The sequence below is a fragment of the Blastococcus sp. MG754426 genome, assembly GCF_021699055.1.
Classification (GTDB): Bacteria; Actinomycetota; Actinomycetes; order Mycobacteriales; family Geodermatophilaceae; genus Blastococcus.
On record NZ_SSXC01000004.1, the window covers coordinates 1 to 57,671 of the forward strand.

Annotated in this window: 53 protein-coding genes and 1 pseudogene (1 of these 54 running past the window's edge); 18 read left to right on the plus strand and 36 right to left on the minus strand. The window is 71.4% G+C overall.

Going from position 1 to position 57,671, the window contains the following annotated elements; genetic code table 11:
* The 3 genes from E9549_RS03050 to trxA form a co-directional block, all read left to right on the plus strand.
* The coding region (locus E9549_RS03050; RefSeq protein ID WP_308113134.1) for a rhodanese-like domain-containing protein at positions 1-301 on the plus strand (301 nt) is incomplete at its 5' end.
* Entirely contained in the window at positions 298-1,089 is a 792-nt protein-coding gene (locus E9549_RS03055; RefSeq protein ID WP_097196995.1) for a sulfite exporter TauE/SafE family protein, read from the plus strand. The genes E9549_RS03050 and E9549_RS03055, both read left to right, overlap by 4 nt.
* A 71-nt stretch (positions 1,090-1,160) precedes the next feature.
* The gene (trxA, locus tag E9549_RS03060; RefSeq protein ID WP_097196994.1) at positions 1,161-1,529 is read left to right on the plus strand and encodes a thioredoxin; all 369 of its coding nucleotides are present in this window, start codon (positions 1,161-1,163) and stop codon (positions 1,527-1,529) included.
* 231 nt (positions 1,530-1,760) lie between these two features.
* Here trxA and E9549_RS03065 read toward each other — a convergent pair whose 3' ends face one another.
* From E9549_RS03065 to E9549_RS03080, 5 genes are all read right to left on the minus strand, one after another.
* A complete protein-coding gene (locus tag E9549_RS03065) occupies positions 1,761-2,951 on the minus strand; it encodes an NAD(P)/FAD-dependent oxidoreductase (RefSeq protein ID WP_097196993.1) in 1,191 nt (396 codons plus the stop codon).
* Between the two features lie 64 nt (positions 2,952-3,015).
* Positions 3,016-3,336 carry a hypothetical protein gene (locus E9549_RS23745; RefSeq protein WP_281256828.1) on the minus strand — a complete coding sequence of 107 codons (321 nt, stop codon included), beginning with the start codon at positions 3,334-3,336 and terminating at the stop codon, positions 3,016-3,018.
* Complete coding sequence (locus tag E9549_RS03070) at positions 3,222-3,500, minus strand: NAD(P)-binding protein (protein WP_281256827.1); 279 nt, start codon at positions 3,498-3,500, stop codon at positions 3,222-3,224. Before E9549_RS03070 ends, E9549_RS23745 begins: the two co-directional genes overlap by 115 nt.
* A 2-nt stretch (positions 3,501-3,502) precedes the next feature.
* Entirely contained in the window at positions 3,503-3,694 is a 192-nt protein-coding gene (locus E9549_RS03075) for a ferredoxin (protein WP_097196992.1), read from the minus strand.
* A 29-nt stretch (positions 3,695-3,723) separates the two neighbouring features.
* Positions 3,724-5,001, minus strand: coding sequence for a cytochrome P450 (locus E9549_RS03080; RefSeq protein WP_097196991.1), 1,278 nt, complete (start codon positions 4,999-5,001; stop codon positions 3,724-3,726).
* 227 nt (positions 5,002-5,228) lie between these two features.
* On the opposite strand from E9549_RS03080, the gene E9549_RS03085 reads away from it, so the two are divergent.
* Positions 5,229-5,789 (plus strand): TetR family transcriptional regulator, encoded by a 561-nt coding sequence (locus tag E9549_RS03085; protein ID WP_209305938.1) that lies wholly within the window; start codon positions 5,229-5,231, stop codon positions 5,787-5,789.
* 81 nt (positions 5,790-5,870) lie between these two features.
* Here E9549_RS03085 and E9549_RS03090 read toward each other — a convergent pair whose 3' ends face one another.
* The 3 genes from E9549_RS03090 to E9549_RS03100 form a co-directional block, all read right to left on the minus strand.
* On the minus strand, positions 5,871-8,168 hold the full coding sequence (locus E9549_RS03090; RefSeq protein ID WP_097196989.1) for a heterodisulfide reductase-related iron-sulfur binding cluster: 2,298 nt from the start codon (positions 8,166-8,168) through the stop codon (positions 5,871-5,873).
* A gap of 390 nt (positions 8,169-8,558) precedes the next feature.
* Complete coding sequence (locus E9549_RS03095) at positions 8,559-8,987, minus strand: MarR family transcriptional regulator (RefSeq protein WP_209305939.1); 429 nt, start codon at positions 8,985-8,987, stop codon at positions 8,559-8,561.
* 157 nt (positions 8,988-9,144) lie between these two features.
* On the minus strand, positions 9,145-9,849 hold the full coding sequence (locus E9549_RS03100; protein WP_236825123.1) for a TetR/AcrR family transcriptional regulator: 705 nt from the start codon (positions 9,847-9,849) through the stop codon (positions 9,145-9,147).
* Between the two features lie 159 nt (positions 9,850-10,008).
* On the opposite strand from E9549_RS03100, the gene E9549_RS03105 reads away from it, so the two are divergent.
* A complete protein-coding gene (locus E9549_RS03105) occupies positions 10,009-12,360 on the plus strand; it encodes an MMPL family transporter (RefSeq protein ID WP_236825125.1) in 2,352 nt (783 codons plus the stop codon).
* Between the two features lie 79 nt (positions 12,361-12,439).
* Positions 12,440-12,841 (plus strand): DUF6640 family protein, encoded by a 402-nt coding sequence (locus E9549_RS03110; RefSeq protein WP_236825126.1) that lies wholly within the window; start codon positions 12,440-12,442, stop codon positions 12,839-12,841.
* Positions 12,842-12,954: 113 nt separating this feature from the next.
* On the opposite strand, the gene E9549_RS03115 is transcribed toward E9549_RS03110, so the two are convergent.
* From E9549_RS03115 to E9549_RS03130, 4 genes are all read right to left on the minus strand, one after another.
* On the minus strand, positions 12,955-13,683 hold the full coding sequence (locus E9549_RS03115; protein ID WP_236825127.1) for a dienelactone hydrolase family protein: 729 nt from the start codon (positions 13,681-13,683) through the stop codon (positions 12,955-12,957).
* A gap of 57 nt (positions 13,684-13,740) precedes the next feature.
* A complete protein-coding gene (locus E9549_RS03120) occupies positions 13,741-14,814 on the minus strand; it encodes a BtrH N-terminal domain-containing protein (RefSeq protein WP_236825128.1) in 1,074 nt (357 codons plus the stop codon).
* Positions 14,811-15,188 (minus strand): PaaI family thioesterase, encoded by a 378-nt coding sequence (locus E9549_RS03125; protein ID WP_236825129.1) that lies wholly within the window; start codon positions 15,186-15,188, stop codon positions 14,811-14,813. Before E9549_RS03125 ends, E9549_RS03120 begins: the two co-directional genes overlap by 4 nt.
* 330 nt (positions 15,189-15,518) lie before the next feature.
* Complete coding sequence (locus E9549_RS03130) at positions 15,519-17,066, minus strand: long-chain fatty acid--CoA ligase (RefSeq protein ID WP_236825130.1); 1,548 nt, start codon at positions 17,064-17,066, stop codon at positions 15,519-15,521.
* A 116-nt stretch (positions 17,067-17,182) separates the two neighbouring features.
* Here E9549_RS03130 and E9549_RS03135 point away from each other — a divergent pair, with 116 nt between their 5' ends.
* The gene (locus tag E9549_RS03135; RefSeq protein ID WP_236825131.1) at positions 17,183-17,839 is read left to right on the plus strand and encodes a TetR/AcrR family transcriptional regulator; all 657 of its coding nucleotides are present in this window, start codon (positions 17,183-17,185) and stop codon (positions 17,837-17,839) included.
* A 45-nt stretch (positions 17,840-17,884) separates the two neighbouring features.
* On the opposite strand, the gene E9549_RS03140 is transcribed toward E9549_RS03135, so the two are convergent.
* Genes E9549_RS03140 through E9549_RS03180 form a run of 9 tightly spaced genes read right to left on the minus strand, consistent with a single transcriptional unit; the run spans position 17,885 to position 29,847 of the window.
* On the minus strand, positions 17,885-18,949 hold the full coding sequence (locus E9549_RS03140; RefSeq protein ID WP_236825132.1) for an MBL fold metallo-hydrolase: 1,065 nt from the start codon (positions 18,947-18,949) through the stop codon (positions 17,885-17,887).
* Positions 18,946-20,115 (minus strand): acyl-CoA dehydrogenase family protein, encoded by a 1,170-nt coding sequence (locus E9549_RS03145; protein ID WP_236825133.1) that lies wholly within the window; start codon positions 20,113-20,115, stop codon positions 18,946-18,948. Before E9549_RS03145 ends, E9549_RS03140 begins: the two co-directional genes overlap by 4 nt.
* Complete coding sequence (locus tag E9549_RS03150) at positions 20,112-20,906, minus strand: enoyl-CoA hydratase-related protein (RefSeq protein ID WP_236825134.1); 795 nt, start codon at positions 20,904-20,906, stop codon at positions 20,112-20,114. Before E9549_RS03150 ends, E9549_RS03145 begins: the two co-directional genes overlap by 4 nt.
* Positions 20,899-22,497 carry an AMP-binding protein gene (locus tag E9549_RS03155; protein ID WP_236825135.1) on the minus strand — a complete coding sequence of 533 codons (1,599 nt, stop codon included), beginning with the start codon at positions 22,495-22,497 and terminating at the stop codon, positions 20,899-20,901. The genes E9549_RS03150 and E9549_RS03155 overlap by 8 nt, the downstream gene beginning before the upstream one ends.
* Positions 22,487-24,532, minus strand: coding sequence for a biotin carboxylase N-terminal domain-containing protein (locus tag E9549_RS03160; protein WP_236825136.1), 2,046 nt, complete (start codon positions 24,530-24,532; stop codon positions 22,487-22,489). Before E9549_RS03160 ends, E9549_RS03155 begins: the two co-directional genes overlap by 11 nt.
* Positions 24,529-26,109 (minus strand): carboxyl transferase domain-containing protein, encoded by a 1,581-nt coding sequence (locus E9549_RS03165; RefSeq protein ID WP_236825137.1) that lies wholly within the window; start codon positions 26,107-26,109, stop codon positions 24,529-24,531. Before E9549_RS03165 ends, E9549_RS03160 begins: the two co-directional genes overlap by 4 nt.
* Positions 26,106-27,908, minus strand: coding sequence for an acyclic terpene utilization AtuA family protein (locus tag E9549_RS03170; protein WP_236825138.1), 1,803 nt, complete (start codon positions 27,906-27,908; stop codon positions 26,106-26,108). Before E9549_RS03170 ends, E9549_RS03165 begins: the two co-directional genes overlap by 4 nt.
* Positions 27,905-28,705 (minus strand): TIGR03084 family metal-binding protein, encoded by an 801-nt coding sequence (locus E9549_RS03175; protein ID WP_236825139.1) that lies wholly within the window; start codon positions 28,703-28,705, stop codon positions 27,905-27,907. The genes E9549_RS03170 and E9549_RS03175 overlap by 4 nt, the downstream gene beginning before the upstream one ends.
* A complete protein-coding gene (locus tag E9549_RS03180; protein ID WP_236825140.1) occupies positions 28,702-29,847 on the minus strand; it encodes an acyl-CoA dehydrogenase family protein in 1,146 nt (381 codons plus the stop codon). The genes E9549_RS03175 and E9549_RS03180 overlap by 4 nt, the downstream gene beginning before the upstream one ends.
* A gap of 351 nt (positions 29,848-30,198) precedes the next feature.
* Here E9549_RS03180 and E9549_RS24430 point away from each other — a divergent pair.
* Positions 30,199-30,690 (plus strand): annotated as a pseudogene (locus E9549_RS24430) (SDR family NAD(P)-dependent oxidoreductase); the annotation flags it as partial.
* Positions 30,691-30,703: 13 nt separating this feature from the next.
* The gene (locus E9549_RS03185; RefSeq protein WP_236825141.1) at positions 30,704-31,006 is read left to right on the plus strand and encodes a hypothetical protein; all 303 of its coding nucleotides are present in this window, start codon (positions 30,704-30,706) and stop codon (positions 31,004-31,006) included.
* Between the two features lie 112 nt (positions 31,007-31,118).
* On the opposite strand, the gene E9549_RS03190 is transcribed toward E9549_RS03185, so the two are convergent.
* Both E9549_RS03190 and E9549_RS03195 read right to left on the minus strand, forming a co-directional pair.
* Positions 31,119-32,051 (minus strand): alpha/beta hydrolase, encoded by a 933-nt coding sequence (locus tag E9549_RS03190; RefSeq protein WP_236825142.1) that lies wholly within the window; start codon positions 32,049-32,051, stop codon positions 31,119-31,121.
* Between the two features lie 78 nt (positions 32,052-32,129).
* On the minus strand, positions 32,130-33,632 hold the full coding sequence (locus E9549_RS03195) for an NAD(P)/FAD-dependent oxidoreductase (protein ID WP_236825143.1): 1,503 nt from the start codon (positions 33,630-33,632) through the stop codon (positions 32,130-32,132).
* An 88-nt stretch (positions 33,633-33,720) separates the two neighbouring features.
* Between E9549_RS03195 and E9549_RS03200 the strand changes: the two genes are divergently transcribed.
* Entirely contained in the window at positions 33,721-34,797 is a 1,077-nt protein-coding gene (locus E9549_RS03200) for an AraC family transcriptional regulator (RefSeq protein WP_236825144.1), read from the plus strand.
* 128 nt (positions 34,798-34,925) lie between these two features.
* On the opposite strand, the gene E9549_RS03205 is transcribed toward E9549_RS03200, so the two are convergent.
* The 4 genes from E9549_RS03205 to E9549_RS03220 form a co-directional block, all read right to left on the minus strand.
* On the minus strand, positions 34,926-35,246 hold the full coding sequence (locus E9549_RS03205) for a hypothetical protein (protein WP_097196969.1): 321 nt from the start codon (positions 35,244-35,246) through the stop codon (positions 34,926-34,928).
* 217 nt (positions 35,247-35,463) lie between these two features.
* Positions 35,464-37,176, minus strand: a complete 1,713-nt coding sequence (locus E9549_RS03210) for an MDR family MFS transporter (protein ID WP_308191115.1) — start codon at positions 37,174-37,176, stop codon at positions 35,464-35,466.
* Entirely contained in the window at positions 37,173-37,697 is a 525-nt protein-coding gene (locus E9549_RS03215; protein ID WP_176523078.1) for a MarR family winged helix-turn-helix transcriptional regulator, read from the minus strand. The genes E9549_RS03210 and E9549_RS03215 overlap by 4 nt, the downstream gene beginning before the upstream one ends.
* 120 nt (positions 37,698-37,817) lie before the next feature.
* Entirely contained in the window at positions 37,818-38,189 is a 372-nt protein-coding gene (locus tag E9549_RS03220) for a hypothetical protein (RefSeq protein ID WP_135095154.1), read from the minus strand.
* A gap of 332 nt (positions 38,190-38,521) precedes the next feature.
* Between E9549_RS03220 and E9549_RS03225 the strand changes: the two genes are divergently transcribed.
* Positions 38,522-41,188, plus strand: coding sequence for a bifunctional diguanylate cyclase/phosphodiesterase (locus tag E9549_RS03225; protein ID WP_097196965.1), 2,667 nt, complete (start codon positions 38,522-38,524; stop codon positions 41,186-41,188).
* Positions 41,189-42,056: 868 nt separating this feature from the next.
* Here the strand turns inward: E9549_RS03225 and E9549_RS03230 are convergent.
* From E9549_RS03230 to E9549_RS03260, 7 genes are all read right to left on the minus strand, one after another.
* Positions 42,057-42,851: an IclR family transcriptional regulator gene (locus E9549_RS03230; RefSeq protein WP_236825145.1), complete on the minus strand. Its 795-nt coding sequence runs from the start codon at positions 42,849-42,851 to the stop codon at positions 42,057-42,059.
* Positions 42,852-42,925: 74 nt separating this feature from the next.
* Positions 42,926-44,365 (minus strand): aldehyde dehydrogenase family protein, encoded by a 1,440-nt coding sequence (locus E9549_RS03235; RefSeq protein WP_236825146.1) that lies wholly within the window; start codon positions 44,363-44,365, stop codon positions 42,926-42,928.
* A 138-nt stretch (positions 44,366-44,503) separates the two neighbouring features.
* The gene (locus E9549_RS03240; protein ID WP_236825147.1) at positions 44,504-45,625 is read right to left on the minus strand and encodes a zinc-binding dehydrogenase; all 1,122 of its coding nucleotides are present in this window, start codon (positions 45,623-45,625) and stop codon (positions 44,504-44,506) included.
* A 100-nt stretch (positions 45,626-45,725) separates the two neighbouring features.
* Positions 45,726-46,259 (minus strand): 3-phenylpropionate/cinnamic acid dioxygenase subunit beta, encoded by a 534-nt coding sequence (locus tag E9549_RS03245; protein ID WP_236825148.1) that lies wholly within the window; start codon positions 46,257-46,259, stop codon positions 45,726-45,728.
* A gap of 27 nt (positions 46,260-46,286) precedes the next feature.
* Positions 46,287-47,780: an aromatic ring-hydroxylating dioxygenase subunit alpha gene (locus E9549_RS03250; RefSeq protein WP_236825149.1), complete on the minus strand. Its 1,494-nt coding sequence runs from the start codon at positions 47,778-47,780 to the stop codon at positions 46,287-46,289.
* 70 nt (positions 47,781-47,850) lie between these two features.
* Positions 47,851-49,104: an NAD(P)/FAD-dependent oxidoreductase gene (locus E9549_RS03255; protein WP_236825150.1), complete on the minus strand. Its 1,254-nt coding sequence runs from the start codon at positions 49,102-49,104 to the stop codon at positions 47,851-47,853.
* Positions 49,094-49,294 carry a ferredoxin gene (locus E9549_RS03260; protein ID WP_236825151.1) on the minus strand — a complete coding sequence of 67 codons (201 nt, stop codon included), beginning with the start codon at positions 49,292-49,294 and terminating at the stop codon, positions 49,094-49,096. Before E9549_RS03260 ends, E9549_RS03255 begins: the two co-directional genes overlap by 11 nt.
* Before the next feature lie 198 nt (positions 49,295-49,492).
* Between E9549_RS03260 and E9549_RS03265 the strand changes: the two genes are divergently transcribed.
* A complete protein-coding gene (locus E9549_RS03265) occupies positions 49,493-50,650 on the plus strand; it encodes an MFS transporter (RefSeq protein ID WP_236825152.1) in 1,158 nt (385 codons plus the stop codon).
* Between the two features lie 92 nt (positions 50,651-50,742).
* A complete protein-coding gene (locus tag E9549_RS03270; RefSeq protein ID WP_236825153.1) occupies positions 50,743-51,489 on the plus strand; it encodes a FadR/GntR family transcriptional regulator in 747 nt (248 codons plus the stop codon).
* Positions 51,490-51,534: 45 nt separating this feature from the next.
* On the opposite strand, the gene E9549_RS03275 is transcribed toward E9549_RS03270, so the two are convergent.
* Both E9549_RS03275 and E9549_RS03280 read right to left on the minus strand, forming a co-directional pair.
* Complete coding sequence (locus E9549_RS03275) at positions 51,535-52,296, minus strand: class II aldolase/adducin family protein (RefSeq protein WP_236825154.1); 762 nt, start codon at positions 52,294-52,296, stop codon at positions 51,535-51,537.
* Positions 52,297-52,298: 2 nt separating this feature from the next.
* Entirely contained in the window at positions 52,299-53,186 is an 888-nt protein-coding gene (locus tag E9549_RS03280) for an NAD(P)-dependent oxidoreductase (protein WP_236825155.1), read from the minus strand.
* 306 nt (positions 53,187-53,492) lie between these two features.
* On the opposite strand from E9549_RS03280, the gene E9549_RS03285 reads away from it, so the two are divergent.
* The 5 genes from E9549_RS03285 to E9549_RS03305 form a co-directional block, all read left to right on the plus strand.
* Entirely contained in the window at positions 53,493-55,004 is a 1,512-nt protein-coding gene (locus E9549_RS03285; protein WP_236825156.1) for a tripartite tricarboxylate transporter permease, read from the plus strand.
* Complete coding sequence (locus E9549_RS03290) at positions 55,001-55,573, plus strand: tripartite tricarboxylate transporter TctB family protein (RefSeq protein WP_236825157.1); 573 nt, start codon at positions 55,001-55,003, stop codon at positions 55,571-55,573. The genes E9549_RS03285 and E9549_RS03290 overlap by 4 nt, the downstream gene beginning before the upstream one ends.
* A gap of 128 nt (positions 55,574-55,701) precedes the next feature.
* Positions 55,702-56,733: a tripartite tricarboxylate transporter substrate-binding protein gene (locus tag E9549_RS03295; RefSeq protein ID WP_236825158.1), complete on the plus strand. Its 1,032-nt coding sequence runs from the start codon at positions 55,702-55,704 to the stop codon at positions 56,731-56,733.
* Between the two features lie 106 nt (positions 56,734-56,839).
* Entirely contained in the window at positions 56,840-57,571 is a 732-nt protein-coding gene (locus tag E9549_RS03300) for an isochorismatase family protein (RefSeq protein WP_236825159.1), read from the plus strand.
* Positions 57,572-57,620: 49 nt separating this feature from the next.
* Positions 57,621-57,671 carry the start of a universal stress protein gene (locus E9549_RS03305; protein ID WP_236825160.1) on the plus strand. It continues 360 nt past the right edge of the window, so 51 of the gene's 411 nt are visible here — the first part of the coding sequence; the start codon lies at positions 57,621-57,623; its stop codon lies off the right edge, out of view.

Sequence of the window (57,671 nt, forward strand, 5' to 3'; positions counted from 1 at the left end):
CGCCGAACTGCTCGAGCGGGGCGAGGCCGTGCTCCTCGACGTCCGCGAGCCACAGGAGTGGGCAGCGGGCCACGCCCCGCAGGCCGAGCACCTGCCGCTTGGTCTCCTCGCCCCGGAGGCGGTGCCGCAGGACCGGCCGGTCGTCGCCGTCTGCCGATCCGGCAACCGCTCGGGCAAGGCCGCCGACGCCCTGGCCGCTGCCGGCGTGCGGGCGCACAACCTGGCCGGCGGTATGAAGGCGTGGGCGCACGCCGGCCTCCCGGTGGTCACCGACGACGGAGAGCCGGGCACCGTCGCGTGATCGTCGCCGCCACGCTCGGGCTGGGCCTGCTCATCGGCCTGAGCCTGGGCGCCCTGGGCGGCGGCGGCTCCATCCTCACCGTGCCCGCCCTGGTCTACGTCATCGGCCAGGACGCCCGCGCTGCCACGACCAGCAGCCTGTTCATCGTCGGCGTCACCTCGGTCATCGCCGCACTCGGCCACGCCCGCAGTGGGCGCGTGCGCTGGGGCGTCGGCGTCGCTTTCGGGATCACCGGCATCGCGGCCGGCTTCGCCGGGACCGCGGTCAACCGGCTCATGAACCCCGATGTCCTCCTGCTCGGCTTCGCCGCGGTGATCGTCGTCGCCGCTGTGGGCATGCTCGCCAACAGCGGAGACGAGACGCTCCCGCCAGAAGAGGGCGACGCACTTCAGCCCGCACGACGCTGGAGAGCCGGGCGGATCGGACGGATCGCCGGCGCAGGCCTGCTCGTCGGCTTCATGACCGGGCTCTTCGGCGTCGGCGGAGGCTTCGTGATCGTCCCAGCGCTCACCCTCGCCCTGGGCATGTCCATGCCACAGGCGGTTGCCACGTCGCTGGTCGTCATCTCGATCAACTCCGCCGGCGCCCTGCTGGCACGCGCCGGCACGGCTCACTTCGACTGGGCCGTGATCGCCCCCTTTACGCTGGCCGCCGTCGCCGGCTCGCTCGGCGGGAAGGTCGTCGCCGACCGCCTCTCCGGCGCAACCCTCACGCGGGCCTTCGCCGTCCTGCTCATCGCCGTCGCCGTCTACACCGCCACCTCGAGCCTGATCTCGCTCCTCGGCTGACCGTCGGGAACAGGACGCACCTTTCGCGGGCTTATACCCATATGGGTATCGGACAACGAAAGGGTCACATCATGAGCTCGACCGACCTCACCGCCTCGACCTTCCAGGACACCGTCAGCCGTGACGGCATCGTGCTGGTCGACTTCTGGGCCGGCTGGTGCGGCCCCTGCCGGGCCTTCGAACCGGTCTTCGAGGCCGCCGCGCAGCGCCACCCCGACATCGTCTTCGGCAAGGTCGACACCGAGGCCGAGCAGGAGCTGGCCGCCGCCGCCGGCATCCGGTCGATCCCGACCCTGATGGCCTTCCGCGACGGCGTCCTCGTGTTCGCACAGCCCGGCGCCCTGCCCGCCGAGGCGCTCGAGGAACTCGTCACCGCGGTGCGCGGACTGGACATGGAGCAGGTGCGCGCCGACCTCGCCGACCAGCGCCTCACCGCCTGATCGCGGGACCTCGCTCGCGGTGTCCCGCGACATCATCTGCGTTGGAATTCGCGGTGCCGCCATGACTGATCATCCTGTCGGGCGATTGCAAGCCTTGGAGCAGACTTGGTGGGTGGAGTGCCGCCCCGGTGCCATCGCGGTCTTTCCCCCACGTCTCTTGGCTTCCGAGGCGACTGCGGCAGGACCTTCGCGCCATTGCGACACGTGGCCTCCCCATGACGGGACCGGCGTTCATCGACCTGCGAAGGCGAGAGCGTCCTGCCAGGCGCTTCCCCGGCCGATCATCGCCCGATATTTCATGATCTTGCCCGGCATGTTGAGCGCCAGGGCGCCGACGAGCAGGTCCTCCTGGCGGTAGAGGGCGAGCCATCGAGTGTCGTCCAGGTCCCCGATCACGGTGACCTCGTCGGCGGCGGTGATGCCGACCATCTGCAGCTTGTCGCTGTACCAGTCCGACCAGAAGTAGGGGACGGTGCTGTACGGGGTGGCCTCGGCGGGGGCCAGAGCGTTGCGCGCCGCAGCGGCGCCCTGTTCGGCGGCCGACGTCCAGTGCTCGAGGCGCATCATCCGGCCGAAGAGCGGGTTGTGCCAGCGCGCGACGTCGCCCGCGGCGTAGACCTCGGGCGCGGCACGCAATGTCTCGTCGCACACGACGCCGTCCTCGACCTGCAGCCCTGAATCGGTGAGCCAGTCGGTGACGGGGTCGGCGCCGATCCCGACGACGACGAGATCGGCGGGCAGGATCGAGCCGTCGGACAGCGCGACGCCTTCGACGCAATCCTCGCCTTCGAGCCCGGTGACGGAGACACCGCACCGCAGCTCGGTGCCGTTGCGGGCGTGCAGGTCTGCGCAGGCGGCGGCCATCTGCTCGCCAACGGCACGAACGAGCGGCAGCGGGGCCGCCTCGAGGATGGTGACGTCGACGTCCCGCTTGCGGGCGGCCGAGGCGACCTCGGACCCGATGAAGCCACCACCGACGACGACCATGCGGCAGCCGCCGTCCAGGGCCCGGCGGATGCTGCGGGCGTCCTCCACGGTGCGCAGGGTGTGCACGCCGTCGAGCTGCTCCCCGGGCAGCTGCCGGGCGCGCGCACCGGTCGCGATGACCAGCCGGTCGTAGCGCAGCTGCTCGTCACCGCCCAGGACGATCTCCCGGGCATCGGTGTCGAGCGAGGTCGCGGGCACGCCGAGGCGCAGCTCGACGTCCAGGGCGCGCAGCTCCTCCTCGGTGCGGTGGTGCGGCACCGCCGGGTCCTCGCCTGGGTCGAGGAAGGCCTTGGACAACGGTGGCCGGTCGTAGGGCAGGTGCTCCTCGGCCCCGACGAGAAGCAGCCGCCCGGCGTAGCCGGTCTTGCGGGCGGACTCGACCGCGCGCAGCCCGGCCAGTGAGGCTCCGACGACGACGACAGGTCCTTCAGACATCGACTCTCCAGAGAACAGTCGGCGCTGATGCGCCAAGAACACGGGGCGCGTCAGCGGTCGGCGGTCACACAGGCCGGCAGCAGCTGATGGCGCAGTGCCCCCGGTGCGTGGGCGGGACGGCCGGCACGGATGGCGCGACAGGCGCGACGCGCTGGTAGGCCGCGCCAAGCGGTGGCCGCACATCCCGCTCTGCCTTGTTGGGCCAGAGGGAGCAGGCGCGCTCGGCCTGTGCGGTGATGGTCAGCGGCTGGTACAGGGTGTTGGCGTAGTTCAGCGAACCGGCGCCGACGCCCGCCCCGGCGAGGACCACGACCTTGGCGACCTTGCTGATCCGCTGGATCCCCTTGAGTCCCCAGGCGGGGTTCCCACCGGAACCGACGGACATCCCATGAGGTCCCGGGCAACGTGTCGTCGGTGAAGCGCATCCCCGGCCTCGAGCACGGTGATCCGGTAACCCTTCTCCGACAGCCGCAGAGCCGCGACGCTTCCGCCGAAGCCGCTGCCGATGACTAGGACGTGGGCGTCGTGCTCCGGGCGCGATGCGCCCATCCTCACTCCTCGATGCTCAGCGCGCTCGTGGGGCAGGCCGCGACGGCCTCCTCCATCAGCGCCCGGCGGCCCCCCGGGGGCGTGGGGTTCAGCAGCTTGAGCGCGCCGTCGTCACCGACCTCGAAGAAGTCCGGGGCGACCGACTCGCACATTCCCAACGACGAGCACTTGTTCTCGTCCAGCACGATCCTCACGGGAGTGTCCTTTCCGGTCGGGTGGACGGTCAGCGCTGCGGGGTGAAGCGCACGGGCAGGTGGTTGACGCCGTGGAAGAAGGTGCTGACCGTGTAGGAAGGCTCTCCGGACACGTCGATGTCGGGCAGCCGGGTCAGCAGCTCGCGGTAGATGGCCGCCAGCTGCTGGCGGGCCAGCTGATTGCCCAGGCAGTGGTGGATTCCGCCGCCACCGAAGCTCACGTGCGGGTTGGGGTTCCGGGAGAGGTCGAAGCGCTCGGGCGCGTCGAACACCTCGGTGTCCCAGTTGGCCGAGGCGTAGAACATGACCACCTTGTCGCCCTGGGTGATCTGCTGCCCGTTCAGCTCGCAGTCGCGGGACGCGGTGCGCCGGAACGTCATGATGGGGGTGGCCCATCGGACCATCTCCTCGACCGCCCCCTTGAGCCGGCCGTCGAGGTCCTCCATGAGCCAGGCCTTCTGCTCGGGGAAGTCGGTCAGGGCCTTCATCGCATGGCTGGTGCTCTGCCGGGTCGTGTCGTTGCCGGCGATGGTGAGCAGCCCGAAGAAGGACATGATCTCGTCGTCGGTCAGCCGCTCACCATCGACCTCGGCCTGCACGAGGTTGCTGAGCAGATCCTCGCCCGGGTTGCGCCGGCGCTCGGCGATGTACCTGCCGGCCAGCTCACCGAGGTACAGCATGGCCTGGAACAGGCGGTCGAGGGGTTCCTGGTCGCCCATCAGCTCCGGGTCGTTCCAGCCGCCGGCGAACTGCGACTCGTAGGCCATCTTCGCCCGGTCGGCCTCGTCGATGCCCATCATGTCGCAGATGTTGTGCATCGGGACGAGAGCCGCCACCTCGGGGACGAAGTCGACCTCGCCCCTGGTCGCGATGTCGTCCACGATGCGCCGGGCGTTGCCCTGGATCTGGTCGTGGATGCGACGGATTTGCTTGGGGGTGAACGCCGAGCTCAGCAGCCGCCGGATCTTGGTGTGCCGCGGCGGGTCCATCGCGATGAAGCCCTGCCCCGCGTCGAGTAGTTCCTGCGGCATCGACTCCATCACGATGCCCTCGCCGGAGATGAAGTCCTCGTGCCGCTTGGTGACCTCGACCAGGTCGGCATGGCGCACGACAGCCCAGAACCCCTGGTCGTTCGGGTCCTTCATCAGCATGTCCTCGACCGGCTGGTGCCAGCTCACCGGGCGCTCGGCGCGCAGCACGGCGTAGGTCTTCTCCCGCTCGGCGGCCGTCTGGGACCAGAACGCTCGGGACGAGATGTCCGCGGGGTCATAGGGGCGGGTGTCGCGCGGATGGGCAACGGTGGTCATCACGGCTCCAGGGCCTGCTCCGTACGGGTGGCAACCAGGTTGACACACCGCCCATTTTTGTCAAGTTGTAGACCCCGACTCGGGATTTGTCAGGACCGGTTTGGACAGAAGGAGGCCCCGGCAGTCGCTGTGACACACTGTCGGAAATTGTCAAGGACGGAACAAAGACGATGGGACGGGGGCGGCCAGTGGCGGCAGAGCCTCTTCGTCTGACCTTCCGCCAACACGTGCGCGACCGCGCACTGGACGCGGCGCGGGCTCTGACGGTCCAGAAGGGCTGGTCCCGAGTGCGCATGGGGGATGTCGCCGCGCTGACCGGGGTATCGCGCCCGACCTTGTACAAGCAGTTCGGCGACAAGCAAGGCCTCGGGGAAGCGCTGATCATGGAGGAGACCGAGCGGTTTCTCGTCGGCATCTCGGGAACGCTCGAAGCCCATCCTCAGGACGCCGCCGGGGGAATCACCGCAGCAATCGAGTACGTGCTGGCCGAGGCCGACGCCAGTCCCCTGCTGTGCGCGATCCTCACCTCGGCACGCGACGCCGACAACGAGCTGCTGCCCATGCTCACGACACGTTCCGCACCGGTGCTCGACGCCGCCACCCGAACCCTGATCTCCTGGTTCACGGAGCACTTCCCCCAGCTGGACCCGCAAGACCTGGCCGACGGCGTGGACGCAGTGGTCCGACTCGCAGTCAGCCATCTCGTACTCCCCGTCGATGACCGCACGACCACCGCGCGCCGACTGACTCGGATCGCCTTGCGAACCCTGCAGCTGGGGACCGTATGAGCGCGCGACCGATGCGGATCCCGGGCCGGGAAGACGACGGCGCCCGCCCCCGCTAGGGACGGGCCCCGTCGGCGTCCTGGATCATGCCTGACCGTGCTCCGTGTTCGCGGAGTCCAGGCCGACGACGTCGTCGGCCTTCGTGCCGACGTCGGCGCCGGACTCGGCACCCGGTGCCGCGACACCCGCCGGCGTCATCGAGCGGAGCAGGATCTGGCTGACGTCGAGGACCTCGACGTGCTCGCCGGCCTCGCCGTTCTGCTTCTTCGACGTCAACGCGTCGGAGAGCATCGTGATGCAGAACGGGCACGCGGTGGAGATCACGTCCGGGTCGAGCTCGAGGGCCTCCTCGGTGCGCTCCATGTTGATCCGCTTGCCGATCTTCTCCTCCATCCACATGCGCGCGCCGCCGGCGCCGCAGCAGAAACCGCGGTCCTTGCAGCGGTGCATCTCCTGGGTGGAGAGGCCCTGGACGGAGTCGAGGATCTCGCGCGGCGGTGTGTAGACCTTGTTGTGCCGGCCGAGGAAGCACGGGTCGTGGTAGGTCACCTTGCGGTCGACCGGCGTGACCGGCGTGAGCCGGCCCTCCTCGACGAGCTGACCGAGCAGCTGGGTGTGGTGCACCACCTCGTAGTGGCCCTCGAGCTGCGGGTACTCCTTGCCGAGGGAGTTGAAGCAGTGCGGGCAGGTGGCGACGATCTTGCGCATGCCCGGCACGCGGCCCTCGAAGACGCCGTCGAGGGTCTCCACGTTCTGCTGGGCGAGCATCTGGAAGAGGAACTCGTTGCCCATGCGGCGGGCCGGGTCGCCCGAGCAGCTCTCCCCGTTGCCGAGGACGGCGAACTCGACGCCGGCCATGTGCAGCAGCTCGGCCACGGCCTTGGTGGTCTTCTTGGCGCGGTCGTCGATCGCGCCGGCGCAGCCCACCCAGAACAGGTACTCGATGTCGTAGTCGAGCGGCCCGTCGGCCACCTTGACCTCGAAGTCGAGCTCCTTGAGCCAGTCCTCGCGGACGTTGCCGCCCATGCCCCACGGGTTTCCGCGGTTCTCCAGGTTCTTCATCATCACGCCGGCCTCCGAGGGGAAGCTCGACTCGATCAGCACCTGGTAGCGGCGCATGTCCATGATGTGGTCGACGTGCTCGATGTCGACCGGGCACTGCTCGACGCAGGCGCCGCAACTGGTGCAGCTCCACAGGACGTCGGGGTCGATGACCCCGCCCTCCTCGAGGGTGCCGACCAGCGGCCGGTGCGCCTGGGCGTCGTTGGTGCCCTCGATGCGGGCGTACCCGGACGCCCAGGCCTGCTCGTCGCTGGGCTTGAGGACGTCGTAGTCGGGAGCGGTCTCGCTCGCGGTCTTCTCGCCGAGCAGGTAGGGGGCCTTCGCGTAGAGGTGATCGCGAAGATCCATGATCACCATCTTGGGGCTGAGCGGCTTGCCGGTGTTCCAGGCCGGGCACTGGCTCTGGCAGCGCCCGCACTCGGTGCAGGTGGTGAAGTCGAGCATCCCCTTCCAGGTGAAGTCCTCGATCTTCCCGCGGCCGAAGATGTCGTCCTCGCCCGGATCCTCGAAGTCGATCGGCTTGCCGCCGCTGGTCATCGGCTGCAGGGGGCCGAGCGCGACCGTGCCGTCGTCGTTGCGCTTGAAGTAGATGTTGAAGAAGGCGCTGAACCGGTGCCAGGCGACGCCCATGTTCAGGATCCGGCTGATCACGACCAGCCAGACCAGGCTCGCCACGATCTTGACGAACGCGACGACCGTGAGCAGGTCGGGATTGTCGGGCAGCACCGTGGCCAGGGCGCCGGAGATCGGGTGCGACCAGGCGGGGGCGTCGGTCAGGTCGGAGGAGACCTTCAGCGCCCGGATCAGCAGGATGGAGATCCCGATGGTGAGGATGACTGCCTCGACGAAGTAGCCGCGGCCCTCGTTGGTGCCGGCGAAGCGGCTCTTCCGGCCCTGCCGGCGCGGGTGGTCCTTCTGGCGCCGGTAGATCAGGTACAGGATCCCGAGGATCGTGCCGGTGCCGATGACCTCGGCGAACAGGTTCCAGACCCCCCACTCGCCGATCAGCGGCACGTGGAACGCCGGGTCCCACACCTCGCCGAACGCCTCGACCAGCGTCAGGACGAGACCGTAGAACCCCATGAAGACGAACCAGTGCGCGACGCCGATTGTCGACCACTTGAGCATGCGGGTGTGGCCGAGCGACTCGATCGCCAAGGTCTTGAGCCGGTCCTTGACCGGGCCGAAGCGGGTGCCGTCGGGCTGGCCGATGCGGATGATCCGCACCATCGCCCGCACCGCGCGGTAGGCCATCACCGAGGCCACGATCAGGAAAAGGACGCTGATCGTGCCCAGGACAATCTGCAGAGGGCCCGTCATTCTCTTCCTCCCCGTACGCCTGGCGGCGTCGATCGACTCCCGTCCGTCACGCGAGGGACGGGTTTGCTCCGGTAAGCGCGCCGCGTGCGACAGCGGAAGGCGAGAGGCGGGGCACGTGTAGGGACGCCCTCCGCACTACTTGTGCGCGATAGCGGCCGGAGGTTAGACGACTGGTCGGTAACTCGGTGGCGGCGCCGCGCGTCCAGGGGCTGTCTGCGGAGCGGCTTCCCCCTTGTGACGACTCCCGAGGGCGCGAGGTCGAAGTCTGCGATGAAGGCCGCGCACAGTTGCCGATACCGCTGCACAATCTCCGGGCCGGATTCGGTCGTGCCGCCGTCGAGAGCGGGCGGGACGTGCCCGGACACGCACCCGAGGCTCCAGGCGCGGTCATCAAGACGACCTCTCCCAGCGAGCTATCGCGCGGGATGCGCTGGCGCGCAAGTACGACAGGAAGTCCCGTGCTTCCAGAAGTCGGTCTCGGTCGTCCCGGGGGGCGAGTTCACGGAAGCCGGCCTCCAGAGCTTCCTCGAGCCTCTCCAGCAGGACGAGGCGACTGGCGAGATAGCGCGGAAGGGGATTCGGCCGGCCCAGCCGGTAGTACCCACTTCGCACACCGGGCTCGCGATCCCGTTGCAAGAGTCCCAGACGGACCAGTTCCTGCACGGCGCCGCTGATCGCAGCCGCGCTGCTGCCGATCCCCTCGGCGAGATCTCGGGCGGTGAGGCGATCCCGACCGTCGGCGAGGGCGTAGGCCAGCACGCGCGAGGCCGTCGTGGACAGACCCAGACGATGCAACTCAGCGGTCAGTCGCTGATGCACCCGCACGGAGTCACGCCCCGCGTCGAGGTCGGCGGGGTGGGGCAGTCCCTCGGTCCGCGGGGACGTCGCCCCCCGCGGTCCCCGGTCCGGACCCGTGTCACCGGGCGAAGCGGCCATCACGACCCCGGGGCGTCGGGTGGGGGGTCGCTGGCATCGATCACCCGAACTCACCTGGCTGAACATGGATGCCCTCACGAGGGCTGCTCTCAGGATGGCGTGACGAACTTGCGATCCGGATCGCCGTGAAGCCGCTGCGCATGCCTTCCACGACATCCTTCTCGTCGAGGGGAGGGAGCGGCTCAGCCTGGTCGGGTCTCATCGCATCGAAGACCAGCGACACGTACCGGCGCCGGTCCGCCGGCGAGGCCGGGGGCGTGGAGAGACCGACGACAAGGATGCTGAGCACCCGCGGGATGTCGTAGGGCTGGAGGTCCGCACGGATCTCGTTGGCCTCCTGCGCGTGCCGCAGGAGAACGGCGAAGGGCTCCAGGAACTCCCTCAGCAGGTCGTCGGTCAGCACCGCGAAGTCCGCCGACGAGGCGATCAATCCACGCTCCCGGTCGAGCAGCTCCAACAGCCGCTCGACGATGAGCAAGAACGACTGCCGGGCACTGCCTTGCGCGCACGAGTGCCGGAGGAGCGGCAGGAGCTCATCTCGCATGATCGACCGGTACACAGCCCGGGTCAGGCTTTCCCGGCTGGAGAAGTGGCGGTACAGGGTGGCCACCCCGACACCGGCTTCGCCGGCGATCTCCTCCAGCGAACCTTGACCACCTGAGGCGAACACCTTGCGGGCAGCCGCGATCAACCGCTCGCTGTTGGCCAGGGCGTCGCGCCGCCGCCCTCCTGTCGCCGATGTCATCGCAGCACTCCCCTCACGCCGACTTGCGGCGGCCCCCGTGGTGCCGCCAAAGCCCCCTCCGCGTCCCGAGCTGACCGCGCTTACGATAGCTTCCTATCACTTCCATTCCGCGGGGCCCGCATGGGCGCTGTGACGCACTGACCGGCTCTGGGGGCTGCGGTGTCGACGTTGCTGTACCGGGTGGGGCGCTGGACCTATCGGCACCCGTTCCGCGTGATCGGGGTGTGGGCGGCGCTCCTCGTCGCGCTCGTCGGCGCCCTGATCCTCAACCCGCCGAAGCTGAGCACCGAGTTCCGGATCGACGGGACGCCGGCGCAGGAGGTGATCGACGAACTGGCCCGGGAACTCCCGGAGGTGTCCGGCGGTCAGGGGTCGCTGGTGTTCCAGGCGCCGGCCGGCGACCGACTGGACTCCGAGCGGTTGGGACCGGTCCTCGCCGAGGCGGTGCAAGGGGTCTACTCGGTTGAGGAGGTCGTCGATCCGGCGGAGCTGATGCAGGCCCAGCAGCAGCCGGGCGCAGCCCCGGCCACCCCGCCGGGGAGCACGCCGGGCGCACCGGGGAACCCGCCCAGCGCCCCGCCGGGCACGCTGGTCGTCGGGGGCCAGCCGGTGCTGGGCGTGACTGTGTCCGAGGACGGCCGGGTGGCACTGTTCCAGTTCCAGTTCGACGACCAGATCTTCGAGCTCCCCCAGGGCACCGTCGCCGACACCGTCGCGGCGGCGGAGGCCCCGGCGGAAGAGGCCGGTGTGGCCGTCCTGCCGGGCGCCACCCTGCAGGAGATCCCCGAGATCATCGGCGTCGGGGAGATCGTGGGGCTCGCCGTGGCCGCCCTCGTCCTCGTCGTCACGCTGGGCTCCGTGGTCGCCGCTGGGCTGCCGCTGCTGACCGCCCTGGCCGGGGTCGGCGCGGGCATCGGCGGCGCCTTCGCGCTGGCCCACCTGTTCGAGCTGAACTCCCTGTCGGTCGTCCTAGCCCTGATGCTGGGGCTGGCAGTGGGCATCGACTACGCGCTGTTCATCGTCAACCGGCAGCGCTGGCTGATCCTGACCCGCGGTCTTGACGCCGGGGAAGCCACGGGCCGCGCCGTGGGCACCGCCGGAAGCGCCGTGTTCTTCGCCGGCACGACTGTCGTCATCGCGCTCACCGCGCTGCTGGTCGTGGGCATCTCCCTGCTGACAGTCATGGCGCTCATCGCCGCCGCGACCGTCGCCATCGCCGTCCTGGTCGCCCTGACCCTGCTCCCGGCCCTGCTGGGTCTCGTGAAGGAGCGCATCTGCTCACCCCGCGCCCGGGCACGCCAGGCGGGACACCGCGACCGCTCCCGCAACCCGGCGCGACGCTGGGTCGGCCTGGTGGTGCGATACCGGTGGGCGGCCGTCGTCCTGGTCACGGCATTCGCCGCGCTGCTCGCCCTGCCGCTGTCCAGCATGCGGCTCGGGATGCCCTCGGCCGAGAGCTACGGCAGCGGCACCCCGCAGCGTGAGGGATACGACCTGGTCGCCGAGGGCTTCGGGGAGGGCTTCAACGGGCCGCTGGTCGTGGCGGCCCGGACGGCCGAGCCCGGCACGCCGATCGAGCCGCCCGCCCTGCAGGAACTGGTGGCCGACCTGAGCGGGATCGACGGCGTCCAGAGCGCCGTGCCGGCCGGCCTCAGCCAGGACGGCACCATCGCGGTACTGCAGGTCGTCCCCACCACCGGCCCGACCGATGAGGCGACCGAGGACCTGGTCGCGGAGATCCGCGACCGCTCCGCGCAGTACGGGGACGACCTGGGGATCACCCTCGGCGTCACCGGCCTGACCGCCATCGGCATCGACATGTCCCAGCGACTGTCCGAGGTGCTGCCGATCTACCTGGCGGTGGTCCTCGGCCTGTCGCTGATCGTCCTGCTGCTGGTCTTCCGGTCCATCCTGGTCCCGGTCAAGGCGACCCTCGGCTTCCTGCTCAGCATCCTCGCGACGTTCGGGGCCACGACCGCCGTCTTCCAGTGGGGGTGGCTCAATCAGGTCTTCGGGCTCGACAGCACCACAGTGGTGATGAGCGTGATCCCGATCATCGCCACCGGCGTGCTCTACGGGCTGGCCATGGACTACCAGATCTTCCTGGTCTCCTCCATCCGCGAGTCCCACGTCCACGGCCACCACGGAACCGACAGCGTCACCGACGGATTCAGCCAGGCCAGCCGGGTGGTGGTCGCCGCGGCGATCATCATGACCGCGGTCTTCGGCGGGTTCATCTTCAACGCCGACCCGATGGTCAAGCAGGTCGGCTTCGCGCTCGCCGTCGGCATCCTCATCGACGCGTTCCTGATCCGGCTGACCCTCGTGCCGGCGGTGATGGCGATGTTCGGCGACCGTGCCTGGTGGCTGCCGGCATGGCTCGACAGGCTCCTCCCCGACCTCGACGTCGAGGGTGACAAGCTCGTCCAGCGGCTCAGCGGCGAGCACGGCGACGTGCCCGAAGCCGCCGAGCCGCCCGGCCGCGAGCCGGCATCGGCCCGAGCGGGGTGACGCGCCCATGATCGGAGTCGACCGGGCGAGCCGGCTCACCCGGACGAGGAACCAACGCCTCGCGCGGTGGGGACGGCGGTTGATCGCCGGATCCGCCGTCGCCTCGGCCACCCTGCCGTGGCTGGCCGACTGGAACCACAGCCACACCTTCGGTCCCGAGTACGGCCCGCACGCCCGGTGGCACGGGACCTCCGAGGTCGTCGGCGCAACCGCGGAGGGACTCATCGCCCTGTGGCTGCTCCGCGCCGCCGACGAGCACCGCCCCGACGAACGCCTGCTCACCGCCGCAGCGCTGCTGCCCATCGCCCGCTGGGCGCCGTTCAACCTCACCCTGCTGGTGCCGGGCACCTCCCCCTACGACCAGCACCGCATCCCCCAACGGGTGCTGGGCATGCCGGCCGCCCTGCTGAGCCAGGACCTCATCGCCGCCACCGCCGCCGCCGGGCTGATGCTCCGCCGCCTCGCCCGCGAACGGGCGTAGGGCGCTGGGACCACTCACGCGGCGCGACAGGGGCGGCGGACCGACAGGCAGGCCCACCGCGCTTCCGAGGTGCTTGTCCTGCACGGGCGGCGCGCAATCGACAGCGAGCGCCTTCAGTCGGCGGTCAGGTCCCCGTCGTGGAGGTGGCGCGCGAAGAATCCGAATATCCGCCGCCAGGCGTCCTCCGCGGACGGATGGTGGTAGCCGAAGCCCCCCACCCGTTCCAGGACGGCGAGCGGCCCGGCGTTGTGCCGGTTCATGAAGGAGTGGCCGGCGTAGGGATACTCCTTGACGTCGTGCTCGACGGCGAGGCTGGTCAGCGCGCCGTCGAGTCGCTCGGCCGCACCCGGCAGCGTCCTGTCGCGGCCCCCGTAGCTGGCCACCACGGGGCAGGCCCCATGCAGCACGCGCTCGAGATCCTGCGGTGTCTGCCCGTAGTTCGGTGCCGCGGCGTCGAAGCCACGAGCCGCCGCGACCAGGGCGAAGCCGCCGCCCATGCAGAAGCCGACGATCCCCATGCTGCCGGTGCAGTCGGATCGTCCCGCGAGCCAGGACCGGGCAGCTTCCAGGTCGTCGAAGGCCGCGCCCTCCCCACGGGACAGCGCCCGGAACGTCGAGCGGAGGCAGCGCACCGGCCCGCCGGCTGTAAACAGGTCGGGGGCGAGTGCCAGGTAGCCTCCGGCAGCAAGCCGGTCGGCCTGCTGCCGGGTGTCGTCGGTCAGACCGAAGGCCTCGTGCACCACCACGACGCCCGGCCACGGGCCCGTGCCGACCGGGGGTACGGCGAGGTACCCCCGCAGCTGCGGCGCGCTCGCGGCCCCGTCGATCGTCGTGTCCGGCATCAGGACCCCCGTGTCGTGTGCCCGTCGGTGAACTGTCGGGCTGCGTGTGGGCCGACCTCACGAGGAGACACGCAGTTCCTCGGCAGCCACCGCCAGCAGGTCGGCGGCCTCCTCCTCCAGGGCGGGCAGTCGGGCGGCCGCCTCCGTGGCGGCGGCGACCCGGTCCGGCAACGGGACGTCCGCGGTCGCGGCACGAGCCAACCGGCTCCACGCCTCGGCACACCTGTCGTACGCCCGGCCCGCCCGCGCGCTGACCGAGCTCCCCGCCCGCCACGCCACGTCGTGGCAGCAAGCCACCTGGAGCCGGCGGAAGAGCCCACCGCCCGTGCCGGCCTTCTCGACGAACACCGGGAGGGCCGCCAGCGCCGCCTCCAGGGTCACGATGTCCCACACCTGCGGCCACGAGGCCAGGTCGTCGGCGAACAACCGGATCCCGGCGAGCCCCGACGCGCTGATCGAGCCCGGCGGCAGGTCGGAGGAGTCCGCGATCCCCGGACCGCCGTGCCGTATCCCGGCCGCCGCGGCGGCGAACGCCTCGGCGGCGACTGACCTCAGATCCGGCAGCCGCTCCGGCCAGTCGACAGCGAAGGTGGCGTGACGCGTCGGCGCCGGGAACCCGGTCGAGCCGCGCGCACGGGCCAGCGCTGCGTAGGGCACCTCCTGGACGTCCTCGCGGTCGTTGTCCACGACATAAGCGACCTGCCGCTCGTCGTCGTAGCCGACCACCACGACGTCGTGCCGGCTCATCTGCAGCCGGACGCGCAAGTAGGGCAGTTCGGCGATGTCCGCCCAGACCATGACCGGCCGGCCGGCGGTCAGCTCGTCACGGACCCAGCGCCATCCCAGCGCCGCGTCGTCGGTCCGCCGCACCTCTACGTGGGCACCGAGGCGTCGCAGCAGGTCGACCTCCATGTCCCCGCCTCGGCCGACGAGGTAGATCGGCGGGACCAGGCCCGGCACCCGCAGATAGTTGAAATCCAGCCCCCCACCGAGGCCGAAGACCAGTCCCTCGGCGAGTGCCTCCCCTCCCCAGTCGAGCCCCGCCCAGTCCAGCAGGTCGCGGAGTGCTCCGGACCCGCAGTGCCCGGCCATGCGATGCGGATAGGTCTCCAGCAGCCCTCGCCCGCTCACGGCGCCACCGGCGCCGCGTCCCCACCGCCACGGTCGAAGTGCTCCAGCCCGACCACGACGAACAGAGCGGACGCCTCCACCACGACCCCTCCCCCCTCGTCGGTGCCCTGCGCCCGGACGAAGAGTTTGCGGCCCTCCCGACGCTGCACACCTGCCTCCAGCAGGTACGGGGTCCCGAGCAGCACCGGAGCCCGGTACCCGACCTCGAGGTGACGGGTGACCGCGGGCTCCCCGATCAGGTACAGCAGAAAGCCGAACAGGTCGTCCAGCACCGTCGCCACCGCGCCACCGTGTGCGATGCCCGGCGCACCGACGTGCCGCTCGTCGAAGACGTGTCTCGCCCGCACGGCGTCCCCCTCCCGCCAGACCTGCATCTGATGCCCGTGCGGGTTCTCCGGGCCGCAGCCCAGGCACCGAGCATGGTGCGGCGGCAGGGGCCCGGCATGGTCGTGCCGGGCAAAACCCTCCGACCAATCCCCGATCACCGGATCCACGTCATCACCCCTGCTTCCTGTCGCGCACCAGCTCGCCTGCGCCCTCATGTCTGCACACTGCCCGCCGGCGGCCGTGGCCGGAGGGAGCAGAACTCCGACGCCGGGACCGAACCCGAAGTGGAGGGCCAGTTACCCCGTCGCGGGTGATCGGCCATGACGTCATTCCTGCCCCTCGCCCGTTCCGCCGACACCGCGTGCCGTCGGCCACGATCAGCGCCGTACCGCGTGCTCTCCTCCGCCGTGCTGCTGCCGCAGCACCGTCTTGAGCACCTTGCCGGTGGCGTTGCGCGGCAACTCGGGGACGAACTCCACGCGGGTGGGGCACTTGAAGTGCGCGAGCCGCTCCCGTGCGTAGGCGATGAGTTCCTCCGCCGTCGTCCCGGCGCCGTCCTGGAGCGCGACCACGGCCACCGGGGTCTCACCCCAGCGGTCGTCGGGGACCCCCACGACAGCTACCTCACGGATCGCGTCGTGCCTGTAGAGGACCTGCTCGACCTCGATCGGGTACACGTTCTCGCCGCCGCTGATGATCATGTCCTTCTTGCGGTCGACCAGGGTGATAAACCCCTCGCCGTCCATGCGGCCCAGGTCGCCGGTGTGGAACCAGCCGCCGCGGAACGCCTCGGCCGTGGCCTCCGGTAGACCCCAGTAGCCGGCGAACACGTTCGGGCCGCGCAGGACCAGCTCCCCGACCTCATCGGCGGGCTGGTTTCTGTCCGTGTCATCGACGATGCGGGCCTGGACGTGGAAGACCGCCCGGCCGATGGAGCCCGCCTTCTCCTTGACGTGGTCGGCGTCCAGGACCGACACGAGCGGAGCGGTCTCGGTCATCCCGAAGCCCTCCTGGAAGGGCAGGCCCTTGCCCTGGAAGAAGTCGATGACCGGCAGCGGGCACGGCGCTCCCCCCGAGACGGCGAGCTCCAGCGACGACAGGTCGTAGCCGTCGAAGCCGGGCACCGACATGAGCGCCGCCCACATCGCCGGCACCATGAACTGCACGGTGGCCCGCTCCCGCGACATCACCTCCAGAGTCCGGATCGGGTCGAAGGACGGCAGCACCACATTGGTTCCACCGACGTACAGCAGCGGCAGGGTGTGGACCCCCAGTCCGCCGATGTGGAACATCGGTGCCACTGTCACGGTGACGTCGCTTTCCCGCAGACCCCGGCCGAAGGAGAGGCTGTTCACGACGTTCCACAGGTGGTTGTCGTGGGTCAGCATCGCGCCCTTGGGACGCCCGGTCGTCCCCGACGTGTACATCAGGCACGACAGATCCCGCCGATCGACGTCGCTGTCCACGGGCCGGGGCTCGCCGCCGGCCAACACCTGCTCGTAGTCCAACTCCCCGTCCTCGCCCTCCCCGCCGACCAGCAGGCGGGACCGGACCCGGACGCCGTCAGCCGCGAGCGCTGCGCGCGCCACCGGGGCGAGGGGCGCGGAGTACACGAAGGTGTCCGACCCCGAATCGGCCAGGAGGTGGGAGACCTCGGCCGGCGCGAGCCGCACGTTCATCGGGACGAACACCGCCCCCAGCTTCGCCGTGGCCAGCATCGTCTCGAGGAACGCGGCGCTGTTCAGGAGCAGCCCGGCGACACGGTCACCCCGGCGGACCCCCAGCGCGCGCAGTGCCCGGGCCAGCTGGTCGGTCCGCCCGTCGAGGTCTGCGTAGGTCAGCCGTCGCTCACCCTCGACCAGCGCGACCCGGTCCCCGGAGAGGAAGGCCCTCGTGGCGACCCAGCTACCGATCCCCTTGTCCATATGCCGTCCTCCCCGAGAGCCCACAGTCCGGTGACCTGACTCACGGGCAGCTTGGCCAGACTTGACGGTTCCGTCAAGATGAGGCTCCACGCGACCGTCGGATGAAGGGACGAGGCATGACGTCGGCAGGACCGGCATCCCCTCCAGCCACCGCGCGTGGCCGTCGCACCCGGTCGGCGCTGCTGGCGGCCGGGCGGGAGCTGTTCGAGGAGTGCGGCTTCTCGGCCGTCGGTATCGACGCGGTGGCGCAGCGCGCCGGGGTCTCCCATGGCACGTTCTACACGTGGTTCGACTCCAAGGAGATGTTGCTCCGCGAGATCATCTCCGAGGTCGCCGCGGACATCTTCTCCGCAACTTCGATCGGTAGCCGCCTGCCGGCGGACGCGGCGCATGCGCGGATCGAGGCGGCGAACCGGTCCTTCCTGCGTGCGGTGACCCGACACTCCCGCATCCTGCGGGTGCTGGACTCGCTGGCGGACACGCGGGAGGACTTCCGCCGGCTGCGGCTGGAGATCCGGGAGTCGTTCGTCCAACGCGGGATGGAGGGCCTGATCCGGCTGCAGGAGCTGGGGCTGGCCGATCCGCACCTGCCGCCGCGGGCGACGGCCAGCGCTCTGGGCGCGATGGTGGAGTCCTTCGCCCACCTGTGGCAGGACCCGGTGGAGGGGCTCGACGAGGCGGCGGCAGTCGACGTCCTCACCCGGTTGTGGGCCGGGGCGATCGGTCTGCCGCCGCGGGCCTGGCCCGGCGGCGACAGGCCGGGGGCTGGCTGACCGGACGGCCACGGGCCCAGATGGCGTGGATGGGTGGCCGGCGAGTCAGTGCTGCACCCAGCGCCACGGCGTCTCTCGGCTGCGCCGCACCCGTGCTCTGCTCTCCAGGAGGACCAGGTGCGCCAGGGTCTCGGCGACAGCGGCTCTCCGCATGAAGCCGGAGATCTGGTCCCAGGGCCGCGACCAGGTCAGCGCGGCGGTCAGCTCCCACGTCGTGGGCGCCGTCTTTGCGGCAGCGCGGATCTCCTCCAGCCGCGCGTCGTGGTGCGCCACGAGCGCCGACACGCGCGCCGCGAGGCCGGCGAAGCGGTACTCGTGCGCGGGCAGCACCTCGCGCACGTCCGAGTCCAGCGCTCCCACACGCGCCAGCGAGTCGATGAAGTCGGCCAGCGGGTTGCCGGGCGACTGAGCGTGCACCCCGATGTTGGGCGTGATGCGGGGCAGGACGTGGTCGCCGGAGAAGAGAAGGCGACGACGGTCCTCGTGGAAGCAGAGGTGGCCGGGCGAATGGCCGGGGGTGTGCACTGCACGCAGATCCCATCCGGCCAGTGGCAGCCGGTCGCCGTCGCGGATCAGGCGGTCGGGTTCGGCCTGGCGGACGTAGTCGGTGATCGCCAGGGAGGCGCCGGCCAGAGCGCCGAGCTCGTCCTCGGGCACGCCGCAGTTCCGCAGCAGCGCGGCCATGTCGTCGAGCAGGTCGGTGATGCCGGCCCCGTACCGGGCGGGCAGCAGCGCGGCGTCGTCGGGATGCAGTCCCACCCAGGCACCGGACGCCTCGCGGACGCGGCCGGCCAGGCCGTAGTGGTCGGGATGGATGTGCGTCACCATCACGCCGCGGACATCGCCGATCGCGTGCCCCGCGGTAGCGAGCCCGTGGGTCAAGGCCTGCCAGGCGTCGTCGGTGTCCCATCCGGCGTCGATCAGGGCCAGGCCGTCGTCCAGTTCGAGGGCGTAGACCAGCACATAGCGCAGCGGGCTGTCGGGGATGGGGACGGGAATGGACCACAGCCCCTGCTGGACCATCTCGACCGGGGGCAGGACCTTCTCGGCCCAGGCCCGTTCCTGTTCGGTACCGGTGACCCGCAGCGGGCGGGCGGGCTCCGAGGTCACAGGCCCATCCGCTTGCTGATGACCTCGTTCATGATCTCGTTCGTCCCGCCGCCGATGCCGAGGATCCGCGCGTCGCGGTAGTGGCGCTCCACCTCCGACTCCCGCATGTAGCCCATGCCGCCGAAGATCTGCACCGCCTCATCGACCACGAAGTCGCAGGCGTAGACGGCTGTATTCTTCGCCATCGACACCTCGGTGACGACGTCCTCGCCGGCCAGGTACCGCTGCGTGACCGCCCGCGTGTAGCAGCGGGCCACGTCGACCTGACGGGCCATCTCGGCGAGCTTGTGCCGGATCACCTGGCGGGAGGACAGCGGCCGCCCGAAGGTCTCCCGGTCCCGCGCCCACGCGAGCGCCAGATCCAGGGCGCGAGCTGCGGTCGCGTAGGCCTGGACGGCCAGGCCGATCCGCTCGCTCTGGAACTGCTGCATGATCTGCACGAACCCGGAGTTCTCCGCGCCGACCAGGTTCGCGACCGGCACCCGCACGTCGGTGAAGGCCAGCTCGGCGGTGTCGCTGCACCGCCAGCCCATCTTGTCCAGCCGCCGGGACACTGTGAACCCCGGCGTGTCCGTGTCGATGACCAGCAGTGAGACTCCACCGTGACCGGGTCCGCCGGTACGCACGGCGGTGGTCACGAAGTCAGCGCGGACGCCGCTGGTGATGAACGTCTTGGCGCCGTTGACCACGTATTCGTCGCCCTCGCGCACCGCGCGGGTGCGCAGATTCGCGACGTCGGAGCCTCCGCCCGGCTCCGTGACCCCCAGAGAGCCGATGAGCTCGCCGGCCAGCGTCGGCCGGACGTAGCGGTCGACCAGCTCCGGGCTGCCGTGCGCGGCGATGTGCGGAACGGCGATGCCATGGGTGAACAGGGAGGCGCAGACGCCGGTGGAGCCGCCGCCGTGCAGGATCTCCTCGGTGATGATGGCCGAGTCGATCGGGTCGCCGCCGCTGCCGCCCACCTCCTCGGCGAACCCGACGCCGAGGAGCCCGACGTCGGCCGCCTTCCGGTGCAGCTCCCGCGGCAGCTCACCGGCCAGTTCCCACTCCTCCATGTGCGGTGCGATCTCGCGGGACACGAAGTCGCGGGCCAGCCGCCGCAACGCCACCCGCTCAGGCGTGCTCCACGGGTCCCCCACGGGCGCGAGGACATCGGTCTCGGTCATGCGGCTCCTCCTCCGGTCGGTGCTCCCGCCGGTGACACCCAGGCGGGCAGGCGCTTGTCCAGCAGCGCGGCGATGCCCTCCCGCGCTTCGGCCGAGAGGAACCGCTCGGCGGAGACCTCGGCCATCCGGCGGAGGTCCTCCTGCAGGTCAGCGCCCGGGATGTCCCGCAGCAGCTGCTTGGTGATGGCCAGCGCCTCGGGGGCTCCCCGGCTCAGCTGCCCGACCAGCGAGTCGACTGTCTCGTCCAGCTCGTCGTCGGCCACCGCACGGTCCAGCAGGCCGGCCTCCCGGGCACGCACCCCGTCGAACTGCTCGCCGGTGAGGAACAGCTCGCGCGCGGCGCGGCGGTCCATCCGGCGCAGGACTGGCACGGCGATGATGGCCGGGGCCACGCCGATGCGGACCTCGCTGAACCCGAACGTCGCGCCCGCGAGACCCACCGCGAGGTCGCAGGCTGCGACCAGGCCCAGCCCGCCGGCGCGCGCGGCCCCGTTGACCCGCGCCACCACCGGCTTGGGCCCCTCCATGATCAGCGTGAGGACCTCCGGCAGGTTGCCCCCCGGCCGCACGCCCGTCCGCTGCTCCTTGAGGTCCGCGCCGGAGCAGAACACCGGCCCGGCCCCGGTGAGGACGAGGACGCGCACGGCGGGCTGGCCCATCGTCTGCCGCAGCGCGGAATGCAGCTGCTCGAGGAGCGCGGCTGACAGCGCGTTGCGGTTGTGCGGCGAGTCCAGGGTGACCACCGCGGCGGGCCCACGGTGGTCGACGTGGACCAGCTCCTGATCAGCCACGGAACCGCGCTCGCAGCTCGTGCTTCTGGATCTTGCCCGTCGCCGTCTTGGGCAGGCCGGCGAGGACCTCGATCCGCTTCGGGACCTGGAAGCCGGCCAGGTGCTCGCGGCAGAACGCGGTCAGCCGCTGCGCGAGGTCGGCGGGGTCGGCGGCGCGGTCGGCGGCGACGACGACAGCTGTCACAGCCTCGCCCCACTGGTCGTCGGGCACCCCGATGACAGCGGCCTCGGTGATCTCCGGGAAGCTCAGCAGCACCCGCTCGACCTCCACGGAGGAGACGTTCTCCCCGCCGGTCTTCACCATGTCCTTCACCCGGTCGGTGAACCAGAGGACAGCCTCCTCGTCGAGGTGGCCCACGTCGCCGCTGTGGAACCAGCCGTGGGCGAAGGCCGCGGTGTTCGCCGCCGGGTTGTTCCAGTAGCCGCTCATCACGTGCGGACCCCGGTAGACGATCTCCCCCGTCTCGCCCCGGGGAAGCAGGTCCCCGGCCGGTCCCATGATCCGGGTGTCGACAGTCACCACCGCCGGGCCCCACGAGGCGCTCTTCGTGTCCTGGTGAGCGGGCCACTGGAGCACCGTGGCCGGCACGCACTCGGTCTGCCCCGAGCCCAGCAGCACGTCGGCGCCGGGGAACGCGGCGGCGATCTGGCCGATCCGCTCCTGCGGCATCGGCGCCATGGCGTACATGCAGAGCCGGACCGAGGACAGGTCCCGCTCGTCCAGCCCGGGGGTGGCGAGCACCGCGGCCCACATCATGGGGAGGAGGAGCAGGTGCGTGGCGCGGCGGCTCTCCACGACGTCCAGGTAGGACCGGGGCTCGAACCCACCGGGCAGGATCGCCGTTCCGCCGGTCAGCAGCACGGGCAGCAGCAGCGTGTCCAGCGCGGTGGTGTGGAACAGCGGGAGCACGATCGGGGCCACGGAGAACTCGTGCCCGTGCCGGTGACCCACCTGCAGCGCATTGCTCAGTGCCGCCACGTGGACGGCCAGGTGGCTGGTCAGCACGCCCTTGGGCCGGGCCGTCGTGCCGGAGGTGTAGAGGCAGTGCAGGGTGTCGCGGTCCTCCACCACCACCTGCAGCGGGGTGGGGTCCGCGGCCACGTCGTCCCAGCGCAGCACCGGACGACCGGCCACCGAGGCCGGCGCCTCCCCGGTGACCACCACTGTGGTGACCTGCGGCAGGTCGGGCAGCACCTGCTCGAGGATCGGGACGAACGCGGGATCGGCGACCACCGCCCGCGCGCCGGAGTCGCCCAGGATCCACGCCACGTCGTCGGCGGGCAGCATCAGGTTGACCGGCAGGGCGACCAGCCCGGCCTTGGCGCAGCCGAAGAACGTGGCCACGAACCGCCACGAATTCCCCAGCAGGAAGGCCACTGGCTGCTGGCGCTGCAGACCGGCGTCGAGCAGCCCGCGCCCGAATGCCTCGGCGGCGGCGTCGAGCCCTGCGTAGCTGATCTCCTCGGCGCCGTCGGCGACGGCGGTCCGATCGGGGAACTGGAATGCCGAGCGGGTGAGCATGTCCCCCACCGACAGACGGGTGGCCAGATTCAGCTGGAGGGGATCGATCCCGGACAGGTCAGGACGCATCAGGTTCTCCTCGGTCGGGCGCGGGTTGGTCCTCCACCACGGCGAGCACGGCGCCGGTCTCCACCTGCTGGCCGACGGTGACGTGCAATGCGGTGACCACGCCTGCCGTGGGGGCGGTCACCGGGTGTTCCATCTTCATCGCCTCGAGCACCAGCAACGGCTGCCCCGCCGTCACCCGGTCGCCCTCGGCAACGGCGACCCGGGTCACCGAGCCCGGCATGGCGGCGGTCAGCGACCCGGGCGGGATGGCGGCACTGGGGTCGGGGAAGCGCGGCAGCTCGACAAGCGCGGTGGACCCACCCGGCTCGTCGACGTAGCAGCTGTCGCCGGCCACGTGCACCTCGAAGGCGGAGCGCAGGCCGCCGGCCTCCAGCTCGATCAGCACCCTGCCCGGCGCCAGCACCTCGGCGCCCAGCAGCGTCGCCTCCACGGGGGTGCCGTCCACGTCGGCAGCCAGGCCGCCTCTATCGAGGCGGTACCGCACGGTCCCGGCGTCGAAGACAGTGGTCTGCGCCTGCGTCGGGTTGTTGCGCCACCCCGACGGCAGGCCGGCGAGCACCGGCGCGGTGGCGCGCCGCAGCGCCGCCCCCGCGAGGGCGGCCGCGAGCGCGTGCAGTCGCAGCCGTTCGGCGTCCACCAGGGGTGCGGCCAGCACGTCCAGGCCGTGCCGGTCCAGGAAGCCGGTGTCGGTCTCACCGGCGAGGAACGCCCCGCTGCGCAGCACCCGCACGAGCAGGTCACGGTTGGTGGTCAGCCCGTGCAGCCTGGCGCGTTCGAGCGCGCCGGCCAGGGCCAGCGCGGCCGAGGTCCGGTCCGGCGCCCAGGCGATGACCTTGGCCAGCATCGGGTCGTAGTGCACGCCCACCTCGCCGCCGGGGGCGACACCGCTGTCCAGCCGGATGCCCGGCCCGTGGGGCAGCCGGAACTCGGCGTCGGCGGGGACGTGGAAGTCCTCGAGCCGCCCTGACTGGGGCAACCAGTCCCGGGCCGGGTCCTCGGCGTAGAGGCGGACCTCGATCGCCGCCCCGTTCAGGGGAGGCCGCAGCGCCGAGTCGGGCAGCGGCCGGCCAGCGGCGACGTCGAACTGCAACCGGACCAGGTCCAGGCCGGTGACCGCCTCGGTGACCGGGTGCTCCACCTGCAGGCGGGTGTTGACCTCGAGGAAGTAGAAGTCGCCCTCATCGTCGAGCAGGAACTCCACGGTGCCGGCGCCGACGTAGTCGATGGACCTGGCCGCGGCGACAGCGGCGGCCTGCAGCCGCTCCCGCAGCTCGGGGCCGACCGCCGGGGACGGCGCCTCCTCGATCACCTTCTGGTGGCGCCGCTGGATGGAGCACTCCCGCTCGAACAGCGCCACCGTCGTGCCGTGGCTGTCGCCGAAGACCTGGACCTCGACGTGCCGGGGCCGCTCGAGCAACCGCTCCAGGAAGACAGTGCCGTCGCCGAAGGCCGAGGCAGCCTCTCGGCGGGCACCCTCTACCGCCTCGGCCAGCTCCCCGGGACGGCGGACCTCCCGCATGCCGCGGCCGCCGCCGCCGAAGGACGCCTTGACCAGCAGCGGGTAGCCGACGTCGGCGGCGGCCTTCTCCAGTTCCGATCCGGACAGCCCGGTGGCGTCCACGCTGGGCAGGGTGGGCACCTCGGCCTCCTGCATGCGGGCCTTGGCGGCCAGCTTGCTGCCCATGGCGTCGATGGCCTCGGCGCTCGGGCCCACGAAGACCAGCCCCGCCGCCTGCACGGCGCGGGCGAAGTCGGCGTTCTCGGAGAGGAAGCCGTAGCCGGGGTGCACGCAGTCAGCGCCGGCCCGCAGCGCGGCCGCCACGATGGAGTCGATGCGCAGGTAGGTCTCCGCCGGGGTGTTGCCCGGCAGCCGGACCGCGATGTCCGCGTCGGCCACGAACGGCGCGGACGCGTCGGCGTCGGAGTACACGGCCACCGTGCGCATCCCCATGGCCCGCGCGGTGGCGAACACGCGACGGGCGATCTCCCCGCGGTTGGCCACCAGGACGCTCGTCAGGTTCCGGGGAGCGGTCACAGCCTGAACACCCCCCATCCGTCGTGCAGACCTCGGACAGGGGCGTTGTGGATCGCCGACAGCGCCAGCCCGAGGACGGTCCTGGTGTCGCGCGGATCGATGATCCCGTCGTCGTAGACCCGGCCCGAGAGGAACAGCGCCAGCGACTCCGCCTCGATCTGCTGCTCCACGGCGGCCCGCATCGCCGCGGCGGCCTCCTCGTCGTAGTCGCGCCCGCGGGCCTGTGCGCTGGCCCGGCCCACGATGTCCAGCACGCCCGCGAGCTGCGCCGCCCCCATGACGGCGCTCTTCGCGTTGGGCCAGGTGAACAGGAAGCGGGGGTCGTAGGCCCGGCCGCACATGCCGTAGTTGCCCGCGCCGTAGGACGCGCCGATGTTCACGGTGATGTGCGGGACCGAGCTGTTGGACACCGTGTTGATCATCTTGGAGCCGGCCTTGATGATGCCGTCCTGCTCGTACTCGGTGCCGACCATGTAGCCGGTCGTGTTCTGCAGGAACAGCAGTGGGGTGTCGACCTGGTTGGCCAGCTGGATGAACTGGGCCGCCTTCTCGGCGTCCTGCCGGAACAGCACACCGCGCGCGTTGGCCAGCACGCCGATCGGGTAACCGTGGATGCTCGCCCACCCGGTGACCAGCGACGTCCCGTAGAGGGGCTTGTGCTCGTCGAAGCGGCTGCCGTCGACGATCCGGGCGAGCACGTCACGGGGGTCCAGCGGCTGGCGTAGGTCCGCCGGCGCCAGGTCCAGCAGCTCCTCGGGGTCGAACAGCGGAGGGTCTGCCGGCCGGGACGGGCCCGGGCCGGCCTTGCGCCAGTTGAGGTTGCGCACGATCCGACGGCCCAGCCGGATGGCGTCGACCTCGTCGACGGCGAGGTGGTCGGCGCTGCCGGAGATCCGGGCGTGCATCGACGCCCCGCCGAGGGATTCCTCGTCGGCCTCCTCGCCGGTGGCCATCTTCACCAGCGGCGGGCCGGCGAGGAACACCTTGCTCCGCCCGTCGATCATCACCACGTGGTCGCTCATGCCGGGCACGTAGGCGCCGCCGGCGGTGCTGTTGCCGAAGACCAGGGCCACGGTGGGGATGCCCGCCGACGACAGCCGGGTGAGGTTGCGGAAGCCGCGGCCGCCGGGGATGAAGATCTCCGACTGGGTGGGCAGGTCGGCTCCCCCGGACTCCACCAGGCTGATGAACGGCAGCCGGTTGGTCTCGGCGATCTCGTGCGCGCGCTGGGTCTTGCGGAAGGTGTAGGGGTTGGATGTGCCGCCGCGCACAGTCGGGTCGTTCGCCGAGATCATCACCTCGACGCCCTCCACGACCCCGATGCCGGTGACCACGCTGGCCCCCACCGGGAAATCGGTGCCCCAGGCGGCGTACGGGGACAGCTCGAGGAACGGGCTGTCCCGGTCCAGCAGGAGCTCGATGCGTTCGCGGACCGCCAGCTTGCCGCGCTTGCGGTGGCGAGCCAGGGCGCTCTCGCTGCCGCCCAGGTTGGCCAGGGCACGCTGCTCGTCGAGCTCCGCGAGGCGCTCGAGCAACGCGGCACGGTTCTCCGCGGCGCGCTCGGCGAGGATGGTCACACTCGTCCTTCCGGGAGCAGGGACACAGGGACGTCGACCACGCGGGAGCGCAGCCACTCCCCCACGGCCTTGGCCTGGGCGTCGAAACGGGTGCCGGCGGCGACACCCTCGCCCAGCAGGCCGTGGATCTGGAACAGCACCGCCCGCAGCCCCGGCAGGAGCTCGCGGGTGACAGGAAGGCCGGCCGCCTCGGGCAGCAGCTCGCGCAGCCGCTCCTCGGTGAGGAAGTTCGCCAGCCAGGCGTAGCCCTCGTCGTTCCGGGCGTACACGCCGAGGGTGGCCGCCCCTCCCTTGTCGCCGCTCCGGGCGCCGACCACCCGGCCGAGTGGGACGCGGCGGGTGGGGCCGCCCGGCGACGGCCCACCGCCGGCCACCTGTTCCGCGGGCTCGTCGTCGTGGGCGCCGGCCGGCCAGGACCGCGCCGAGGGAACTGTCTCAGTGCCCCCGTCGGGCAGACCCACCAGCTGGTCGACGTCCTCGGCCGGCACCCAGGCCGGCGCGTACACGCCGTAGGCCGACGGGCTGGGCGGGGCGGTGGTGGCGAAGAAGCCAGGGATGCTGGCGAGCCCCAGCTCGATGACCGGCACCGTGAACGCCTTGCCCACCTTCTCCCGGTCCGGATCCTTCACAGTCACGTGCAGCAGGGCGCTCGCCTCCTCCTCGGAGCCGGCGTCCGGGGAGTCCGTGCGCGCCAGGGTCACGACGGCCTCGGCCACCCCCTCCAGCGCGGGAGCCAGCTGCCGGCGCAGCAGCTCCACCTTGCTGTCGATGTCCAGGCCCGCCAGCGGCAGGGTCATGGAGTTGCGGAAGCCGCCGAGACGGTTCGTCGCCACCTTCAGCCACCCGCGCGGCGGGAGCCCGCGGGCACCGGCGATCTCGACCCGATCACGCCCCAGCTGCCGAAGCTCGAGCTGGTCGAACCTGGTGATGACGTCCGGCCCGCCGTAGCGGCTGCCGGTGCACTCGTAGAGCAGCTGCTCTGTGACGGTTCCGACGGTGACAGCTCCCCCGGTGCCGGGGTGCTTGGTGATCACGGCGGTCCCGTCGGCGGCGATCTCGGCGAGCGGGAAACCGATGCGGTCCAGGCAGCCGGGGTCGGCGTCGAGCAGCTCGGCGAAAAAGCTGAAGTTGCCGCCGGTGGCCTGCGCGCCGCATTCGAGCACGTGCCCGGCGACGGTCGCCCCGGCGAGCGCGTCGAGGTCACCGGGGCCCCAACCGTGGTGCCAGGCCGCCGGGCCGACGACCACGCTGGCGTCGGTGACACGACCTGTGACGACGACGTCGGCGCCGGCCTCCAGCGCCCGTACGATGCCCCAGCAGCCGAGGTAGGCGTTCGCGGTGAGCGTGTCGGGGAACTCCCCGGCCCCCGCGGCCCCGTCACCGTCCGCCGGTGGCCGCTCACCGGCCCGCAGGCGGCCGGCGGAGCTCAGCTCGACGAGCCGGGGCAGCAGATCGTCACCGCTGACAGTGGCCACCCGGACCTCGACCCCGAGCCGCGTGCCGAGTTCACGGACCGCGTCGGCCAGCCCTCGCGGGTTCAGCCCGCCGGCGTTGCTGACGATCCGAACCCCCCGGCTGAGTGCGTCGCCGAGGCAGTCCTCGAGCTGGGTGAGGAACGAGCGCGCGTACCCGGCGGCCGCGTCGCCGGCACGCTGCCGGCCGAGGATGAGCATGGTGAGCTCGGCCAGGTAGTCGCCTGTCAGGACGTCGACGTCGCCGCCGTCGAGCATCTCCCGCATTGCGGAGAGGCGGTCGCCGTAGAAACCGGAGACGTTGGCCACCCGCAGCGGCGCGCTCATCGCAGCGGCTCCCGCCCGGCTCCGGGGGGGCCGGCGAAGGCTTGCGCGATCCGGGCCCATTCCTGCGCCGCCGCCCCCCGCACTGTCAGCGCCACGTCGTCGCGATGCCGGCGCTGGGTGACCAGCAGGCAGAAGTCCAGCGCCGGGCCGCTGATCACGTCCGCCGCCTCGGGCGGGCCCCAGGTCCAGCTCTGGCCGTCCGGCCCGGTCAGCTCGAGCCGCACCGGGGCTTCGGGCATGGTCGCGCCGCGGGCCGCGTAGGAGAACTGGCGCGCCCGGTAGCCGATCTCGGCGACCTCGCGCAGCCGGGAGGTGGCCGGACGCTGCTGCCCGAGCGCGTCCACGACGTCCTGCCCGTGGGCCCAGGTCTCCATCAACCGGGCGGTGACGAACGAGGCGGGGCTCATGGGCGGGCCGAACCACGGGACGCGCACCCCCGGCTCGACCCCGCGCAGCGCCGCGGCCAGCTCCGCCCGCCCGGTGCGCCAGCGGTCCAGGACCGCGGCCGGCTCCAGCGCCCGGCCTTCCAGCGTGCGCTGCTCGACGTAGTCGCCGCCGTCGGCGAACACTCGCTGCACCAGCGCGGTGAAGGCGTCCGGATCGGTGACAGCCAGCCGGGCGTCGGCGTCGAAGAAGGCGAGGTGGTTGATGGTGTCCCGGATGTCCCAGCCGACCGCGGGGGTAGGAGTACTCCAGGCGGCGGGCTCCAGCGGCGCCACTCGGGCGTCCAGGTCGGCGCACTCTGCCTCGAGGTCGCCGACGAGTTGCTCCAGCAAGGCGGTGCCGGTCGCCGTCATGCCGTGAACCCATCCATCCGCGCCAGCACCTGGAGCATCACCTCGTCGGCGCCGCCGCCGATGGAGGCCAACCGGGTGTCCCGGAAGAACCGGGAGGTCCAGGTCTCCTCCATGTAGCCCATGCCGCCGTGGAACTGGATGCAGGTGTCGGCCACCTCGCGCAGCAGCCGGCCGGCTGTCAGCTTGGCGACTGTCGCCTGCCGGGTGACGTCCTCCCCGGCCAGGTACGCCTCTGCGCAGGCGTAGTTGTGCGACTGCAGCAGGTCCACCTGCGCGGACAGCTCGGCCAGCCGGAAGGCGAGGTACTGGCTGGCCATGAGCGGCCCGCCGAACGCCTGCCGCTGCTTGAGGTAGTCGCGGGTGCGCTCGAGGGCGTGCCGGCAGCTGGTCACCGCGCCGTAGGCGACGAACATGCGTTCGACCACGAACTGCGCCATCTGCTGCTGGAAGCCGCGCCCGACCTGGCCGATCGTGTTGGACACCGGGACCCGGACGTCGTCGAAGAAGAGCTCGGCGGTGTCGGAGGACCGGTTGCCGAGCTTGTCGAGCGTCCGCGAGACGGAGAAGCCGGGCGTGCTCGTCTCCACGATGATCTGGGACATGCCGCGGTGGCCGCCCTCGTCGGAGGTGCGGGCGAGCAGACACAGCCAGTCGGCCTGGGTGCCGTTGGTGATGTAGAGCTTGCTGCCGTTGATCACCCAGTCGTCGCCGTCGCGCACGGCTCGGGTGCGCAACCCGGCCACGTCGGAGCCGGCGGCCGGCTCGGTCACCGCGATGGAGCAGACCGCCGTGCCACGGATGGCCGGCTCCAGGTAGCGGCGCTTGAGCTCGTCGCTGCCGAACTCGTGCAACGACGGCGTGGCCATCATCGTCTGCACGCCGATGGCCATCGGGATCCCCGCGCACCCGGAGCGGTGCAGCTCCTCGACGAGGATGACCGAGTACATGTGGTCGGCCCCCTGCCCGCCGTACTCGGGGTCGTACTCCAGGCCCAGCAGCCCGAGCTCGCCCAGTTTCGGGAAGAGCTCGTGCGCCGGGAAGATGCCGGCGCGCTCCCACTCGTCGACGTGCGGGGCGATCTCCTTCTCGACGACGTCCCGGACCAATGTCCGGAAGGCGCGGTGCTCGTCGGTGAAGCGCACGGAGGCTCCTGCGGGTCATGGGCGCTGGCCACGGAGACAAACTTGACGACCCCGTCAGGTTAGCCATCTGGCGATGTGGCGCACAACACCCCGGGTCGGCTTTCTGGCGGGCCCGCCCCTTTGGCGGCGCGGCTTCGTCGAATGGTTCAGCGACCGGCCGCTCCCGATCATCGGAGCCACCTTCCTGACCACCGGCGCTGCTCGGCTCCGGGTGATCACCCGTGGGTGGGTGACCCGCTGGATCCTGGCCCCGACCTTCCCGCTCGTCATCGCCCGGCGGCAGCGCCCAGCGGGGGCTCGGGAGTCATGGCAGGGTTCTGGCGAACGTGGGACGGAGCGGCGGAGGAGCTCATGCCCGAGCGGGCGGTCGAGGGGCAAGCGCGAGAGGCCGATGTCAGCGGCGTCCGGGTCCTGCTGACGGGCGGTACCAGCGGGCTGGGGCTGGGCATGGTGCGGGCCCTGGTGACCGGCGGGGCCTCGGTGGTCCTGACCGGCCGGGACGCCGACCGTGCCCGCCGGGTCGCCGAGCAGGAGACGGCCGCCGGCCCGGGATCGGCCACAGGGATCGCGATGGACGTGCGGGACGAGGCCTCCGTCGCCGACGGCGTGGCGGCCGCGCGCGCGGCCCTCGGCGGCATCGACGTCCTGGTCAACAACGCCGGCATCGGCATGCGGACGGTCAATCCCCGGTTCCTCACCGAGCCACGACCGTTCCACGATGTCAGCCCGGCGGGGTTCGCCGACCTGATGGCCACCAACGTGACCGGCTACTTCCTCGTCGCCCGCGCGGTCGTGCCCGACATGGTCGCTGCCGGGCACGGCACCGTGGTGAACGTCAGCATCAAGCGAGGAGACGATGCGCCGCCGAGGGTTCGTCCCCTACGGCCCGTCCCGAGCCGCCACCGACGCGATGTCGCACGTGATGGCCGCCGACCTGGCCGGCACCGGCGTGGACGTCCACCTGCTGCTGCCCGGTGGGTCCACGGTCACCGGCATGATCCCCGACGACCTGCCGGAGGAGGCCCGGGGCGGCCTCCTGGAGCCCGGGGTGATGGGCCCGGCCATCAGGTGGCTGTGCTCACCGGCGTCGAGAGGGCACAACCTTCTCCGCGTCGTCGCCCGGGACTTCGTCCCACCAGGGGACCCCTCTCCCGCGTGACCGACCCGCGGTCCGCCGCGCCCCCGGGCCGGGAAGCGCCCGGTGTGCGGGCAGCCGGTGTGCGAGGCAGCCGGCCCCGCCCCGTGGACGGAGCCGGCTGCCCGGGAGTCGGTCAGCCGTGCAGCAGTTCGCCGAACCGGGCAGAGCTCTCGTCGATCGCCTTCTGCGCGGCCGGCGAGATCGCGCCCATGTCGAAGAACCCGTGGATCATGCCGTCGTAGCGACGGACGTCCGCGGCGACACCGGCGGCACGCAGCGCCTCCCCGTAGGCCTCGCCCTCGTCCCGCAGCGGGTCGAACTCCGCCGTGACGACGACCGCCGGGGGCAGTCCTGAGAGGTCGGCGTGCAGCGGCGACAGGCGGGCGTCCTTGGCGTCGTCCCAGGCGCCGGCGTAGTGGCCGTAGAACCAGTCCATGGTGTCCTTCTCCAGGAAGTAGCCCTTGGCGTTCTCCACCCGCGACGGGTACTCCCCCTCCGCGTCCACAGCCGGGTAGATCAGGAACTGGCCGGCAAGCGGCGTCCCGTCGGCGTGCAGCACCTGCGCCACGACGGCAGCGAGGTTGCCGCCGGCACTGTCCCCGGCGAGGCCCAGCCGCTGGTCCCCACCGAACTCGTCGAGGTGCGCGGCGATCCAGCGTGCGGAGGCCACCGCGTCGTCTGCGGCGGCCGGGAAGGGGTGCTCCGGGGCGAGCCGGTAGTCGACGGACACCACCACGGCGTTGCTGCCCTTGCAGACGTTGCGGGCCATGTTGTCGTGGGTCTCCAGGTCACCGATGACCCAGCCGCCACCGTGGAAGAAGACCACAGTGGGGAACGGGCCGTCCCCCTCGGGGCGGTAGACGCGCGCCTTGAGGTCGCCCTCTGCGCCGGGGACCGTCCGGTCCTCGGTGCTCCCGACCTGGACGACCTGTTCGGGCGCCCGGGAGCCGTGGGTGAGGGTGGCGTACTGCGCACGCCCCGCCTCGGCGGTCCCCTCGTACATGGCGGGCATGCCCGCCTGGTCGATCATGCTGAGGACGGCGGCGATGTGCGGGTCAACCGGCACAGGATTCTCCTTCTGGGAACGACTCGGGACATAGGGAAAGGAATGGACAGCGATGCGGTGCGACCGCCGGCCGGCCGGTCAGCTGTACACCAGCGAGCTGTCGTCGAGGTCGAGGGCGGGCAGTGAGTCCCGCTCCTCGGCGTACTCGAGCAGGTGGACCCAGGGCTCTCGGTCACCCTGCTTGAACATCAGGTGCATGGTGCGCATGACGTAGCCGGAGTTGAAGTTCTCCGGATCGCCCCAGGGCCGCAGCTCCATCCCGGCGTCCTCCGGACGCAGCGTCGGGACGACTGTCGTCGCACCCCGCTTCTCCATGTGCGCGAGCAGCCGGCAGACGAACTCGCTGACCAGGTCCGCACGAAGGGTCCAGCTGGCGCGGAAATACCCGAACACGTAGGCCATGTTCGGCACGCCGCTGATCATCATGCCGCGCCAGGTGACCCGCTGGGTGAAGTCGACCGGCTCCCCGTCGACGGTGAAGGCGACCCCCCCGAACAGGCTCAGGTCGAACCCGGTGGCGGTGACGACGATGTCGGCCTTCAGCTCCTCTCCCGAGGAGGTGCGGATCCCGGTCTCGGTGAACGTGTCGATCGTGTCGGTGACGACCGACGCCTGGCCCTCCCGGATGGCGGTGAAGAGGTCGCCGTCCGGGAGGAGGGCGAGCCGCTGCTGCCACGGCCGGTAGGTCGGGTTGAAGTGCTTGTCGATGTCGAAGCCCTCAGGCAGCAGGGGACGCATCGATTCGATGATGAAGGCCCGCAGCTCCTCCGGCGCTTCCTTGGACATCCAGGTGATCTCGTCGCCCTCGGCGATGTACGCGCGCCGCAGGATCTCGTGGGTCCACTCGTCAGGGACGTCCAGGGCGCGCAGCGTGTTCGCCAGCTCGTGGGTCCTGGGGCGGGCGAAGAAGAACGTCGGCGAGCGCTGCAGCATCGTCACGTGCGCCGCCTCCTGCGCCATGGCCGGCACGAGGGTGGCCGCAGTGGCTCCGGATCCGATGACGACGACGCGCTTGCCCGCATAGTCGAGGTCGACCGGCCACTGCTGCGGGTGCACGACCTGACCGCGGAACCTGTCCATCCCCTCCCACTGCGGCTGATGGGGCCGCCCGTGGTCGTAGTAGCCCTGGCACATCCAGAGGAAGTCGGTGGTGAAGCGCAGCGACTCGCCGGTGTCCTCACGGGTCACGTGCACCGTCCAGCGCTTCTCCTCCGATGACCAGCTGGCCGCGCTCACCCGGTGCCGGTAGCGAATCCGGTCACCCAGGTCGTTGTCCTCGATGACCTCGTCCAGGTAGGCCAGGATCTCCTCCGAGGCGGCGATCGACGCGCCCCGCCAGGGCTTGAACCCGTACCCGAAGGTGAACAGGTCACTGTCGGACCGGACGCCGGGGTAACGGTGCGTCCACCAGGTTCCGCCCCGGGCGTCCAGCGCGTCGAGGATGACGAAGCTCTTCCCCGGGAACTGCTCCTTCAGGTGGTAGGCAGCACCGATCCCGGAGATTCCCGCGCCGACCACGAGCACGTCGACGTGCTGGGTTTCCTCGGCGGTGCCAGGTGCTGCGTCTGCGGTCAAGGTCATGCTCGGTACCCATCTGCCGGGTGACGTCGGTCACCACGGAAGCTAGCCGCGAGAGTTCCACGTGAGCCATGACACAATAGGCCGTAAGTTGATTATTTCGGCCAACCCTCAGCCCTTCGACGCCCCCGTCCGCGGCACGGGCAGCGTGGCACTGCTGTGCGCGCTCGCCATGGAGCACGGCCTGCCTCAGCGTGATGTCCTGGCCGGCGGCGGAATACCGGAAGCAGCCCTCGAGGACCCGGAGGCCGAGATCACCGGCGCCCAAGAGCTGCGCGCCATCGCCGCGGTCGCCAAGTCACTGCCCGAGGACGCAGGCCTGACCGCCGGCGGGCGGTACCGGCTCGCGAGCTACGGCATCTGGGGCTTCGCCCTGCTCTCGAGCCGCACCCTGCGTGAGGCACACGAGGTCGCCATGCGGTTCGTCGACCTGACCTACGCCCTGACGCGCATCAGCGCCCAGGAGGACGAGGGCGAGGTCCGGCTGTTCTTCGACGACTTGGACGTCCCGGAACACGTCCGGCGCTTCGTCCTGCTCCGCGACACCTCGGCGGCCCTCCAGCTGTGGCGCGAAACCCTCGGCCGCCCGGTCGTGCCGCTGCGCGTGACGCTGCGACTGCCGCAACCGGCCGACCCCACGGGGTACGAGACCGCGTTCGGCGTGCCATCCCTGTTCGGGACCGCACGGTCGATGCTGGCTTTCGACGCTGCCCTGCTCGACCAGCCATTGCCGCAGGCGGCCCCCCTGACCGCCGCACTCTGCCAGGCCCAGTGCCGGGACCTCCTCCAGCGCCGCCACTCACGGCAGGGGACGAGCGGACGCGTGCGGGACCTCCTTGTGCACACCGGAGGCCGGATCCTCGGACAGGAGGAGGTCGCCGCCGAGCTGCACGTCAGCGTGCGGACCTTGCGCCGGATGCTCGAGGACGACGGAACCACCTTCCGCGCCATCGTGGAGCAGACACGTGAACACCTGGCGGAGGAGCTGCTCGTGACCGCCGGTCTGAGCGTCGAGCAGGTCGCTCGACGGCTCGGATACACGGATGCCTCAACCTTCGTCCATGCCTTCCGACGCTGGAAAGGGATCAGCCCCGGCCGCTGGAAGGAGCGGAAACGCGGGCTCCCGGTGCGGCCGTCCACGAACGGTGGGAAGTCCCGGCCGGCGTAAGTGACGGCCGTGCCTGGCCGAGCCGCAGATGGCATCCCTGTCCCATCGACGAGTTCGAAAGCCCCGGGCCCGAGAGAGCCCGGCGCCGCCGACTCCTGAGCATTCGCGCCTCCCGTTCGAGGCCGCGCTCAGTCGGAGGTGTTGGGCCGTTCAGTTCGATCCCGCTCCGGCCGATCGGCCGCCGATGGGCAGCCGGCCCGTATCCACGATTCCATCGCGGCGACCCCTCGTGCCGCCTCGAGCGCGATCATGATCTGCTGGCGACCCGGTCGCCGCCAGGTCGGGGGCCCGGCCGCCAGCCAGTCGGTCAGCACCGCGGGACGTCCTGTCCACGCCGTGCCCATGGCCAGGCTGCCGGTCATCAGGCACCAGAGCAGCAAACGGGCCGCGCGCAGCAGCCACAAGCCGAGGCTGTAGAGGTACAGCCTGGTTCGGAGGAGGTACTCCACCGCCCCCCTCTCTCCAGGGGTCTGCCCGCTCACAGCGTCACAACCGCCGCGGGTCACCCCCGGCTGTTGCGAACCGCAACCATGGTCCCGCGGTGCAGTGCGAAAGGGAAGGGTTCCGTCTGCGGGCAGCATCTGGGGGCAGCTAGCTGTAGCGCCCCGGAGACACAGGCTGGCCTGGCTGGTCCGGTGGTCCCGCGACTACCGACGGCAGAGGCCGCTACGGCTCCGCCTTGGGAGGTCGCGCACCGGCCGATCCGCGGGCGTCGGAAGCGCTCCTGCGTCCGGCATCGTCCGCGCCATGCCCGAGATCGCAGTCCGGATCGACCGCCGTCTCGAAGGCCTCTGCGACGTTCTCCCCGGTGGTGTGCTCCCGCGCGTGTTCGCGCAGCGGGGTCTCCCGCAAGAACAGCAGCACGAGGAACCCCAGCAGAGCGAACGGCACGGCGGCGAGGAAAGTGGTCTGCAGCGCGTCGGCGAAGCCGGTGATGACCGCGGTGTGCACCGGTTCGGGCAGTGCGCCGATCTGTTCGGGGCTGCCCAGCGTCGGAGTCCCGCCGGCGATCCGGTCGGCCGGGACGCCGGCCTCGGCGAGGCGGGACGGGATGGTGTCGGCGAGGCGATGGGTGAGCAGGGCGCCGAACACCGCCACCCCCAAAGCGCCGCCCAGTGACCGGAAGAACGTCGCCCCGGAGGTGGCCACGCCCAGGTCCTTCTGCTCCACGGCGTTCTGGGTGGCCAGCACCAGCACCTGCATCACCAGGCCGATGCCGACGCCCGTGACCAGCATGTACAGCCCGGCCACCACCAGGGAGGTGTCGACGGCGAGCCGGCTCATCAGCCCCAGCCCGACCGCGGCGATCAGGAGGCCGACGACCGGGAAGACCTTGTACCGACCGGTGGCCGTGATCGCCCGCCCGGAGCCGATGGAGGCAGCGAGCAGGCCCACCATGAGCGGCAGCGTCAGCAGCCCCGAAGCAGTCGGCGACTCGCCCTTGACGATCTGCAGGTACTGCGGCAGGAAGATGATCGCGCCGAACATCGCGACACCGACGACGAAGCCGGCCAGGCTGGTGACGACGAAGGTGTGGTTCGCGAACAGGTGCGGCGGCATGATCGGCTCGCCTGCGCGACGCTCCTGCCACACGGCGAGCACCAGCAGGACGGCGGCCGCGGCGGCGAGCGCATAGGTCCAGGCCGAGTTCCAGGCGAACTCCTTGCCGCCCAGCGACAGCATCAGCAGCAGCGCGCTGACCGAGGCGACGATGAAGAAGGCACCGAGCCAGTCGATGGAGTGCCGGCTGCGCGGGAACGGCAGCTTCAACACGCGCTCGGTGACGATCAGGGCCGCCACGCCGATCGGGATGCCCACCCAGAAGGTCCACCGCCAGGACAGGTGCTCGACGAGGAACCCGCCGAGCAGCGGTCCCGCGACCGTCGCGATCCCGAACACGGAACCGATGTAGCCCTGGTAGCGACCACGCTCCCGCGGGCTGACGACGTCGCCGATGATCGCCTGCGACAACGCCATCAGTCCGCCGACACCCAGCCCCTGAACCGCGCGGAACGCGATCAACTGCGCCATGTCCTGCGCGAAGCCGCTGGCCAAGGATGCGAGCAGGAAGATCCCGATGGCGGACTGGAACATGATCTTCCGCCCGTAGAGATCGGACAGCTTGCCCCAGATCGGTGTGGATGCGGTGGAGGTCAGCAGCGTCGCCGAGACGACCCAGGCCAGCTGCTCCTGCCCACCGAGCTCGCCCACGATGGTCGGCAACGCCGTGGCCACGATGGTCTGCGAGAGCGCCGCGACCAGCATGCCCAGCATGAGCCCGAGCAGCACGGTCAGGATCTGCCGGTGTTCCAACGGTGGCAGGCCCTGGTGGCCGCTCGAGGAGTCCGGCGTCTGGCTGTGAGGAGCAGGGGAACTCACGCGCGCAGGACCTCTTTCGAACCGGCTTCGTCGGGGGTTGCGGCGGATCTGTCCGGGCTCGCGCCGGAGGGCGACGGCGCTCCGCCGGCCATTGCCTCGGTGACTCTGCCGTCGAGACCTGCGTTCAACCGTTCCAGCAGCGCTGCAAAGGTGTCCTGCTCGTCGATCGGCCACGAGCCGATCAGCTCGCGCACGGCATTCCGGCGGACCTGACGTGTCCCAGCGACCGCACGCCGCCCCGCCGATGTCAGCCGCAGCCGGCAGGCCCGCCCGTCCTCGGGGTCCGCCTCGCGCGTGACAAGCCCGGCCTGCTGCAGGCTGGCCACGTGCCGGCTCACCGTCGAGGCGTCGAGGTACAACCGGGCCGCCAACGCCCCGTTGCGCATCGGTCCCTCGTCGTTGAGGAAGCCCAGGATCGTGTATGCGCTCCGCTCCAGTGGCTCCACGGGCCCATCGGTGTGGAGCTGGACGCGCTGAGCCCGGCGGACCAGATGGGTCAGCTCACGTTCGATGCGCACCATGGACCCCTCAGCCGATCCGGCCCCACCCAGTTGCATGGGCCAACCATAAGGCGTTGCCGACGAAGGTTCCAGCTCTACCGCCGCCGGTGGAACTCCCCACCTACGCAGTCCGCCATCCGGTCAGCCCTCGGCGCTGGATCCCGCCTCGTCGCCTCCCGTCGACCCCGGCGATGACTGGCCCAGCCACGACTCCAGGGCGGCGATGCCACGCGCCGCTTCCCGGTGCACGAGCTCATCGTCGAATCGCGGTGCAGGTGAGCCATCGACCGGCCCGGACCGCCCCGGTGCACCGTGGAGCAGGTGCCGACCCGCGGCGTAGAGGCCGTAGCAGGACACCGCCACGCCGCCCATACAGAACGCCGCAACCAGGGTCCACGTGAAGGCGGGTAAGGCTTCCTCCAGCAGGCGCGACAGCGCTTCCCCCGTCGCCTCCCAGGCCACTACCGAGGCACCCATCAGTCGCCGCCAATCAACGTGCGGCACCACAGCCACCGGGCCATGGCGCCCGCGTGCGAGGACTTCAGCCTATTCCCGTACCGGCTCGGAACGGATGGTTGCACACGTCATCTTTCGACCAATCCCCAGCGAGACCTGCACCCGGGCAGAGGTCCGCGGCGGGTTCCACGATCAGGTTGCGAGTCCCCATCGTTCCGTGACACGTCCCACCTCAGGCCGTGAGCGAGGCGCTGTGGCGTGTAGCGGTGCGCGCCGGGCTTGACCCGAGGGACCTCGCCGGGGCCGACGGGCACGACCGGTCACGGACACCGCCCCCCTCGAATGGGTGGTCGCGCTCAAGACGAGTTGAGCCGTACCGATACGGAACCATGCGATTCGTGCGGTTCTCCGAGCAGAGCATGCGCCGCGCCTCGCCCCTGTGGTGCTACCTGACGGCGCTCGTGCTGCTGCCGCTCCTCGGCGTCATGGTCTTGGCCACCGCCGCGGCACAGACCCGGGCGAGCGAGGCGGACAGTGCCGCACGCGCGGAGAACGGCATGCGGACCCTCGCGGCCCTCGACGGCGCGCGCCGGAGCGTGGAGCAGGAGCTGATCCCGTTCCTGTGGCTGCACGTCGTCGCCAACCCGGAGGCCATCGCCATGCTCGACCTGCCGCCGGGACTGCTGGAGGTACAGGCCGAGACGATGGCGCGCGACTCCGCGCGGGTCCGAGCGGTGACCGATCGGGCGCTGGCCGGCGTGCCGGCCGGCTCGGTGGGCTCCGCTGCCGCCGAGCGCGCCGCGACGGACCTGGCCCTGCTGCGCTCCGGTGGCAACACGCTGAACCTCGACATCGAGGACGTCTACTTCCGTTTCCTGGCCGTCTCGAACGATCTGATGACCGCCCAGCAGGCCGCCGCAGCCGCCGCCACCGCGGAAGGGATCCCGGGGGTCACCCTGCGGGCACTCCAGGACGTGCAGTCCATCGCGCGGCTCAGCCAGGTCGCCAGCCGGCAGCTCCCGCTCTTCTTCGGGTCCATGTTCGCCGGCGGGGACAGCATGATCGGCTCGCGCACCGCGTGGCAGACCGCCCTGCTCGACTACAGCGACGCCGAACGCCAGATGAAGTCCCTGTCCCAGCCCTCGCTGCGAGAGGCATGGCGGGCCGTGCAGACGTCCGACGCCGTGGGCGCCGTGGACGGCGTGCTGACCAGCGGTGCGGACGGCGACACCCCCACCGTGTCCGTCGCCGAGATCGCCACGCTGCTCGTCCAGACCCAGGAGCGCAACGATCTGCTGGGCGAGCTCGTCGAGACCGCGATCGGCAACGCCCACACGCTGGTGTCCGCCGACCGGGAGGAGGCCACCGGTCAGCTGCGGGGGATCCTTCTCCTCGCCGCCGGCCTGCTGGCCGTCTCGCTGCTCGCCGCACTGGTGCTCGGCCGCAGCGTGGCCGGCGCGCTGCGACTGCTGGCCGGGCAGGCCAGCCAGATCAGCGAGGGCTCGCTGGTGGAGGTGGAGGTCGCCGGACCGCGCGAGGTGCGCACCGTCTCGGCGGCGCTGGGAGCCGCCGTCGCCGGGCTGCGCCGGATCCAGGACCAGGCCCAGGCCGTCGCCCGCGGCGACCTCGACGACGCCCTGCTCGACCAGCCGCTGCCCGGACCGCTCGGTGAGGTCGTCCACGCGTCGGTCAAGGAGATCGTGCACGCGGTACGCCAGCGCGAGGAGCTGCAGTCCGCCCTCGCCCACCAGGCCACCCACGACGCGCTCACCGAGCTGCCCAACCGCGCCCAGGCCGTCACGCTGGTCACCGGCGCGCTGCACCGCGGCCGGCGGTCCGGTCAGATGACCGGCCTGCTCTTCGTGGATCTCGACGGCTTCAAAGCGGTCAACGACGGGCACGGGCACGCCGCCGGCGACGAGGTGCTGCGCGAGGTCGCCCGCCGGCTCACGGCCGGGGTCCGGCCCGGCGACGTGGTCTGCCGCCTGGGCGGCGACGAGTTCGTCGTCCTCGTGGAGCCCGTGCACACCGAGCACGACCTGCTGGAACTCAGCCACCGGCTGATCTCCTCGATCAGCGAGCCGATGGTGGTCCAGCGTGCCCAGGTCCGGATCGGCGCCAGCATCGGCGTAGCGGTCAGCCGGGACGGCAGCACCGACGCCGACGTGCTCTTCGCCGAGGCCGACGCCGCCGCCTACCGCGCCAAGGCTGCGGGGCGTGGCCGCGCGGAGATCTTCGACGAAACCCTGCGGCGGCAGCTCAACCAGCGGGCGGCACTGGAGGTGGCGATCGCCACCGGCCTGGCCAACGGTGAGATGCAGGTGGCGTACCAGCCCGTCATGGAGGTCGCCACCGACCGGCTGATGGGCTACGAGGCGCTCATCCGCTGGACGCGACCCGGTGTCGGACCGGTCGCTCCAGACCAGTGGATCCCCGTGGCCGAGGGGTCCCGACTGATCGGTGAGGTCGACCGCTGGATGCTGCACGAGGCCACCCGCCAGCTGGCGCAGTGGCGGGCCGAGTCCCCCGCCGCGCCGGGGGCGCCCGACCCGACGATCGCGGTGAACATCTCTGGACGGCACCTGGCCGACCCGCGGGTGATCAGCGACGTCGCCGACGCGCTGGAGGCGTCCGGGCTGCCCGCTCACCTGCTGGTCCTGGAGGTCACCGAGACCGTGCTGGTCGACGACCCGCTGGCCAATGACCACCTCACCGAGCTGCGCGCCATGGGCGTCAGCATCGCCATCGACTACTTCGGCACCGGATACACCTCCATCGGCCAGCTGCGCAACATGCCGGTCGACACGCTCAAGATCGACCGCAGCTTCGTGGCCTCCACGGAGCCCGCCCACCGCGAGCTCGTCGCCCTAATGATCAGAGCGGCGCACACCTTCGGGTTGACCGTCGTCGCCGAGGGCGTGGAGGAGCCGGACCAGCTGGCGCAGCTCAAGGCGCAGGAATGCGACCAGGCCCAGGGCTACCTGCTCTACCGGCCCATGCCCGCCACCGAGGCCGGGGCGCTGCTCCGCAGCCCCCAGCCCGCCGGCTCGCTCTGAGATGGAGCGACACGGTCCTGCGAGAGGGTGTGGGGGACACGACGACCTCCTGATCGAGGGCCGTCCATAGACAACTCCACAGCCCACCCAGACGTCTGAGCCATGCCGAGACTGGCACTACTGAGCAGACTCCCGGTCATTGACCGGCTCGCTGGCGCACGCCACGGTGACGGCCGAGACATCGACGACACCGCGATCGCCCCTACCCGCCGCAAGCGCAACGCCTCCTTGCGCGGCAGCAGGCCGCCCCCCGAGGAGGCGGCCAGCTCCGCAGAGCCATGGAGCAACCCAGAGGCGGATCGCGAGGTCGACGGCGTCGAACCCGTCGACCTTGTTCGGTCCGGAAGGTGCTGATCGCCTCGCCCCGCGATAGGACATGACGTCTCCCACCCTGGGTTACCCCCGAGCCGAAGAGGAGCCGGGACGCCGCATGCGCCGGCATTGCAAGCGCGGTGTTGAAGGCACGCGGAAGGCACGGCATCCGCGTGCCTCACGTCCCGCCTGCGGGAACAGGGCTAGAGTCTCAAGCCTTCCAAGCTGGCCATGCCGGTTCGATCCCGGTCACCCGCTCCACCGCGGGTGTCGCGGCGCACCATTCACAGGACGCGACACCGTTCATCCTCGGCTGGTTCGCGGTGACGCCATGACTCTCCTCGTTTTCGGGGGATGAGAGTCTCCAGCAGATCCGGCATGGAACACCTCGCGGAGACGTGTGACGGCGCGGGTACCGGCCACGATCAGCCGCAAGGAGACGCCGTGGACGCGAGCCGCACTCTGCGTTCCACCAGCAGCTGGAGCCCGGCGGAGCCCGAGAACTGCACCCCCGACAAGTCGATCAACAGTTCCCGGGCCCGGAGCGACCAGGGACTCAGGTGCGGCCGACCGTGCTGAGCAGGTCCTCAAGCTGGGCAGCGGCAGCGTGCAGGTCCCGCACGACGGCGACCTGACGCTTCTTCGTCATCCGGCTGGAGGGCGCGGAGGCGTTGATGGCGGCGATGCTGGCACCGCGGTGGTCGCGGACGACCACCGCCACGGAGATGATGTCCTCGGCCACCCGGTGGTTGGTCGCGTACCCGCGCTCCCGCACCTCGAGCAGCTCCGCATCGAGTTGCGCACGCTCGTCCGCAGTGAGCCCGTCGCCCTCGCCGGACGCGTCCAGCGAGAAGATCTCGTCGAGCTGCTGGGGGGTGAACGTGGCAAGGATCGACTTACCGGTCGCCGTCCGGTGCGCGGGGAGCAGCTGACCGGTCCGGTCGGCCACCCGCAGCGGCTGGCCGCTCTCGGCGGCGGCCAGGTAGCGGATCTTGCCTCCCTCCAGCTGCGCCAGGTGCACCGTCTCGTCGGTCTTCCTCGCCAGGTCGGTGAGGATCGGACGGGCGTACGTGCGGATGTCGAGATTGCGCACGGCGGCCAGTCCGAGGTCCAGCAGCGCCGATCCGGCGACGTAGCTGCCCGTGCCGTCCTCCTGCCGGACGAAGCCGTGATGGACGAGCATCGCCAGCAACCGGTGCGCCGTGGAGGGAGCGATGTCCAAGGCCGCGGCGATCCCCGACAGCCGCAGTCGCGGCTGGTCCCGCAGCATCAGCACGAGCCGGAGCGCGTTGTCGACGGACGAGATCGGGTATGAGGGAGCCTTGGTGCCGTTGGTCACCGTCTCAGGCATCCCATGATCCTAAGCTCCACGAATACCGTTACGTACCTGTTCCCCACGGGCACCTGCACATCGGTTCCGCCGGCTCAGGGGAGCTGGGCCGGGAGCACGACGTTGATGGTCTTGACCTCCGTGAAGCTCAGGAGCTCGTCGAGACCTTCCTCCGACCCGGTGCCGCTCTCCTTGCGACCGCCGAAGCTGGTGCCCGGGAAGTGCGACGAGTTCCCGTTGATCCAGACGTATCCGGCCTGGACGGCGCGCGCCGTCACCAGAGCCCGGTTCAGGTCGTTGGTCCAGATCGAGGCGGTCAACCCGTAGTCGACGCCGTTCGCGATCGCCAGCAGGTCGTCGTCGTCGGACCAGCGGCTGACCGCCAGGACCGGCCCGAAGACCTCGCTCCGGAACAGGCGCATCCCGGGGGTCACGTCCGCGAAGACGGTGGGCTGGAGCCAGAACCCGCGTTCGAACTGCGCACCGCCGGGGCGCCGGCCGCCCGTCATGAGCCGCGCGCCGTCCTCCTTCGCCGCCGCGATGTGGCTCATCACGTTCTGGAGGTGCCGGGCGTTGTTGAGCGGGCCCATGTCGGTGTCGTCGCGCGTGGGATCGCCCAGCCGCAGGGCCGAGACCTTGTCGACCACGCGTGCCAGGACGTCGTCGTAGAGGTCCTCGTGGAGCAGCAGCCGACTGGTCGAGCCGCAGGACTGGCCCTGGTGGCCGAAGTTCATGCCGGCGACCGCCGCCGTGGCGACCGTCTCGGGGTCGGCGTCGCCGAAGACGATCATCGGGTTCTTGCCGCCCAGCTCGAGCGAGACGTGCTTGACCGAGGACTCCGCGGCCTGGCGCTGGATGGCCCGGCCCGTCGGGACCGATCCGATGAACGTCAGCCGCTTGACGCGCGGGTGCCGGACCAGGGCAGCCCCGGCGTCGAGGCCCGTGCCGGTGACGATGTTGACCACGCCGGGCGGGAAGATCTCCGCACACAGCTCGGCCAGCACGGTGGTCGACAGCGGCGCCTCCTCCGACGGCTTCAGGACCACGGTGTTACCGGCGACGAGGGGGGCTGCCAGCCGCGAGGCGGCGAAGTAGAACGGGTGGTTGAAAGCGAGGATGCGGCCCACGACCCCGTAGGGCTCACGCACCGAGAGGTGCAGCCCGGTCGGGGTGGACGGGACGGTCTCGCCCTTCAGCTCCAGGGCCAGACCGGCGAAGTACTCCAGCAGGTCGGTGGCCATGGTGACGTCGCGGACCATCCGGCGGCGGGTGTTGCCCGTGTCGCGGACCTCCAGCTCCAGCAGCTCGTCGGCCCGCTCCAGGGCACGGCGGGCGAGTTCCCGCACGAGGCGGGCCCGCTCGAGCGCGGACGTCGCGGCCCACGCGGGCGCGGCGCGGTCGGCGGCGGCAACCGCAAGCTCGACGTCCTCCGCCGTGGCCTCCGGGACCCGGCCGAGCACCGCCTCGTTGCTCGGATCGATGGCCGTCAGCCACCCGCCGCCGACGCTCGCGCAGAGCTTTCCGTCGATCAGCATCAGTCGATCCGGCGCACCACTGACAGGTGTGGCGGTGGGGGGCATGTCGCATCTCCTCGGTGAGACGTCGGGCGGGGCCCGGGGATGCGCCTCACCAGGAGGCGCCGCGGTCGATTTCTGGGCGTTGGGGCGCCCGGGTCACGTGTGGGGGTCGATGAGCGGCTTGAGGACGCCGCGCCTCATCGACTGCATGGCGTCGGTGACGCCGTACAGCCCGACGGGAGCGGTCACCAGCGCGTCCCAGTCGACGGAGTTCCGGGTCCGGCGGAGGAAGTCCAGGGCCTTCCAGTAGTGGCCGGCGTGGGCCGACAGGACGCCGCGGACGGTGAGCTGCTTCCTGACGAGCAGGCTCGGGTCGATCGTGAGGCCGACCGCGTTGGTCTGCCCGGCCACGCCGTACCGGCCGCCCGGCCGGAGCAGGTCGAGGCCCTCCCCGAAGGCCGATCGTGCGCCGGAGAGCTCGAGCACGACATCGGCGCCCCGCCCGTCGGGGGTCAGCCGGCGCACTGCCTGGTTGCGCTCCTGCGCGTCCGGCAGGTGCTCCACCGACACGGTCCCGGTCGCTCCGTAGGCCGTGGCGAGTTCGAGCCGGACGTCCGGGGCACCGATCACGACGATCGTGCCCGCCCCGAGGGAACGGAGCATCGCCGCCGCGTAGAGGCCCAGCGGCCCGGCGCCCTGGACGACCACGGCCTCGTGGGGCTCGATCGTGCCGACCTGCTCGAGCACGTGCACGACGGTGCGCAGCGCGCAGCTGGCGGGGGCGGCCCAGGAGTCCGGGACCTCGTCGGGCACCCGCACGCGGCCCGACCCCGGGAACACGTAGCAGTACTCCGCGAAACCACCGGTGACGTGCGGGAAGGCGGCGGCGGGCAGCCGTCCGTAGCTCTGCCGGTGCGAGCACAGCGAGGGCTGCCGCTCGACCGTGCAGTAGAAGCACCGTCCGCACGGCGCGTGCGTCCACACCACCCGGTCACCGACGTCCACCGCCTGGCCGAGCGAGTCGGTGCGCGGACCGTCGCCGAAGGCCACGATCTCCCCGACCATCTCGTGGCCCATCACCTGCGGGAGGTTCGCGGCGCTCGCGTTGAAGGCCCCGCCTTCCCAGATGTGCACGTCGGTGCCACACACCGACGCCATGGTCACGCGGACGAGCAGCGCTCCCGGCTCGAGCTCGGCGGGAACCGGGACGTCCTCGACGGCGGCCGGTTCACCGAACGCACGCAGCAACGCAGCGCGGCTCGACAGCGGGATCTGCACGGCGGTGTTCCTCTCGGGTGGGGCGAACGGCTTCGATGCCCCGACGGGCCTTCTCCCGTTGCCGGACGACGGCGGGAGAAGGCCCGTGGGGCAGGCGGCCTCAGACGAAGATGGAGAGGTTCTTCGCCAGGAGGACGGACTGGTCGAGCAGGAGCTCCCGGCGGACGACCTGCCAGGAGTCACCCACCTGGCGCAGCCGGTCCTTGCGCCGGCCGACCAGGAAGTCGGTCTCGTCGGCCACCCGGTTCCGGTACACCAGGAAGCGGCAGCTCACCTCGACCTCGGGCAGCTCGACGGCGTCGAGCCGGATGTTGGTGACCAGGTGCGACACCCGGGAAACCGGCTCCTCGGCCCAGTGGAGGCCGGTGTTCAGCTGGTCGACGCGGAGCGACATGGTCGCCTTGCCCTCGTCGAACCAGCAGATCTCCCGGCCGGCGCGCGTCTGCTCCCGCGCGTCGGTCTCCCCGTAGGCGACGTTCATCCGCAGGGGAACCGAGTACTGGTAGTCCTCCGCGAGCATGTCCAGCCACTCGGTGTACCGCCGCTCGTCGAGCAGGTCGGCCTCGCGGTACAGGAAGTCGGACACGCTGTTGAGCAGGAGCATCCGCTCGAGCTGGGCCTCAGCGATCGGCATAACGGTCCTCTCTGTGGGTCGTCGGGTTCACTTCGCCGGGGGGCCGTCGACGACGTCGACGGCGTCGAGGACCTTGACGCCGTCGGCGACGTCGGTGGTGGTCTCGGCAGCACGTTCCATGGCGCGGTCGTCGACCTCGGCCAGCTTGTTGAGCTCGGGCCACGACAGGTTGTCGACGAACTCCGCCCATCGCCGGTAGAAGGCGCGGGCGTTGACCTCACCGGCGATGGCGTGGTGGGAGTGCACCGAGCCGTCCAGGTCGCTGGGGGTCTCCTGGCCGAGGCCCTGCTGGTAGTTGTAGGGGTACCGACGGGCGATGACGCCCCGGCTGGCCTCGGTGGCGTAGTCCCAGTTCTCCATGTCGTCCTGCTCGGTCATGCCGGCCGGACCCGCGTAGCGCATGTAGTACCGGCGCAGCCAGTCGCGCACGTTCTCGGGAGCGTCCTTGTCCACCAGGTACCAGCGCCAGACCTCGGTCTCGGTCGGGCTGATCGGGTGTGCGACCAGGATCGTGCGGGGGAAGCCCGCCGCGAAGGACATGTTCGGGAAGAGCGTCGCCGGGCCGCGGCCACCCAGCAGCCGTCCCTCCGCCTCGAGCTTCTGCTTGCGCTTCTCCCAGGCGGCGACGAAGTACTCGTCCAGGTCGGCCTCGGCGAACTCCGGGTAGGGGATCTCGTAGGCGAGGTTGTCCGAGGCCCCGTGCCCGCGCCGGAACGAGGTCTTCATCCGACCCTTCGAGAAGCCTCCCTGGTCCTGCCGCTCGCCGTGGCGGCGCTTGCCCTTGCCGCCGGGGCCGATGCCGACGGCCTCGACCGAGGCGTGCGTGGAGGCGCCGTGGTAGGTGTCGCCGAGGAAATTCTCCGAGACGAACTTCCAGTTGGACCGGATCCGCCACTTGTGCACGCCGCGGAAGACCTCGGTGCCGCCCTCGGTGCCGTCGAAGGCGTCGGCCAGGTTGTCCAGCCACCAGTGGAAGTCACCGACGTACTCGTCGAACGAGGGTGCCTCCGGGTCCCAGTTGGCGAAGACCAGGCCCTTGTAGTTGTGCACCTTGGCCGCGCGGACCAGGCCCCACTTCTCCCGCTCCAGGTTGGTGCCGTACGCCGCCTTCTGCTGCGGCACGCCGTGCAGGGCGCCGGGCGTGTCGACGAGCGAGCCGTCGATCGAGTACGACCAGGCGTGGTACGGGCAGGTGAACTGCATCGTGTTGCCCTCGTCGTAGCGGCAGACGCGCATGCCGCGGTGCCGGCACGAGTTCAGCAGGACGTGCAGTTCGCCCTTGTCATCCCGGGTGAGCAGGACGGGGTCGGCGCCCATCCACGAGGAGAAGAAGTCCCCGGGCTCGGGGACCTGCGTGGCGTGGCCGACGAACAGCCAGGCCCGCGGGAACAGGTTCTCCATCTCGTTCTTGAAGATCTGCTCGTCGATGAAGATCTCGCGGCTGATCTCGCCGTTCTTGACGTCGACCAGGTTCCGCACCTGCGGAGCACCGGTACCGGTGGGCTCTTCGACTGTCGTCACTTGCTCGTCCTCCTCTGTCGGGTTGGCACGTCGGGGTCGGGTGGAACGGATGGATGCGCGCGGCTGCGGGTCAGCCGACGGGAACCGGGATGGCCGTGGTGCTGAGGGCGGCGAGCCGGCCGGTGACCTGCGCGAGGTCCTCCCCGCGCTCCCACGCCTGCCGGCAGGCCACGACGGCGCGCGGCCAGCCGAGCACGACGGCGGCCGAGAAGCCGCCGTCGCGGGAGTAGAGCGCGACGTCCTTGTCCCCGGCGGTCGTGGCGCAGCGCAGGAAGCTCACCCGGTCGTCGGGATGGATGCGCCCGACCATCTGGATCTTCAGACCGTGCTGGTCGGACCAGAAGTACGGCGCCTTCGCGTGCGGGCGCAGCTCGTCGGGGTGCAACAGGTTGTGCGCCACGAGATTCGCCTGCTCGACGGCGTTGGTCCAGTGCTCCACGAGGCGGTGCTCCCCGCTGCGGACGTCGAACCAGCGTGCGACGTCGCCGACGGCGTACACGTCCGGTGCCCCGGAGGCCCGGCAGTACTCGTCGGTCAGCACGCCGCGGTCGAGATCCAGGCCGGAGTCCGCCAGCCACGCCGTTGCCGGGACCACGCCGATGCCGACGACGACGGTCGCGGCCGGCAGCCGCCGGCCATCGGCCAGGTGCACGACCCCGGTGCCGTCGGCGAGCGGCTCCACCCGGGCGACGGCCGCCGAGCCGAGGACCGAGACCCCCGCGTCGGCGTGCAGCCGGCTGATGCGCGCGGCCACCTCGGAGCCGAGGACGCGGGCGAACGGCTCCGGGAGCGCCTCGAGGATGGTCGCCTCCAGGCCGAGCTGCCGGGCACTGGAGGCCACCTCGGCACCGATGAAGCCGCTGCCCACGACGACGACCGGGCCACCGCTCGAGAACTGCGCCCGGATGGCCTCGCTGTCCCGCAGCTCGCGGACGGTCCGGACCAGGTAGCCCTCGGGGGCCGGGATGTTCCGCGGGTGGGCCCCCGTGGCCAGCACGACGGCGTCGTAGTCCACCGGCTCGCCGTCGGACAGGATCACCTGCTTGCCGATCGGGTCCAGGCGCACCGCGGCGCGGCCGAGCATCGGCGTCAGGCCGTCACCCGACCAGCCGTCGGGGCCGAGCAGCGGGATGTCGCCGGCGGCCTGGTCGCCCACGAGCACCTGCTTGGACAGCGGGGGCTTGTCGTAGGGCGCGACATCCTCCGCGCCGACGAGCACGACCTCGCCGGTGTAGCCCGCGGCCCGGAGGGCCTGCCCGGTCCGGATCCCGCCGACCGAGGTGCCGACGATGACGACGCGGCCGGGAATGCGGTCAGGCGTCATCGTCGGCGAGCCAGACGGCCTGCACCGGGCAACTGCGCACCGCGGCGCCGGACTTCTCCAGCTCGGCCTCGTCCACGGAGGTCCGCAGCAGGACGACCAGGCCGTCGTCGTCCAGGTCGAAGTGCTCGGGGTCCAGGTCGACACAGTTGCCGTAGCCCTGGCACTTGCCCACGTCCGCCTTGATCTGCATGAGGGTCGATCTCCGTACTCGTCCGGTGCTGGGGCGACCGTCGGCCGCGATGCGCCACTGGTCAGCGGTCCGTGCGGCGCCGGGCGAGGCCGACACGCACACATTGTGCAAATGGTCTGTCCAATATACCGTATAAGTGGCGACAGTCACTGTCAACCGGCAGCGGACATCCCCGTGTCGATCGAGAGGAGCCGCCGCATGGCCGGAGCGCCGCAGGAGGGCGCAGGCGCCAGCCGCCGGGACGCGGTCGCCAGTCTGGTGGGGGCGGTGATCTTCGCCGTCGGACTGGGCATCGCCAGCGTCGCCGTGCCGCTGCTGGCACTGCGGGTCGGCTATTCGGCCGCCGAGGTCGGCATCCTCGTCGCCCTGTCCGCGGTGTCCCAGATGGGCACCCGGATCTTCATGGGCGCGATGATGCGCCGCCTGCCCGACAAGGTCTTCGTCGTCGTGGCAGCCGCCTCCCTGGCGGCGTCGTGCGGTGTGCTGGTGCTCTCGACCACGTGGCTGGTCTTCGCGATCTCCCAGTTGCTCCAGGGCCTGGCCCGCGCCTTCTTCTGGACCGGCACGCAGACCCACGCCGTCCGCATGTCCGACTCGGCGGTCGGTGCGCTGGCGCGGGTGAACCTGGCCTCCGGCATGGGTCAGATCGCCGGTCCCCTGGTGGCGGGCCTGCTCATCACCCACTCGGCGCAGCTGGCACTCGGGGTGGCCGCGGGCGTCAGCGCCCTCGGCATGTTCAGTGCCCTGCTGCTCACCCGGCTCGCCCCCTTCGCCCCGCGCAGCAAGGACCGCAGCCGGGTCCGGGTATGGCGGCGCCCGGGAGTGGACGTCGCGTGCTGGGCCGGCGCCAGCGCCGGCGCCTGGCGCGGGTTGCTCGGGTCCTACGTCCCCGTCGTCCTCGAGCACGCCCGGCAGAGCTCGACGACGATCGGCGCCCTCGTGGCCGTCGCCAACGGCGCCCAGGTGGCCGGGAGCGCGGTCGCGGGCAGGCTGCGCGGCGCCGGGGTGCGCCGATCCCTGGTGCTCGGCGTCCTCGCCAGCGGCCTCGGCATCGGCGTGGTCGGGCCGCTCGCCGACATGGCGGTGCTCAGCGCTGTCGCGCTGTGCGTCTCGGGGATCGGCGCCGGCGCCCTGCAGACGGTGGGCCCCGCCGTCGCCACGGACGCCGTCGAGCCCGAGGAACGCGGCGAGGCCATCGCCTCGGCGGGTACGTTCCGCGCCGCGGCCCTCCTGGTGGCACCGTTCGCCGTCGCGGGACTGGTGACCGTCATCCCGCTCAGCGCCGCCATCCTGACCGCCGGCCTGCTCATCACCGCTCCGGCGGTGGGCGTGGGCCGGCTCCGCCCGGCGAGCTGACCGGCGTGCCCACGAAGGAAGAACACGCGTCGCCGGTGGGTTCGGCCGGTCAGGGTGCAGTACCGTCCGCGCGGGATGAGAGGAGGCGGGCCGTGACCGAAGGCGCCTCCCCGTCCAACGCCTCCCCGTCCAGCGCCGCCCCGTCCAACGCCGGCCTGTTCCAGCCGGTCGCGGTCGGACGGATCTCGCAGGCGATCGTCGACCAGGTGCGGGCGCTGATCCGCACCGGCGAGCTCGGCATCGGTGCCCGGCTGCCGTCGGAGCGGGAGCTCTGCGAGCGCTTCGGGGTCAGCCGGGTGACCGTGCGCGAGGCCCTGCGCGTGCTCGAGGCGAACGGCCTGATCGAGATTCGCGTCGGCTCACGGGGTGGCGCCTTCGTGACCGCTCCCACCACCGGGCGGATCGGTGAGGGGATCACCGACCTGCTCAGCATGTCGGCGCTGTCGGCCGCCGAGGTCACCGAGGCGCGGGCGGTGTTCGAGCTGGGTGTCGTGCCCCTGGTCTGCGAGCGTGCCTCCGACGAGGAACTCGACGAGCTGATGGCGATGTGCGACGACGCGGCGCGGGCGCGGGACGCCGGGACCTACACGGTGACGATGTCCTTCGACTTCCATCTCCGGGTCGCGGCCGCGGCGCACAATCCCGCCCTCGTGATGCTCATGCGCTCGTTCCGCGAACCGGTGCTCATGTCCCTGCGCGAGGCGCAGCACGAAGGCCGCCAGGGCGTCGCGGAGCACCGCACGTTCGTAGAGGCCGTCCGGGCCCGGGACGCCGACCGCGCACAGCGGATCATGGCCGAGCATCTCCAGCGGACCGCTCGCCGCGTTTCCGGGCACTGAGCCGCCCGGCCGGGACCGGGCCGGGGCCCAGTCCCGGCCGGACCGTCAGCGCGGATCGGCCAGGCCGGCCAGCTCCAGCCTGCTCAGGTTGTACGCCCAGACCTGCGCGTCGTTGAACGCCGAACCGAGATCGGGCATGGCCGCGATGTCCTCCGCGGACAGCTCGGGCGGGGTCACCCCGAAGCTGTTGGCCTGCAGCGTCATCCGGGCCAGCGCGTCCAGGTTCAGCGCCCGGACGACGGCCTGCTCCACCGAGTCTCCCGTGGCCACGATGCCGTGCCCGCGCAGGATGCACGCGGGCCGGTCGCCCAGGGCACGGGCCACGTCCTGCCCCAGCTCCGGCCGGTTGATGAGCACACCGCGCGGATAGGTGGGGACGCCCTGCTCGGCCATCCGCATGGCGGGGATGTTGTACGCGCCCACGATCGGCCGGAGGGGCAGACCGGCCAGGTCGGCGGCGACGACCGCCGGCGGGTGCACGTGCACGACGGCCCGGACGTCGGGCCGCGCCCGGAGGATCTCCGTGTGGATGGGCAGCTCGTTGGGGGCCGAGAAGCTGGCCGGGAGCTCGTTCGCGCCGTCGAGGGTGACCGCGTGCACGTCGTCGGACCCGGTGAAGAGCAGCCCCCGCTCCTGCGGGCCCCGGCAACGGACGAGGAGCTCGTCGCCGGCGGTGCGCACGCTGATGTGCCCGAGGATGTCCTCGGCCAGGCCGCGGTAGGCCAGCACCCGGCACCCCAGGGCGACGAGATCGCGGAGGTCCGGGGTCGAGCCCAGGACGGGGGTCGTCCGGTCGGTGATGGTCACGGTCACGCTCCTGTTCGTGGGGGCATCGCCCGCAGTGCCTGAAGAAGTGCGGAGCTCTCCGGATAGGGACGCCCGCGGTAGGGGGTGCCGCCGACGGTCACGAAGAAGTCGACGGCTGCCGACAGCAACCGGCTGCGCACGCCCGCGTCCGTGGCCATGGCCTCGGCGAGGGCGAGGTCCTTCTCGATCGTGCTGGCCGGAGCGTGGGTGGCGATGCCCGCGGCGTCGCCACGGAAGAACTTGGCGGCGGTGGAGAACCCGGAATCCGATCCGCTGGACTCCTCGATGGCCGTGGCGACCGTCTCGGCATCCAGCCCCAGGGCCTCGCCCACGAGCAGCGCCTCCGCCGAGGCGAGGTACCAGCTGTACTTCACGTGCTGGTTGAGCAGCTTGACCGCGTAGCCCGCCCCGCGCCGGCCGCAGTGGGCGACGACCCGCGACACGGCGGCGAGTACCTCCTCGTCCGCGCCGAGCACGCCCGGCTGCCCGCCGACCAGGACGGTCATGTTCGGGGCCTTCCGGCTGACCGGGCAGTCGACGAAGCGGCGGCCGGCGGCGTCGAACGCCGCGCCGAGCACCTCGGCGAGGTCTGGGCCGCAGGTGGACATGTCCAGCATGGCCGCACCGGGTCGCAGCCCCGCCAGGACGCCGGTGTCGGCGGTCAGCGCCACCTCGCGGACCTGCTCCGGTCCGGGCAGGAACGTGAGGACGACGTCACTGGCGGCGGCCAGCTCGCGCGGGCTCGTCGCCGCCTCCGCCCCGCGGGCGACCATGGCGGCCACCGGCTCGGGCCGGATGTCGTAACAGCGCACGGGCCAGCCGGCGTCGAGCAGGGACTCGGTCAGGGCGATCCCCATGCCCCCGAGACCGATGACTCCTACCTGTCTCACGACGCCCCTTTCGGTCCAGTGCACAGAAATGTTTTCTGCCGCGACGAACTGTACGTGGCAGGAGTCACGATGGACAAGCCGCCGCTTGTCCCTGCTGGTCACGCTCAGGACGGGACCTGGCCCCACAGGACAACGGGTTGACAAAGAACTCGTTTCTGCTCAACCATCCCTGGCGAACGTGATGCACAGCACGTCAGGCCGCGGCGCCGCGACCCGGACACCACCCCCGTCCGGGTCGCGGTCACCGCACTCCACCCCCGACTGGCCGGCTCGGCCATGCGGGCCACTACGTCCTCTGGAGCTCTTGTGGGCGAGGCACTCCTCGACAGCTTGTCGCAGGTTCTGCAGCTGCAGACCCTGGGCCTGATGCTGCTCGGCGTCGCGATCGGCTTCGTCGTCGGCATCCTGCCCGGCCTCGGCGGCCCCGTGACGCTGGCGCTGATGCTGCCCTTCACGTTCGGCATGGAGCCGGTCCAGGCCTTCGCGTTCCTGCTCGGGATGCTGGTGGTGACCTCGACGACCGGCGACATCACCTCCGTGCTCTTCGGCATCCCGGGCGAGGCGACCTCGGCGGCGGCCACGCTCGACGGGTACCCCCTCACGCGGCGCGGGCAGGGCGGCCGTGCCCTCGGCGCGGTGCTCTTCAGCTCCGCCCTGGGATCGGTGTTCGGCGCGCTCGTCCTCGCCGCGATGGTGCCCGTCATCCGGCCGGTCGTCCTGGCGCTGAGCGCCCCCGAGTTCTTCATGCTCACCCTCGTCGGGCTGACGTTCGTGGTGGCGCTCTCGGGCAAGAAGGTGGTCAAGGGCCTGATCATGGCCTGCCTGGGCCTGCTGGTGGCCCTCATCGGGATCGACTCCCAGGAGGGCATCGCCCGCTACACGATGGACCAGATCTACCTGTGGGACGGCATCCCGCTGGTCCCGCTGGTCGTCGGCCTGTTCGGCGGCGCCGAGGTCCTGCAGCTGATGCTCAGCCGCAGCAGCATCGCGGGCGGCGCGGGCGCCGTGCCGAAGAAGATCACGGGCATCGGCGAGGGCATCCGGGACACGCTGCGCCATTGGCCGGTCGTCCTGCGGGCCAGCGGCATCGGTTCCACGATCGGCATGATCCCCGGCCTCGGCGGTTCGGTGGCCCAGTTCATCGCCTACGGCCAGGCCCGCCAGTCGTCCAAGAACCCCGAGCTGTTCGGCAAGGGGGCGATCGACGGCGTCATCGCCTCCGGCGCGGTCAACAACGCCAAGGACGGCGGCTCGCTCGTCCCCACCATCGCCTTCGGCATCCCGGGCGGAGCGGCCACGGCCGTGCTGCTGAGCGCATTCCTCATCGCCGGCCTCGACCCGGGTCCGGAGATGCTCACCACCGAGCTCGACGTCACCTACTCCATGGTGTGGATCGTCGTCCTGGCCAACTTCGTCGCCGTCGCGGCCGCCTTCGCGTTCCTCCGCCCGCTGACCCGGCTGACCTTCATCTCCGGCCCGCTGCTGGTGCCCTTCCTCCTGCTCCTGCTGGGGCTGGGCGCCTACAGCTCCAGCAACTCCTTCGGCGACGTCCTCGTGATGCTGGTGGCCGCCGCGATCGGCGTGGCCTGCATCCGCTGGGACTGGCCGCGTGTGCCGTTCCTGCTGGCCGTGGTCCTCGGCGGCATCGCCGAGCGCTACCTGTTCGTCTCGTACTCGCTGTTCGGGTGGGACTGGCTCCTGCGCCCGACGGTCATCGGCCTGGCCGTGGTTCTCCTGCTCGTTTTCCTGGTTCCCACCCTGCGGCGGCGCCGGGTCCAAGCCCAGCCCGCTCCCGTCGCCGAGGAGGTCCGTTCGTGACCACGCCCGAGCCCCGGACCGGAACCACCGTGCCGGCCGGTACTGCCCCCCCGGCGCCCGCGCCCGAGCCTCGGGCCCGACGGCAGCTGCCCACGGCCGACATCGTCCTCAGCCTCGTCCTGGCCGCGCTCTTCGCCAACGCCTTCTGGACCGCGATGGAGTGGTCGGTCAAGGCCGGGCTGTTCCCCCGCATGGTCACCGGGCTCGGCGTGCTCCTGACCCTCCTGCACGTGGCCGTCCTCCTCCTGAAGGCCCGCACCCCCGTGCCGGTGGTCGAGAAACGGGTGGACGCCGACGACGAGGCCGAGGGCGACGTGGAGTACGTCTTCGCCCACGCCGGTGGCCGCGCCTGGGCGCGCTCGCTGGCGTGGATCGCCGCCTTCTTCGTCGGGCTGTACGTCGTCGGGCTCTTCGTCATCGCACCGCTGTTCGCCCTGACGTACCTGCGGTTCTCGGTGCGCACGTCCTGGGTGTTCAGCGTCGCCTACGCGGCCGCGACCTTCGCCGTGCTCTACCTCGCGTTCGAGGTGGCGCTGCAACTGCCCGTGCCGCCGGGACTCTTCCTCTGACCCCCGTCCGCAGGCCCGCGGGCCTGCGGACGGCTGCACAGCCGCACGTCGCCGGTCGACCGACATCCTCGTCGGTCCATCGGCCAACACCCGCACCCGACACCGCCATCCGAGTCAAGGAGAACTTCATGAGCCACAGGTCGATGACCGCCCTGCGCCGCACCGGCGGTGCCGCCGTGCTCGTCGCCGCCCTCGCCGCCTGCGGGCAGAACGCGGACGCGGGCGCCGAGGCCGGAAAGTACTACGAGGGCGAGAACCTCGACTTCGTGGTCCCCTATGACGCCGGCGGCGGCTACGACGTCTACGCCCGCGCCCTCGCGCCCTACCTGGGCGAGTGCCTCGGGGCCGAGGTCGTCGTCCGCAACGAGCCGGGCGCCGGGAGCCTGCTGGCCACCAACTCGACGGCCAACGCCGGGCCGGACGAGCGCCGGATCCAGATCACCAACTCGGTCGGCACGGCCAGCGCGCAGATCGCGGGCGCCGACGGCGTCATGTTCGACATGTCGGAGTTCTCCATCATCGGTCGCGTGGCGACCGCGCCCGACACGGTGGCCGTGGCCAGCGACGGGCGGTTGTCCTCCTTCCAGGACATGATCGACTCCGAGGAGACGGTGCGCTTCGCCGCGACCGGCCCCGGCAGCAACGAATACATCGCGGCCAGCGTCCTGTCGGCCATCTACGGCTTCCCGATCGAGGTCGTCACCGGGTTCGGCGGTTCGGGCGAGGCCCGGCTGGCGGTCATCGCCGGCAACGCCGATGCTCACGCCAGCACCTGGGACAGCGTGCTCGGCCCGGTGGAGAGCGGCGAGGTCGAGGCAATCGTCGTGGCCAGCGACGAGCCGGTCGAGCTGCTCCCCGACATGCCGGTCGTCACCGACTTCGTCCCCGAGACCGACGAGGGCAAGGAACTGCTCGACGACCTCGTGGACCTCGAGACCCTGGGCCGCGGTCTGGTGGCGCCCCCAGGGCTGCCGGAGGAGCGGCTCGCCGAGCTCCGTGAGGGCTTCGAGTGCGCCACGAGCAACGAGGAGCTGATCGCCGAGCTCGACCAGCAGCAGCGGCCGATCGACGTCCTCACCGGCGACGAGTACGCGGAGCTGCTCGAGTCCGTGCTCGACACCTCGCCGGAGTTCGCCGCGGTGCTGGAGGAGTCCTTCTGAGTTGAGACACGGCGGGCGCCGGTGACCTCGTCGCCGGCGCCCGCTGCATCTCTGTCCCGCTTCCCGGGCCGCCGCCACGTGCCCCCCGCCACCGGAGGTTCTGACCATGACTTCGACGACGGATGCTCTCGACTCCTTCGAGGACCACTGCTGGCGGGACGTGGTCCCGGCCGAGACCCTCGAGGTCTACCGCGCCTACCGGCGCGAGACCCGGATCGTCGGCCGTCCCGCGGTGCTGGCCGTCGACCTGTTCAGCGGCGTGTTCCCCGACGGGCCGATGTCGCTGGCCGAGGCGGTGGCCCGGAACCCGCGCAGCTGCGGGCCCGCCGCGTGGGCCGCCCGCGCGCCGATCGCTGCCCTGCTCGACTCCGCCCGCAGCCGCGACATCCCGGTCCTGTTCAGCTCGCAGGACCCGGAGACCTCCCGCGCGACGCACCGGCCCCCGTCGGAGCGCGACGCCGCGGACCTTGCGCTCGACCCCGCCTTCGGTCCCCTTCCCGGCGAGGCGGTCGTCCCCAAGCGGCGGGCCAGTGTCTTCTTCGAGACCGACCTCGCCGACCGCCTCGCCCGGGTCGACGTCAACACACTCGTCTTGTGCGGTGAGACGACCAGTGGGTGCGTCCGGGCCACCGCCGTCGACGCCTACTCCCACGGCCTGCACGTCGTCGTGGTCGAGGAGGCGGTCTTCGACCGCAGCCCGCTGAGCCACAAGGTCAGCCTGTTCGACCTGCACCACAAGTACGCCGACGTCATGACCCTCGCGCAGTTCGAGGCCGCCGCCGACGCGATCCTGCCGATCCCCTCGGCGGGCGAGGTCCACGGGACCACCCAGCACTGACGCCGTCGCCGACGGCGGAAGCCCACCACCCCCCGGGAGCGTGTACTCCGTGTTCACCAACGTCCTCGTCGCACTCAAGGAGAACCAGCCGCACCAGCCG

Coding starts and splice junctions, on each gene's coding strand:
- trxA (WP_097196994.1), top strand. CDS start 1,161: ATGAGCTCGACCGACCTCACCGCCTCGACCTTCCAGGACACCGTCAGC.
- E9549_RS03065 (WP_097196993.1), bottom strand. CDS start 2,951: ATGTCTGAAGGACCTGTCGTCGTCGTCGGAGCCTCACTGGCCGGGCTG.
- E9549_RS23745 (WP_281256828.1), bottom strand. CDS start 3,336: ATGTCCGTCGGTTCCGGTGGGAACCCCGCCTGGGGACTCAAGGGGATC.
- E9549_RS03070 (WP_281256827.1), bottom strand. CDS start 3,500: ATGGGCGCATCGCGCCCGGAGCACGACGCCCACGTCCTAGTCATCGGC.
- E9549_RS03080 (WP_097196991.1), bottom strand. CDS start 5,001: ATGACCACCGTTGCCCATCCGCGCGACACCCGCCCCTATGACCCCGCG.
- E9549_RS03090 (WP_097196989.1), bottom strand. CDS start 8,168: ATGACGGGCCCTCTGCAGATTGTCCTGGGCACGATCAGCGTCCTTTTC.
- E9549_RS03100 (WP_236825123.1), bottom strand. CDS start 9,849: ATGACATCGGCGACAGGAGGGCGGCGGCGCGACGCCCTGGCCAACAGC.
- E9549_RS03115 (WP_236825127.1), bottom strand. CDS start 13,683: ATGCCGGACACGACGATCGACGGGGCCGCGAGCGCGCCGCAGCTGCGG.
- E9549_RS03125 (WP_236825129.1), bottom strand. CDS start 15,188: ATGCAGGTCTGGCGGGAGGGGGACGCCGTGCGGGCGAGACACGTCTTC.
- E9549_RS03130 (WP_236825130.1), bottom strand. CDS start 17,066: ATGGACAAGGGGATCGGTAGCTGGGTCGCCACGAGGGCCTTCCTCTCC.
- E9549_RS03135 (WP_236825131.1), top strand. CDS start 17,183: ATGACGTCGGCAGGACCGGCATCCCCTCCAGCCACCGCGCGTGGCCGT.
- E9549_RS03145 (WP_236825133.1), bottom strand. CDS start 20,115: ATGACCGAGACCGATGTCCTCGCGCCCGTGGGGGACCCGTGGAGCACG.
- E9549_RS03155 (WP_236825135.1), bottom strand. CDS start 22,497: ATGCGTCCTGACCTGTCCGGGATCGATCCCCTCCAGCTGAATCTGGCC.
- E9549_RS03170 (WP_236825138.1), bottom strand. CDS start 27,908: ATGAGCGCGCCGCTGCGGGTGGCCAACGTCTCCGGTTTCTACGGCGAC.
- E9549_RS03175 (WP_236825139.1), bottom strand. CDS start 28,705: ATGACGGCGACCGGCACCGCCTTGCTGGAGCAACTCGTCGGCGACCTC.
- E9549_RS03185 (WP_236825141.1), top strand. CDS start 30,704: ATGCGCCGCCGAGGGTTCGTCCCCTACGGCCCGTCCCGAGCCGCCACC.
- E9549_RS03195 (WP_236825143.1), bottom strand. CDS start 33,632: ATGACCTTGACCGCAGACGCAGCACCTGGCACCGCCGAGGAAACCCAG.
- E9549_RS03215 (WP_176523078.1), bottom strand. CDS start 37,697: ATGGTGCGCATCGAACGTGAGCTGACCCATCTGGTCCGCCGGGCTCAG.
- E9549_RS03225 (WP_097196965.1), top strand. CDS start 38,522: ATGCGATTCGTGCGGTTCTCCGAGCAGAGCATGCGCCGCGCCTCGCCC.
- E9549_RS03230 (WP_236825145.1), bottom strand. CDS start 42,851: ATGCCTGAGACGGTGACCAACGGCACCAAGGCTCCCTCATACCCGATC.
- E9549_RS03235 (WP_236825146.1), bottom strand. CDS start 44,365: ATGCTGATCGACGGAAAGCTCTGCGCGAGCGTCGGCGGCGGGTGGCTG.
- E9549_RS03245 (WP_236825148.1), bottom strand. CDS start 46,259: ATGCCGATCGCTGAGGCCCAGCTCGAGCGGATGCTCCTGCTCAACAGC.
- E9549_RS03255 (WP_236825150.1), bottom strand. CDS start 49,104: ATGACGCCTGACCGCATTCCCGGCCGCGTCGTCATCGTCGGCACCTCG.
- E9549_RS03260 (WP_236825151.1), bottom strand. CDS start 49,294: ATGCAGATCAAGGCGGACGTGGGCAAGTGCCAGGGCTACGGCAACTGT.
- E9549_RS03265 (WP_236825152.1), top strand. CDS start 49,493: ATGGCCGGAGCGCCGCAGGAGGGCGCAGGCGCCAGCCGCCGGGACGCG.
- E9549_RS03295 (WP_236825158.1), top strand. CDS start 55,702: ATGAGCCACAGGTCGATGACCGCCCTGCGCCGCACCGGCGGTGCCGCC.
- E9549_RS03300 (WP_236825159.1), top strand. CDS start 56,840: ATGACTTCGACGACGGATGCTCTCGACTCCTTCGAGGACCACTGCTGG.